Source organism: Symbioplanes lichenis, from assembly GCF_030709675.1.
Classification (GTDB): Bacteria; Actinomycetota; Actinomycetes; order Mycobacteriales; family Micromonosporaceae; genus Actinoplanes; species Actinoplanes lichenis.
Genome location: NZ_JAUZQD010000017.1, coordinates 171,552 through 226,591 on the forward strand (window position 1 = coordinate 171,552; position 55,040 = coordinate 226,591).

Below are 55,040 nucleotides of genomic sequence, written 5' to 3' on the forward strand. Positions count from 1 at the left end.
GCCGCTGCGCCCAGCCGAGATCGGTCACGCGCATGGAGACCAGCCATCGGTCGCCGTCGCGGCGGACCTCCTCGCACGGGTAGTACTCGGTGATCCACCGGCTGCCCCGGCCCACCCGCGCGGTGACCAGCGGCAGCTTGGCGTCCGGGTGGAACACGCCGGCGGTCACGTCGTGCGGCACGGCCCGGGCGGGCGGCGCGGCCGGCTCGTCGAGCTCGGTCCAGGCGTCGATGCGGTCGAGGCGGAACAGGCGTACGGCCTCGGCCCGCCGGCACCACGCCTCCAGATAGGCCCGGTTGCCGACCATGAGCACCCGCATCGGGTCGACCACCCGGTCGGCGGTCTCGTCCCGCGCCGCCGTGTAATAGGTCATCCGCAGCGCGTGCCGCCGCTCGACGATGCCCCGGATCGCGTCGAGCCGCTCGGTGCCCGCCGGCAGCCGCACCGCCACGGGCGCGTCGGCGAGGTCCCCGGCCGCCGTCTCGATCTTGGCGAGGGCCCGCTCGATGGCGTCGCGCGAGCCGATGCCCGGCGTCTCGGCGAGCATCCGCAGCGCCACGACCAGGGCGAGCGCCTCGTCCGGATTCAGCCGCAACGGGCGATCGATGCCGGCGTCGTACGTGATGGTCACCCGGTCGCCGTCGAGCGCCATGTCGATCAGGTCGCCGGGCCCGTAGCCGGGCAGGCCGCAGACCCAGAGCAGCTCCAGGTCCTCGCGCAGCTGCCGCTCGGTGATGTGGAAGTCCGCCGCCGCCTCGGCCACCTCGATGCCCGGGCGGGCGAGCAGATAGGGCACCAGGTTGAGCAGGCGCCCGAGCCGGTCCGCCGACGTCCCGCCGCCGCGCTGGCGCTGCTGGGGCGCGGTCACGGCGACACCCCCGCCGGCTCCTCGTAGCGCGTGACGACCTCTTTGAGCTGCTGGATGACGGCCTCGCGAAGCTCCGGGGGGCCGTCGGCGCGCACGTCGGCGCCATAGCCGACCAGCCGCCCGGCCAGCCAGTCCACGTCCGAGTACGCGATGGTCAGCCGGTCGCCGTCCGGCCCGGCCACGCACTCCGAGGCCATCCGCCGCAGCCCCGCCGCCCGCCCCGGCGCGACGGTGACCGTGGCCCGCCGGTTGCGCTCGATCGGGCCGCTGTAACGCGCCACGTGACTGATCAGATCGGGGCTCTCGGGCGGGGTGAACGCCCCCTCCGGACCCGTGGCCTTCACGCCGCCGACGATCCGCGACAGCCGGAAGCACCGGGTGGCGTCGCGGTCCCGGTCGTGCCCGACCACGTACCAGCGGCCCTGCCAGCAGACGACACCCCAGGGCTGCAATTTGCGTACGGCCGGCTCGTCGCGCTCCGGCACCCGGTAGGAGAACGTGACGTTGCGCCGGGCGCGCGCGGCGGCGGTCAGCGGCCCGAACGCGGGGTCGACCGTCACCACCGGCTCGACACCCAGCGTGGCCTGCGGATCCACCTCGATGCCGGCGGCCCGCAGCTTGGCCAGCCCGCTGGACGCGGCGGCGGCCAGGCCCGCGTGCTGCCAGAGCCGGGCGGCGATGCCCACGGCGGCGGCCTCGTCCGGCTCGAGCGGGATGTCGGGCAGCGCGTACTCGCGGTGGGCGATGCGGTAGCCGTGCTCGGTGTCGAAGGCGCTGGCCAGACCGGTCTCGAGCGGGACACCCAGCTCGCGCAGCTCCGCCTTGTCCCGCTCGAACTTGCGCTGGAACGCGTCGTGGTCCTTGGGGTCCTCCGGATCGTGCTCGTAACCGGGCACGGTCGCGGCGATCTGCGCGGCGGTCAGGAACCGTCGCGTGGAAAGAAGGCAGATGACCAGGTTGACCAGCCGCTCGGTACGGGTGCGCGACACGAGGTGCAACGCTAGCAGGCCGCCCGGAGATGTGGCGTGACGCGCACTGCCTGTTGCGGTTATCTGTAACCACCAGCGGGCAGTCAGGTCTTGTGCCCGTAGAAGACGATTCCCCCGTAGGCTTGGCCGCCGCCGAGCCCCTGCCCGCGCCCGCCGAGCCCTCCTCCGCCGGCTCGTCCGGCGGCTCGTCCGGCGGGGAGAACGAGAGTGTCGGCACCGTCGTCGTGGCCGGCTTGGCCAACCTGGCCATCGCCGTGGCGAAGCTCGTCGCCGGTCTCTTCTCCGGCTCGGCGTCGATGCTCTCCGAGGCGGCGCACTCCCTGGCCGACACGGTCACCGAGGTGTTCCTCTTCGTGGCGCTGCGCCGCGGGCAGAAGCCGGCCGACGAACGTCACCCGTTCGGGTACGGCAAGGAGAGCTTCGTCTGGGCCTTCATCGCCGCGCTGTTCACGTTCATCGGCGGTGCGGGCTTCTCGATCTACCACGGCGTCACGACGATCCTCGCCGGTGACCACAGCGGTGACTTCCTCTGGTCGTACCTCGTCCTGGCGATCTCGTTCGTCGCCGAGGGCACCTCGTTCCTGCGGGCCAAGCGGCAGGTCGCGGGCGAGTCGCGGCGCTGGGGCATCACACCCTCCCGGTTCCTGCGGCTGACCCCCGACACCACGGTCAAGGCCGTCTACTTCGAGGACTCCGCCGCGCTGATCGGCCTGATCCTGGCCGCCCTGGGCATCCTCGGCGTCCAGCTGACCGGCGACGAGGTCTGGGACGGCGTCGCCTCGGTGCTGATCGGCCTGCTCCTGCTGGTCGTCGCGTTCATCCTGGCCCGCAGCAACGTCTCCCTGCTGGTCGGCCGGGCGGTCCCCCGCGCCATGCACAACAACATCGCCCAGGACCTGCAGTCGATCCCGGTCGTCACGGCCGTGCCCACGCTGCTCACCATGCAGCTCGGCCCGGGCGACATCCTGGTCGCCGCCAAGGTCGACTTCGACGACGACGTCAGCGGCGGCCAGATCGAGGAGGCCTCCGACGAGGCCGAGCGCCGCCTGCGCACCCGCTACCCGCAGATCCGCTACGTCTTCCTCGACCCGACGCGCGGACGGGCCGGACGCAACCACGAGAACGGCGGCCTCGACATATAGGGTCGCCGCCATGGTGCGCTGGCGGTCAGGAACGGTTTCCCAGGTACGACGCGAGTGGCGGGGCGCCGTCGAGCTGGAGGTCACCACGGCCGGCGGCCCGCTCAAGGCGCTCGCCTACCCGGCCCTGACCGGCGCCCCCGTCGTCGGCGACCGGGTCCTGCTCAACGTCGGCGCCCTGGTCATGGGTCTGGGCACCGGCGGCTACGCCCTGGTGGTCGCCCTGCCCGACCGCCTGCCCGCGGATCCTCCCTCCTCCGGGCTCGATCGTGACGCCGGGCACCTGGTCAAGGCGCGCTACACCCCGCTGCAGCCGATCATGCTCGGGGTCGACGAGGAGGCCTCTCCCTTCTTCGAGGTCCTGAAGGACGCCGCCTCCGTCGACGGCATGCCGGTCGTGCTGGCCGACCTGCACTCGGCCCTCCCCGCCGTCCTCGCCGGCATCCGCGCCGACCGCCCCGGCGCCCGCGTCGCCTACGTCATGACCGACGGCGGCGCCCTCCCCGCCTGGTTCTCGATGACACTCTCGGCCCTGCACGAGCACTTGGCCGGCACGATCACCGCGGGCCAGTCCTTCGGCGGCGACCTCGAGGCCTCCACGGTCCACACCGCCCTCCTCGCCGCCCGCCACGTCCTCCGGGCCGACATCACCGTCGTCGCCCAGGGCCCCGGCAACCTGGGCACAGGCACCCCATGGGGCTTCTCCGGCGTCGCCCTCGGCGAAGCAGTCAACGCCACCGTCACCCTCGGCGGCCGCCCCGTCGGCTCCCTCCGCATCTCCGACGGCGACGCCCGCCCCCGCCACCGCGGCGTGTCCCACCACAGCCTCACCGCGTACGGCAAGGTCGCCCTGGTCCCCGCCGACCTCCCCGTCCCCGCCGACCTCCCCGCCGACCTGGCCAAGGAGGTCACGGAGGCCCTGGCCCCGCTCGCCCCGCAGCACAGAATCGTCGAGGTCCCGACCCACGGCCTCGACGCGGCGCTGCTCTCCAGCCCGGCCAAGCTGTCAACCATGGGCCGGGGCCTGACCGAGGACCACGCCTACTTCATGTCCGCCGCCGTCGCCGGCCGCCACGCGGTCGCCCTCCTCGACGCCTAGCCGCGGTCCGCGGATGACGGCTGGACCCTGTCGCGTGCGCCACGGGCATCCATGGCCGCGGGTTGTCCACATCCGCGCGTTGTCCACAGGGCGTCAGCACCGCCTCCCGCCTTTCCGCGACAATGTCCAGCGGGGGCTCCCCCTGGGAGGGCGGGTTCGGCGACCGGGGTCGCGCCACGCGCTCGCGGACGGCGGGCAGGTGCGGCCGAGCCACGAGCGGACCAGTCCCCCGGCCTCCCGGGTGCGCGCGGCCGCCTGCACATAGTTGAACGCGATCGGACAGCCGGCCGGACACAGCCCTGAACACCTCGCCGCCGAACTCAACGAGGCCGGCCACAGATGACCCTCGGCCGGGAAACCCCCGCCTCGCTGAACTCCTCGACCAGGACGGTGGTGCAACGACCCCCAGAAACCACCGAGGGCGGGCTCGGCGACCGGGCGCGTGATCAGCGTTTGCGGGCCAGGGTCACGCCGTCGCGGACGGGGAGCATCACCGTGTCGACGCGGTCGTCGGCGGCGACCAGGTCGTTGAGGTGGCGCATGGCGACGACCGAGGCGCTGACCGGGTGGGGGACGACCACTTCGCCGCCGCGGAGGACGTTGTCGAGGACCAGCAGGCCGCCGGGGCGCAGCCGGGGGACCAGCTCCGCGTAGTAGCCCGCGTAGCCGGTCTTGTCCGCGTCGACGAAGGCGAAGTCGATGATCGGATTGTCCGGGAGGGCCTGCAAGGTCTCGAGGGCGGGGGCGAGCCGGAGCTCGATGCGGTCCTCGACGCCGGCCTTGCGCCAATATTGCCGGGCCAGGCCGGTGAACGTCGCCGACACGTCGCAGCACAGCAGCCGGCCGCCGGGTGCGAGGCCCCGGGCGATGCAGATCGACGAGTAGCCGGTGAACGTGCCGACCTCGACCGCGTTCGCCGCCCCAATCAGCTGGACCAGCATGGTGAGCAGGGCGCCCTCGTCGGCGGAGATCTGCATGCCGGCCCGGTCGCCGAAGGCCGTCCGGGTCTCCGCGGCGAGCTGGCTCAGGATCGGGTCGGCCGGCGTGGAGTGGGCCAGCAGATAGGCATCGAGCGCCGGATCCCGCATGCCGCCCCCCGAGGGTCCGTCCGGCGGATCGAGTCGGCCGCTGCCGCCCCCTAGCCGAAGAAGATCAGATAGAGCCAGCCGAGCAGCAGCAGGCCCAGGATCGTCGCGAGCACCCACGTCGGGATCCGGTGACCGCCCTGACGGTTGCGCTGGATCTGCTTGACGGCCCGCTCGCGGCGCCGGTTGACGCGGGCGTAGAGGACGTCCTCGAATGACCGCTCGGGCGGCTGGTCCCGCGGGTCGGGCTGGTGCGGCGCTGAACTCATGGCCTGTTCAGCCTAGCCGCCCGCCCCGGACGCACGGCACGTGCCCCGGGACCCGGCCCCGGCGGCACAAACCCCGGCGGCGAAGGCGCCGGGGACCCGGCCGCGTGGCCCGGTCCCCGGCGACCCGGTCGTCACATGCTGGCGATCAGCCGCTCGACCCGTTCGTCGTACGCCCGGAAGGGGTCCTTGCACAGCACCGTGCGCTGCGCCTGGTCGTTGAGCTTGAGGTGCACCCAGTCGACGGTGAAGTCGCGGCGCTTCTCCTGGGCGTGCCGGATGAACTCGCCCCGCAGCCGGGCCCGCGTGGTCTGCGGCGGGGTCTCCTTGGCCTCGAAGATCTGCAGGTCGTTGGCGACCCGGTCGACCTGCTTGCGCTTCTCCATCAGCGCGTAGAGGCCGCGGCCCCGGCGCACGTCGTGATAGGCCAGGTCGAGCTGGGCGATGCGCGGGTGCGACATCGGGATCTCGTGCTTGGTCTGGTAGCGCTCGATCAGCTTGAGCTTCGACACCCAGTCGATCTCCTGCGCGACCGGGTCGAGGTCCTGGCTCTCGATCGCGTTGAGCACCCGGCCCCACAGCTCGACGACCCGCTTGGCGGTCTGGTCGCCGCCGCGCCGCTCGACGAACTCGGTCGCCTTCGCCAGATATTCCTGCTGGATCTCGAGGGCGCTGATCTCCTTGTTGTTGGCCAGCCGGATCTTGCGGCGGCCGGTGGTGTCGTGGCTGACCTCCCGGATCGCCCGGATCGGGTTCTCCAGGGTGAGGTCGCGCATGACGACGCCCGCCTCGATCATCCGCAGCACGATGTCCGCGCTGCCGACCTTGAGCAGCGTCGTGACCTCGTTCATGTTGGAGTCGCCGACGATGACGTGCAGCCGCCGGTAGCGCTCGGCGTCCGCGTGCGGCTCGTCCCGCGTGTTGATGATGGGCCTGCTCCTGGTCGTGGCGCTCGACACGCCCTCCCAGATGTGCTCGGCCCGCTGCGAGAGGCAGAAGACGGCCCCGCGCGGCGTCTGCAGCACCTTGCCGGCGCCGGCGATCAGCTGCCGCGTGACCAGGAACGGGATGAGGACGTCGGCGAGCCGGCCGAACTCGCCGTGCCGCGAGACGAGATAGTTCTCGTGGCAGCCGTAGGAGTTGCCGGCCGAGTCGGTGTTGTTCTTGAAAAGATAGATCTCCCCGGCGATGCCCTCGTCGTGCAGCCGCTTCTCGGCGTCGACGAGCAGGCCTTCGAGGATCCGCTCCCCCGCCCGGTCGTGGGCGACGAGGTCGGTGACGGAGTCGCATTCGGGGGTCGCGTACTCAGGGTGCGAACCGACGTCCAGGTAGAGGCGGGCTCCGTTGCGGAGGAACACGTTGCTGCTGCGTCCCCAGGACACCACACGGCGGAACAGGTAGCGGGCGACCTCGTCCGGGGAGAGCCGCCGCTGACCCCGGTAGGTGCATGTGACGCCGTACTCGGTCTCCAGACCGAAAATTCGCCGTTCCATAGCGAAACATTAGCCGCAGAAGGCGTGCGGAGACACGTACGCAGCGTAGGAATCTTGCGGGGACCGATCGAGATCATGATCCCCTGTACGCCACTCCGCCCGCACGCCCGGCGCGGGCGTGCGGGTCCGGAGCGTCGCCGGTCAGGACTTGCCGGTGTCGTCCTTGCCCTCGAGGTCGACCGAGGCGGCCGAGACGGTGGGCTTGTCCTCGGCAGCCGGCGGCGGGGAGGCGTCCGTGCCCCCCTCGGCCGGCTTGTCCTTGCCGCCCGCCAGCAGCGTCTCGAGCGCCGCGCCCGTGATGCGGCGGAACGCCCGGCCCTTGCGGGTGCGGTCCAGGACGGCCGCCTCGAGCTGCGCCGCCCCGAGCTCGCGCTGGGTGCCGTTGTCGCCGCCCACGCTGCCCAGGCCCTTGACCGCCAGCGCCAGCGCCGTGGTCAGGTCGGCCGTCGTGTCGTGGCTCTCCTTGAGGACGGCCGAGATGGCCTCCGCCGAGCCGCCCATGGCCATGAACCCGGGCTCGTCCATGACGGACCCGTCGTACGTGATGCGGTAGAGCTCGTCGGTCTCCGGCGAGCTGCCGACCTGCGCGACGCAGATCTCCACCTCGTACGGCTTCTGCGTCTCCGAGAAGATCGCACCGAGCGTCTGGGTGTAGGCGTTGGCGAGCGCGCGGCCCGTCACGTCGCGCCGGTCGTACGAGAGGCCGTTGAGGTCGGCCATCCGCACGCCCGCCCGGCGCAGGCTCTCGAACTCGTTGTAGCGGCCGACCGCCGCGAAACCGATCCGGTCGTAGAGCTCGCTGATCTTGCGCAGCGTCGTGACGTTCTCGGCGACCAGCAGGATGCCGCCCTCGTAGGTGAGGACGACGGCGGAGCGGCCGCGCGCGATGCCCTTGCGGGCGTACTCCGAGCGGTCCCGCTGGACCTGCTCGGGCGAGGCGTAGAACTGCATGGCCACGGGTGGGTGCTCCTAACGCGATGACCGGGGAAACGGGAGGTTGTCTGCGGTCCGGGCCTCAGCCACCCGGGTTCTCCATCCGGCCCGCGACCACAGCCTCGGCCACCGCCGTGACCTCGGCCTCGCTGAGCCGCTGCGTGCCCTCGGCCGTCGCGGTCATCACGACCGGGTAGATCTTGCGGGTCAGGTCGGGGCCGCCCGTCGCGGTGTCGTCGTCGGCCGCGTCGTAGAGCGCCTCGACGGCCAGCTTGACCGCGTCCTCGGTGCTCACCCCGGCGCGGTACTTCTTCTTGAGCGCCGACTTGGCGAACAACGAGCCGGACCCGATCGCCTCGTAGCCGGTCTCCTCGTAGAGCCCGCCCGCCACGTCGAAACTGAAGATCCGGCCGGGCCGCGCCGGATCGGCCGGCGCCAGGTCGTACCCGGCGAAGAGCGGGATGACCGCCAGGCCCTGCATCGCGGCACCCAGGTTGCCCCGCACCATCGACGCGAGGCGGTTGGCCTTGCCGTCGAGCGACAGCATGGCCAGCTCGATCTTCTCGTAGTGCTCCAGCTCGACCTGGAACAGCCGCATCAGCTCGATGCCGATGCCCGCCGTCCCGGCGATGCCGATCAGCGAGTACGCGTCGGCGGGGTGCACCTTCTCGATGTCCCGGCTGGCGATCAGGTTGCCCATGGTGGCCCGCCGGTCGCCCGCCATGACCACACCCTCGGCGGTCGCGATCGCCACGATCGTCGTCCCGTGCGGCGCGATGTCGGCCGACATCCCCGGCGGCAGCGGCCGGCGCCCGGGAAGGAGCTCCGGAGCCGCCTGCGTCAGGAACTGCGTGAAGGAAGACGTCCCCGCGTTGGTGAAGAGATCCGGTAGACGCCCGGATGGATCAAAACCCGCTGCCACGTGGTTCCTTTCAGGTACGTGATCGCCTGGGCCAGGTGAGCCGGGTTGTCCCGGAACTGCCCCAGCCCGCCGTTGCAGTTGAAGCACAATATCCCGCGAACCCACCCGGTGGCATGATCGTGATCGACATGTTCCGGATCGGCCGCGCCGCAGATCGCACAGACTCCGCCCTGCTCGTCCAGCAGCGCGTCGAAATCGGCCTGCCCGATCCCATAACGCGCCCGCAGGTGGTACTCCCGCGAGCCGCCATAGAGACGATCCTTGGTCTCCTTGCCACGTGCGTTATGGCAGACACGACAGTAGGTGTGATAGCCCGACGCCTTCGCAGTCGTCCGGGGGAACTCGTCCAAGCGCTTCACGGTGTCACAATCGGGGCACCACTTCGACCCCGGCGGAACCGGCTCCGAGGACCGGCATTGAGGAGCGATGCCGCGTTTCCTCCGGCTGGCCTCCGACCGCTCGGCAGCACATTGCCTGCAGTAGAAGGCCAGGCCATCAACACGTCGCTTGTTGCTGTGGAACTCAGTGAAAGGCAGAAAGCGCTCACATTGCGGGCAGCGCTTTCCATCCGACCCCCGTAAATCGGACATTTACCTCACTGGCCCCCTTTCTGTACATATCCCCTCACGAATTCCTCGGCGTTTTCTTCGAGGACGGAGTCGATCTCGTCGAGCAGATCGTCGACGTCCTCGTCGATCTCCGCCTTGCGCTCGGCGACCTCCGGGTTGGCCTCGGTGGTGACGTCCTCGATCTCCTCGTCGCGCTTGCCCTTGCCGGACTGCGACTGACCGCCGGTGTCTCGGGTTGCCATCCCTGTCCCCCTTCAAGACCCACTGGTTCGGGTTGGGAAAAACCTACCTCGCCGGTACGACGAAAACCGCTGCCGCTGCGCGTGTTTCTCGCTCAGCTGACCCGTTTCCCGCCGCCGGGACCACACCGCCCCGGCACCGGCGCCTCAGGGGGCCACGCCGCCCCTGCGAAGAGCTGCCCGCGCCGCCGGCGGGACCACGCCCCGCCGGCGGCCGCTCACTTGGCCGTGATGACCTCGAGCAGGTCCTTCGCGGTGTCGCACTTGTCGAAGAGCGCGCCCACGTGCTTGCGGGTGCCCCGCTCGGGCTCCATCATCGGAACCCGCACGAGCGACTCGCGCCCCACGTCGAAGATGACCGAGTCCCAGCTGGCGGCGACCACTTCGGACGCGTACCGGGCGAGACACTGGCCGCGGAAGTACGCCCGGGTGTCCTCGGGCGGCTCCACCATCGCGCGCCGCACGTCCTCGTCGTCGAGGAGCGTCTTCATCGAGCCCCGGGCCACCAGGCGGTGGTAGAGGCCCTTCTCCGGCCGGACGTCGGCGTATTGCAGGTCGACCAGCTGGAGCTTGGGCGAGGACCAGGCGAGGCTCTCGCGCTCGCGGTAGCCCTCGAGCAGGCGCAGCTTGGCGACCCAGTCGAGCTCGTCGGAGCAGGACATCGGGTCGTCGCCGAGCCGGGTGAGGACGCTTTCCCAGCGGGCGAGCACGTCGGCGGTCTGTTCGTCGACGTCGGCGCCGTAGCGCTCGTCGCAGAACTGCTTGGCCCGCTCGTAGTAGGCCCACTGCAGGTCGAGCGCGGTGAGGCGGCGGCCGTCGCGCAGGCGCATGAGGTGCTTGAGCGAGGGGTCGTGGCTGACCGCCTTGAGCTCGGAGACCGGGTCGGCGATGCCGAGCTCGCCGGTGAAGACCTTCTCCTCGATCATGGCGAGGATCAGCGACGTGGTGCCGACCTTGAGGTAGGTCGCGATCTCGGACAGGTTGGCGTCGCCGATGATGACGTGCAGCCGCCGGTACTTGTCGGCGTCGGAGTGCGGCTCGTCCCGGGTGTTGATGATGGGCCGCTTGAGGGTGGTCTCGAGGCCGACCTCGACCTCGAAGAAGTCGGCCCGCGACGAGATCTGGAAGCCCGCCCCGGAGCCGTCCTGGCCGATGCCGACCCGGCCCACCCCGGTGAAGATCTGACGGGTGACGAAGAACGGCGTCAGGTGGGCCACGATGTCCGCGAACGGGGTCTGGCGGCGCATCAGATAGTTCTCGTGGGAGCCGTACGAGGCGCCCTTGTTGTCGGTGTTGTTCTTGTAGAGCTGGATGCGGTGCGTGCCGGGGATCGTCGCGGCGCGGCGGGAGGCCTCGGCCATGACCCGCTCGCCGGCCTTGTCCCAGCGCACGATGTCGAGGGGGTTGGTGCACTCGGGGGTGCTGTACTCGGGGTGCGCGTGGTCGACGTAGAGCCGGGCGCCGTTGGTCAGTATCACGTTCGCCAGGCCGAGGTCCTCGTCGGCGAGCGCGTCGGCCGGGTCGTAGGCCGCACCGGAGTACGTGAACCCGCGCGCGTCGCGCAGCGGCGACTCCTCCTCGTAGTCCCACCGGGCCCGCCCGCCCCGGGTGAGCTCCGGCCGCGCCCCGTAGGCGTTGACGACCTGCGACGACGTGACCATCGGGTTGGCGCCGGGCTGTCCGGGCACGGAGATTCCGTACTCGACCTCGGTGCCCATAATCCGCCGAACGCTCATGCGACCACTCCGCCCGCCACTGTGCTGCCGTTGCCCATGTATCGAGCCTAGACGCTTCGTGCCCCGTACTCGTACTCGCGCGTGCGTGGCACAGCACGCTGAGTAGATCTCCGGATGAGAAAACGCGGGCGCAGGGAGTGTTCCCTACGCCCGCGTTCCCGCGTTCGTTACAGGTACTGACCGGTGTTGCTGGCCGTCTCGATGGAGCGGCCGGCCTCGGCGCCCTTGCCGCCGGAGACGAGCGTGCGGATGTAGACGATCCGCTCGCCCTTCTTGCCGGAGATGCGGGCCCAGTCGTCGGGGTTGGTGGTGTTGGGCAGGTCCTCGTTCTCCCGGAACTCGTCGACGCAGCTGTCGAGCAGGTGCTGCAGGCGCAGCCCCTTCTTGCCGGAGGTGAGGAACTCCTTGATGGCCATCTTCTTGCCGCGGTCGACGATGTTCTGGATCATCGCGCCGGAGTTGAAGTCCTTGAAGTAGAGGACCTCCTTGTCACCGTTGGCGTAGGTGACCTCGAGGAAGCGGTTCTCCTCGGACTCCGTGTACATCCGCAGGACCACGGCCTCGATCATGGCCGCGACCGTCACGTCGGCGTCGCCGCCGTGCTCGGCCAGGTCCTCCTCGCTCAGCGGGAGGCCGCTGAGGATGTACTTCGCGAAGATGTCCTTCGCCGCCTCGGCGTCCGGGCGCTCGATCTTGATCTTCACGTCGAGCCGGCCGGGGCGCAGGATCGCCGGGTCGATCATGTCTTCCCGGTTGGAGGCGCCGATGACGATCACGTTTTCCAGGCCCTCGACGCCGTCGATCTCGCTGAGGAGCTGGGGGACGATCGTGTTCTCGACGTCGGAGGAGACGCCCGAGCCACGGGTCCGGAAGATCGAGTCCATCTCGTCGAAGAACACGATCACCGGCGTGCCCTCGCCGGCCTTCTCCCGCGCCCGCTGGAAGACCAGGCGGATGTGCCGCTCGGTCTCGCCCACATATTTGTTGAGCAGCTCGGGGCCCTTGATGTTGAGGAAGAAGCTGGTGTGCTTCTCCTCGCCGCGCCGCTCGGCGATCTTCTTCGCGAGCGAGTTGGCCACCGCCTTGGCGATCAGCGTCTTGCCGCAGCCGGGCGGGCCGTAGAGCAGGATGCCCTTCGGCGGGCGCAGCTGGTGCTCCCGGAAGAGGTCGGCGTGCAGGAAGGGCAGCTCCACCGCGTCGCGGATCTGCTCGATCTGCGAGTGCAGGCCGCCGATGTCGGTGTAGTCGACGTCGGGGACCTCCTCGAGGACGAGCTCCTCGACCTCGCTCTTCGGGATGCGCTCGTAGGCGTACGCCGAGCGCGGCTCGATCATCAGCGAGTCGCCCGCGCGCAGCTTGGAGATCTGCAGCGACTCGGCCAGATGGACGATCCGCTCCTCGTCGGAGTGGGACACCACCAGCGCGCGGTCCTTGGGGCCGCCGTCCGGGTTGTCGAGCACCTCCTTGAGGAGCACGACCTCGCCGGTGCGCTCGAAGCCGAACGCGTCGACGACGTTGAGGGCGTCGTTGAGAAGGACCTCCTGCCCGCGCTTGAGCTCCTCGGCCTCCAGGGACGGGGAGACCGCGACGCGGAGCTTGCGGCCGCCGGTGAAGACATCGACGGTGCCGTCCTCGTGGGCGGCCAGGAAGACGCCGTAGCCGCTGGGCGGCTGGGCGAGCCGGTCAATCTCTTCCTTGAGAGTGACGATCTGAGCCCGGGCTTCCTTCAGGGTCGCCACGAGCCGGTCGTTGTTCTCGGTCACTCGGGCCAGCTGCGCCTGCGTTGCCGCGAGCCGTTCCTCGAGCTGACGGACGTGTCGGGGGCTTTCGGTCAACTTCCGCCGAACCAGAGCGAGTTCCTCCTGCAGGAACGCAACCTGGCTGGAGAGATCGTTGGCCTCTTTCTCCCAACGTGCGGCGCGTGAATCCGCCTCGTCGCTACGTGCCACGTCCCACCTCCCCGGGGGCTCGAACGTTCTACCGACAACACTAACCGCTGAAAGCCGTTTTTCGACCCGTGCAACACCCTCGTCACGCAAGCTTGATCGATCGAGGGGGTTGCGTCCATGGGGTTGTCAGGGGGCTCCGGTACGGTCGGGACGGGTCTACCTGCGGGGAGAGAACGTGTCGGACGAGCAGCTCGAGGTGTGGGTCGATCAGGATCTGTGCACCGGCGACGGGCTCTGCGTGCAGTACGCCCCGGAGGTCTTCGAGTTCGACATCGACGGCCTTGCCTATGTCAAGGACAGGGCCGGTGAGCTGCTGCGAAGCCCCGGAGCTCGCACTTTCGTGCCGGCCGGGCTGCGGCTGGAAGTGATCGACTCGGCCCGGGAGTGCCCGGGCGACTGCATCCACGTGGTGCGCAGTGGCGACGGCGCCGAGGTGGCGGGCCCGGACGCCGGGGGCTGACCCGGCGTCCGGAAGTGATCAGTGGAACATGTCACAAAGTCGGGCGCCCGACGAGTGACGCGACCACGCGGGAGAATTCCTCGAGCCGCGCGATCTGGCCAGGGCCGCCATCGTCAAGCGTCTTACCGAAACGCAACGCGTCGTGGCGTACGGCGGCCCGGCCTTCCTCCTCCGCCACACCCGGCGGCGGAACGGCGTCGTCGACCGAGCTGAGCAGCAGGTACACGTCGATGCTGTCCACCCGTGCCTGCCCGCTGGAGGTGCGGGTGAGCCGCCGCCGGCAGCCCACCTCCGTGACCGTCGACAGCGGCACCACGCGCAGGGAGGACGTCATCGACCCCACCGGGCCGTCCCCGGGGGCCACGTCCTCGCCGTGCCACAGCACCAGGCGGCTGCCGTCGCAGATGACGACCTCCTGCCACACGCCGTTGACCTCGTTGACGAAGCGCTCCAGGGTGAAGGTGAGCACCGAGGCGCCGCGCAGCACCCCGAAGAGGGCGTCCAGGGCCACCTCGGGGTCGCGCAGGTAGGCGCGGGCGGCCGAGTCCAGGTCCTCGTACGGTGACCAGTCCGGGAAGACCGCCGGCATCTCGTTGCTGCCCCCGAACGGCGGAGAACTCATCGCGCCCACCTGATCCCTCCCCAGCACGTCCGAAGTCCGGGACGGAAACTACCCGATGCCCCGGGGAGCGTCACGCCCCGGCGTCGGCTTCCAGCTCGGCCCGGCGCGCGGCCGCCCGCTCGGCGGTCGTCACGGCGGCGGTCGTCACGGCGGCGTCCCCGGCTTCCTCCTCCGGCGCCGGGGCAGCGGCGGCCAGTGCGGCCTGGGCGGCACGCTTCAACGCGTACGCCTCGGCGCCCTTGCTCGGCTTGCGGCGCCGCGGCGGGGCGGTGACCCCGGGCGCGAGCTTGCGGGCCGACACGAGGAAGGCGGTGTGGGCGATCATGCGGTGATCCGGGCGTACGGCCAGCCCCTCGGCGTGCCAGTCGCGGATCAGCGACTCCCAGGCCCGCGGCTCGGTCCAGCCGCCCCGCTCGCGCAGCGCCTCGACCAGCTCCGACAGCTGGGGCGTCGTGGCCACGTACCCGATGAAGACGCCGCCGGGCACGAGCGCCTGCTCGACCATGTCGAGCGCCTCCCACGGGGTCAGCATGTCGAGGATGATCCGGTCGAAACCGGTCTCGCGCGCCTCGGCCACGTCGCCCTGGTGCAGGTGCCAGGCGGGGTGCGGGCCGCCGAAGAACGCCTCGACGTTCTTGCGCGCCACCGCGGCGAAGTCCTCGCGGAGCTCGTACGAGTGGACCTCGCCGGAGGAACCCACCGCCCGCAGGAGCGAGCAGGTGAGCGCGCCGGAGCCGGCCCCGGCCTCGAGCACCCGCGCGCCCGGGAAGATGTCACCCATGGCGACGATCTGCGCCGCGTCCTTCGGATAGATGACCTGCGCGCCGCGCGGCATGGACAGCACGTAGTCCGACAGCAGCGGGCGCAGCGCCAGATAGGGCGTGCCGCCGCTGGACACGACGACGCTGCCGTCGGGCAGGCCGATCAGGCCGTCGTGGGCGAGGGCGCCGCGATGGGTGTGGAACTCCTTGCCCGGCTCGAGGACGATCGTGTGCATGCGGTTCTTGGGATCCGTGAGCTGCACCCGATCGCCCGGCCGGAACGGCCCGCGGTGGGCGGGCACGGTCTCGTCTGCGACGGCGTTGTCCTGAACAGTCACTGATCATCTCTCTCGGTCACCGGGCGGGCACACGACGTGCGGCGCGGCGCGGTTCGAGCACCTCGGCCAGATCCGCGACGTACAGCACGCCGACGACATCCTCGCCTGCCGTCACGGCGTACTGTGCACCCGGGTGGGCCTGCACGGCCCGGACCACCTGCTCGCCGGTCAGCCCCGTGCGCAGCGCGGGCACCCGGGCGAGGTCCGCCGCGACCGTGTCGACCGACACCCACGGCCGCCGCGCGACCGGCACCCGCGCCGACTCCGCGGGATCGACCAGCGCCACCACCCGCCCGGACGAATCGGTCACGGCCAGGGCCTTGCGCGCCAGCGGGGACTCGTCGGCGCGACGCTGGGCCTCCGCCAGCGGCGTTCCCGAGGGTACGGGCACCAGCGGCCGGGCCAGCGCCGCAAGGTCCACCAGCGGGAAGCGCCGGGTCATCCGCGCGAGCCGGATCGACTGCCCCGCGCCCTGCCACAGGGTGAACGCCACGAGCAGCACGAACAGCAGCCCGAGCAGCGTCAGCACCCCGAGCTGGTAGAGCGTGACCGTGGCCAGCGCCGTCACCGCCGCGATGCCCCGGCCGGCCCACGCCGCGCCCTCGGTGGCCTTGTTCCGGTCCTTGAGCAGCGCCCACAGGCCCGCGCGGAGCGCCCGCCCGCCGTCCAGCGGCAGCCCCGGCAGCACGTTGAAGACCGCCACGATCACATTGCTGGCCGCCAGCTGGAAGGCGATCTGATCGGCCACCGTGCGGTCCGGCAGCAGGATCGCGGCGACGGTCGCCGCCACGCCCAGCACCAGCGACACGGCCGGCCCGGCCAGCGACACCAGCGCGTCGACCCGCGGATTCGGCGCGTCCCGGTCCATCTCGGTCCAGCCGCCGAGCAGCTCCAGCGTGATCCCCCGCACACCGATCGCGTAGCGCCGGGCGGTGAGCGCGTGCCCCAGCTCGTGCAGCAGCACGGACCCCAGAAGGCAGACCACAAAGCCCAGCCCCACGAGGTACGACCAAGGGGCGGCCAGCAGGAGCTGAGCCTCCGCGTAACCGCCGTAGACCACCGTGACCAGCGCCGCGAGCAGAATCATGGACGGGCTGACGTACACCGGGACGCCCAGCACCCGCCCCACCTGCCGCCGGCCGGGCCTGCGCTGCGCGTCGTCGTCCACGGGGTCGATGCTACGGGCGGTGCCTGCCGGGCGGAGATGTCGTACCCCTCCCCTAGCCTTACCCGCATGACGACAGAAGCGGTTAACTCCCTTTCGTCCGGCGGTGTCTCGTCTCCCTCGGCCGGCGGCGCTTCCTCGTCTGTGCCAGCCGCTTCGTCCCCGGCGGCGCCCGGCTCGGCGTCGGCGGCACCCGGCTCGGCGTCGGCGGCACCCGGCTCGGCGTCGGCGGCGCCCGGCTCGGCGTCGGCGGCGCCCGGCTCGGCGTCGGCGGCGCCCGGCTCGTCCCCGGCGGCGCCCGGCGCTTCGTCCTCGACGCGCGCCGATTCCTCCTCGGCGGCCGGGTCCGTGGCGGATCTCGCTGTGCCGTCCGGGACCGGATCGCCGCTGCCCGCGACCAAGGGCCCGTCGCTGTCGCCGTCGCGGGCGGCCGACTTCAAGACCTGCCCGCTGCTGTTCCGCTTCCGCACCATCGACCGCCTCCCCGAGCAGCCCACCCGCGACCAGGTCCGGGGCACCCTGGTCCACGCCGTCCTCGAGCGCCTCTTCGACCTGCCCGCCGGCGCCCGCACCCCCGAGGCCGCCGCCGCCCTGGTCCGGCCGGAGTGGGAGCGCCTGCTCGGGTCGGAGCCGGAGCTGTCGGCCCTCTTCGACGACCCCGCCGAGGCGCCCGTCCCCCTGGTGGACGGCCCGCTTGCCGCTCCTCCCGCCCCCGCGACCGCCCTCTCCACCGAACCGTCCACGCCTTCCCCTGGACCGTCCGCGTCTCCTGCCGGGCCGTCCGCGTCCTCCACCGGACCGTCCACGCCTCCCCCTGGACCGACCGCGTCTCCTGCCGGGCCGTCCGCGTCCTCCACCGGACCGTCCACGCCTCCCCCTGGACCGACCGCGTCTCCTGCCGGGCCGTCCGCGTCCTCCACCGGGCCATCCGCGTCTGCCCCTTCCACCGAGGCGGGCGCGACGACGACCGAGGCGGGCGCGACGACGACGGCCACCGCCCCCGCTTCGAGCGCGACCCCTGCCTCGGGCGCGGCTGCTTCCGGGGCGGCCGGTCCGACGGTCAGGGGCGACGGGGTGCTGCCCGGGATGCCGGAGGTGCCCGCCGAGGACGAGGCGGCGCGGCTGGAGCGGTTCCTGCGGGACGCGGGTGATCTGCTGGCCGGCTACTTCGCGGTGGAGGACCCCAACCGCCTCGAGCCGGCCGAGCGGGAGAGCCTGATCTCCACGCTGGTCGACGACGAGCTGCTGATCCGCGGCTACATCGACCGACTCGACATCTCACCCGCCGGCGACCTGCGCGTCGTCGACTACAAGACCGGCGGCGCCCCGCGCGAGGCGTTCGAGGGCCGGGCGTTGTTCCAGCTCAAATTCTATGCCCTCGTCCTGTGGCGCACCCGCGGCGTGGTCCCCCGCGTCCTCCGCCTGCTCTACCTCAAGGACGCCGAGGCCTGCGACTACAGCCCCGACGCCGAGGAGCTCGAACGCTTCGAGCGCACCCTGCTCGCCCTCTCCCGAGCCATCGAGCAGGCCAAGGAGCAGCGCGACTTCCGCCCCAAGCCGAGCCGGCTCTGCGGCTGGTGCAGCCACCAGCAGTTCTGCCCCGAGTTCGGCGGCACCCCGCCGCCCTACCCCGAGCCCACCGCCGCCACGGCACCGCTCGCCCTGGTCCCGGCCGCCGCCACGGCAACGCCCGGCCTCGCCGACGCCACCTCCGCCACGGCAGCGCCCGATCTCGCCCAGGCCGCCCACACCCCGGCAGCGCCCGACCTCGCCCCCACCGCGCCGGCCACGGCGGCCACGGCGGCGCTCCACCTCATCCCGGGTGCGGCAGCGCACGACCATGCCCAGGCCGCCCCCGCCACGACAGCGCTCGACCACGTCCAGGCCGCAGTCACTCCGGCCGCCGGCTCCCCGCGCCCCGGTGCGGCCCTCCCCGTCGCCCGGCCGCCGCACGAGGACGACCTTCCGCCCAGCCGCCGGGTCACCGACCTCTGACAGCCACGACGGCCCCGCCCCACCGGGTCCGGCTCACCCCGCAGGACCGGCCCGGCCCACCCCCGTCGCGTTCGATCCGCTCGCCCGGCCCGCCCGCCTGATTCGGCCCGGCCCACCGCCGCCGCATTCGATCCGCTCGCCCGGCCCGCCCGCCTGATTCGGCCCGGCCCACCGCCGCCGCATTCGATCCGCTCGCCCGGCCCGCCCGCCTGATTCGGCCCGGCCCACCGCCGCCGCGTTCGATCCGCTCATCCGACTCGCTCGTCGGGTCCGGTTCGGTCCACCGCTGCTGCCGGGGGCGTCGGTCGGGTGGCAGTGCCCCGGGGCGCGATCGCATAGGGTGAGCGCCCTGAGCGGCGTGGGGAGGCGCGGGTGACGGCGGGTGACGGGGTGCGGGTGGCGGCGGGGAGCAGAGCGGCCCGGACCGTCCGGGTGTTGCTCGCCGACGATCAGCCGATGCTGCGGTCCGGGTTGCGCAGCGCCTTCGCGGGCGTGGAGGGCCTGACCGTCGTCGGGGAGGCCGGCGACGGGGTGGAGGCGGTCGATCTCGCGCGGCGGCTGCTGCCCGACGTCGTCGTGATGGATGTGCGCCTGCCGCGGCTCGACGGCCTGGCCGCCACGCGGAGCATCGCGGGGTCGGGGCTGCCGGTGCGCGTGCTGATCCTGACCGCGCACGACGGTGACGAGCATGTGCTCGGTGCCGTGGCGGCGGGGGCGGCCGGCTACCTGGGCAAGGATGTGCCGCCGGGCGAACTTGTGGCGGCGGTGCGTACCGTGGCCGCCGGCGGCGCCGTGGTTGCTCCTCTGCTTCTCGGGCGCCTGCTCAGCCGGGTCGCCGAGCTGCTGCCCCCGGATGGGAACGGGCCGTCCGCCCCGGCGCTCGACGCGCTCACCGAGCGGGAGCGGGAGGTCTTGGTCCACGTGGCCAAGGGCCGTTCGAACGCCGAGATCGCCCGCGCCCTCACCGTCAGCGAGACCACCGTGAAGACGCATGTCGGCCACGTGCTCACCAAGCTGCGGTTGCGCGACCGGGTGCAGGCGGTCGTCCTCGCGTACGAGACAGGGCTGGTCCGCCCCGGATCCTGACCAGCGACAAAGAAGCCGCCGGAACGACCAGCGTCAGGCCGCCACCCGACCCACGGCGCGCCGGACGGAGATGTCGCCGCTGGCGGTGGTGGCGCGCAGCTCGAGCGCAGCCGCGCCGCCGGCCGGGGCGCCGGTCATCGGGAGATCGCTGTTCGTGCGGCCCGACGACGTGGTGAGGTCGAGCCAGACCGAGGTGCCCGCGACCACCCCCACGGTGACGTCGCCCGACGAGGTCTTGAGGTCGGCGCGGCCCGAGCGCAGGGCGCCGATCTCCACGTCGCCCGACGACGAGCCGGCGCGTACGGACCCCGCGGCGCTGCCGATCCGCACGGCGCCGCTCGACGAGTGGGCGATGACGTCACCGGTGACGTCACCGATGCGTACCTGGCCGGAGCCGGACCCGGCGCTCAGCGCGCCGCCGACCTGACCCACCTCCACGTCGCCGCTCGTGGTCTTCAGGTGGGCGTCGCCGGTGGCCGTGTCGAGGGTGATGGTCGCGGAGGACGCGTCGACGCGGACGGTGCTGTAGCGGCCGCGCAGCTCGACGTCGGCCGCGGGCACCTGGGCCGCCACGGCGCTGCCCGCGGGCACGCGCACCAGGACGCCGGTGCGGGGGCTGCGCCATCGGCCCACGCCGGAGCGCTCGGGGGCGTGGACGATCAGGACGTCGCCGTCCAGCTCGACGTGGAAGCGATCGTCGTCGCCGGACACGGTGACGGTGATCGTGTCGGTCTCCTCGGCGTGGACCTCGGCGTGGCCGCGGTGCAGGCGCAGGGAGAGGGTGACGGGCTCGGAGCGGCTGAACTCGGGCATGACGACTCCTTCAGGCTTGGGCGAAACCGGTCAGGCGCCGGCCGGACCGGGCGGGCACAGCGGCGGCCACGGCCCGCACCAGCCACGCGTTGACGGAGATGCCCTCGGCGGCGGCGGCCTGCTCGGCGCGGGCCTTGAGCGACTCGGGCATCCGCAGGGTGAGCCGGGCCTGGTCACCGCCATCCTCGGGCACGAAAGCGGGAGCGGGAGCGGGCACGGCCGGCGGGGGCGGAGCCGCGTCGGTGACGACGAAGTCGGCCTCCCGGCCCCGCAGCCGCACATCCACGACCGGCCCGTCGAGCCGCGTGGTGATCTCGGCGGCCGCGTCGGAGAGGGCCTCCAGCAGGGTCAGCCGCACCGCCGGTTCGAGGGCGCCACCCAGGAGCGTCGCGGCCTCCGTCACCGGGGGTCCGGCGGGCGCGGCGGCGGCAGACAGGTCGGCCCGCAACGATTCCAGGTACGGCGTCAGATCCATGACGTCACTATGACGTCATACGTGACGTCACGTCAAGGCATCGGGGACAACCCTGAGACCGCCTGGGTGGCGCCCCCAGCGAAATCTCCGCGTACGTGTACGCCGCAGGGCGGACGTCCGGAACCGCGCCCATCGAGAGACTGAGCCGCGAGCAGCCGACAGAGCGGGAGAGAGACGATGACACCGACCACCACAGAACCCATCGCCGCGCGCGCCGACGAGGTCTGGAAGGTCTACGGCACCGGCGAGGCGCGGGTCGTCGCGTTGCGCGGGGTGAGCGCCGAGTTCGCCCGGGGCAGATTCACGGCGATCATGGGGCCGTCCGGCAGCGGCAAGTCGACGCTCATGCACTGCCTGGCCGGGCTGGACTCGGTCGACCGGGGCACGGTCCACATCGGCGGCACCGCGGTCAGCGGGCTCGGGGACAAGGCGCTGACCCGGCTGCGGCGTGACCGCATCGGCTTCATCTTCCAGCAGTTCAACCTGTTGCCGACGCTGAGCGCCGCCGAGAACATCAAGCTGCCGCTCGACATCGCCGGCCGCAAGCCCGACCAGCAGTGGTGGGACGTCGTCATCGACACCGTCGGGTTGCGGGACCGGCTGTCGCACCGGCCGGCGCAGCTCTCCGGCGGTCAGCAGCAGCGGGTGGCGTGCGCGCGGGCGCTGATCGGGCGGCCCGACGTGATCTTCGCCGACGAGCCGACCGGCAACCTCGACTCGCGGTCCGGCGCCGAGGTGCTGTCGTTCCTGCGGGCCAGCGTGCGCGAGCACAACCAGACGATCGTGATGGTCACGCACGACCCGGTCGCTGCGAGCTACGCCGACCGGGTGGTCTTCCTGGCCGACGGTCAGATCGTCGACGAGCTGCACGGGCCGACCGCGGACACCGTGCTCGACACGATGAAGCGGCTGGACACGTACGGCGAGCCGGTGATGCTCTGATGTTCCGCGCCACGCTCAAGAGCCTGCTCGCCCGCAAGCTCCGGCTCGTACTCTCCGGGCTGGCAGTTGTCCTGGGGGTGATGTTCGTCGCCGGGTCGTTCGTGCTGACGGACAGCCTCAACCGCACGTTCGACGCGCTGTTCGCCGACGCCTACGAGACCACCGACGTCGGTGTCAGCGCGAAACCGACGGTTGCCGTCTCGGAGCTGGAGGGCGAGCAGGTCGACACGCCGCTGCCGGCTGCGGCGCTGGCGACGATCAAAAACGTTCCCGGCGTACGGACGGCAACCGGCCTGGCCGAGGCCGACGGCGCCCGCGTCATCGGCTCCGACGGCAAGGTGCTGACGTCCACCGGCCCGCCCCGGATGGGCGTGGCGTGGACCGGCGAGGACGAGCTCGTGCAGCTCCGGCAGGGCAAGGGGCCTGCCGCCCCGGACGAGATCGCCGTCAACGCCACCGTCGCCGAGGCCGCCGGCATCAAGGTCGGTGACCGGGTGAGCGTGCTCACGCTGCAGCCCAAGAAGGAGTTCACGCTCGTCGGTGTGTGGGGCTACTCCGGCAACCGGGACAGCCTTGGTGGCGTGCAGGAAGTCGCCTTCACCGAGCCGGTCGCGCAGCAGCTCATGCTCGGTCGTACCGGCGTCTACAGCTCGATCCGCGTCCAGGCGGCCGACGGCGTCTCCCCCGCCGAGTTGCGCGACCGGGTGGGCGCCGCCCTCGGCGCCGGCTACGACGTCAAAACCGGTCAGCAGCTCGCCGAGGACAACGCGGCGGAGCTCAAGGACGGGCTCGCGTTTTTCGGGCAGATCCTGCTCGGGTTCTCGGCCGTGGCGCTGTTCGTGGGGATCTTCCTGATCCTCAACACGTTCTCGATCGTGGTCGCGCAGCGCACCCGGGAGCTCGCCCTGATGCGGGCGCTGGGCGCCAGCCGGCCGCAGATGATCGGCTCGGTGCTGCTCGAGGCCGTCGTCGTGGGCCTGCTGGCGGCCGTCCTCGGCCTCGCCGCCGGGTACGGAGCCGGCGCCGGCCTGGGCTACCTGTTCAGCAGCTTCGGAGGCGGCGGCCTGGAACTCGCCTCGGCGGGCCTGCCCCTGTCGGCGGTCATCTCCGCGTTCACGATCGGCGTCCTGGTGACCGTGGTGGCCGCGCTGCTGCCCGCCCTGCGCGCCGCCCGGATCCCCCCGGTGGCCGCCATGCAGGACGTGGCCACGCCCGACCGGCCGCTGACCCGGATCAGCGTGGCGGGCGGCGTCGTCACGGCGGCCGGCGCGGCGGCGCTGGGCACCGGCCTGTTCGCCGACGCGGGCGGCGCCGACCTCTACCTGATCCTCGGCGGCGTGCTGGTCACGTTCATCGGCGTGGCGCTGCTCACCCCGCTGATCAGCAAGCCGGTCGTGGCCCTGCTCGGCCGCCTCTTCTCGTGGTCGCTGCCGGGCCGCCTCGGCCGGCTCAACTCGGGCCGCAACCCGCGCCGCACGGCGATCACGGCGGCCGCCCTCATGGTCGGCATCGCCCTGGTCACCGGCGTCACGGTGGTCATGCGCTCGGCCCAGGCCAGCCTGGAGACGGAGATCAACCGGGTGCTGGCGGCCGAGATCGTCATCAACGGCGACCAGACCGGCCCGCGCCCGCCGACCTACGACCCGGCCGTCGTGGCTCAGGCCCGCGACATTCCCGGCGTACGGGCGGCAGCCGCGCTCTACGACGACCAGGTCCTCGTGAACGGCACCCGCGACTACGTCACCGCCACCGACGACCTGGCCCAGCTCGGGACGACGTTCGGGCAGTCCGTGGCGCCGCTGGGCGCGAGCCAGATCGCCGTGAGCCGGGACACCGCCACGGAGAAGGGCTGGCAGACCGGTACCACGGTCACCGTCCAGACCGCCCGCGGAACGCCCCGGGACTACACGGTGGCGACGGTGTTCCCCGAGGACTCCCTCCCCGGCACGATCATCCTGCCCGCCTCGGCGGTCGCCGGGTTCGGCATCCCGCAGCCGGTCGCGGGCTTCGTCAAGCTGGACGACGGCATCCCGGTCGACAGCGTGCTGCCCGCCGTGAAGGCTCTGCTGGCGGACAGCCCCGAGGTCGCCGCCTCGGACGCCGCCACCTTCATCGACCAGCAGGCGTCCATCTTCGACACGCTCATCACGATGATCCAGATCCTGCTCGCCCTGGCCATCCTCATCGCCGTGCTGGGCGTGATCAACACCCTGGCCCTGTCCGTCCTCGAACGCACCCGCGAGCTGGGCCTCCTCCGCGCCGTCGGTCTCGGCCGGGCCCAGACCATGCGCATGATCACGGTCGAGGCGGTGGTGATCAGCGTCTTCGGCGCCCTGCTCGGCGTCGCCGTGGGCGCCGGCCTGGGCACGGCGGTCACCCGCGCCCTCGAGAACGACGGCGTCACCGAGCTGGTCCTGCCGTGGACCCGGATGGGCACCTACCTGCTGCTGGCCGCCCTGGTCGGCGTGATCGCGGCGGTGCTGCCGGCCATCCGCGCGGCCCGCCTCAACGTCCTGGGCGCCATCGCCCACGACTGACCCGCGAAAACACCCGGCCGGCCGCACACGGGACCTGCGGCCGGCCGGCCCGCACGCCGATCGGGCCGCGAGACGCCGCCGGCTCCCGGGTGAGCTCGACCGGACGCGCACCTCAACCGGCGACCGGAAGTGCGACTCGGACGACAACGGCGACCGCAAACGCGGCTCAGGCAGCGCGGCACGGCGGCGCAGGCGCCTCAAGTGGCGGCGCGGCGCGGGCGGGTCAGGCGGTGACCTCGGTGAAGAGCGACCCCAGGAACGCCACGTCCACGCCCACCAGCGACTCCCGCACGTGCACCCCGTCGGTCGGCGGGAGCTCGAGCTCGGCCGGCACCGCGATCACCCGGGCGCCCGAGGCCAGGGCGCTGGTCATGCCGGTCGGCGAGTCCTCGATGGCGACGCACTGGTCGATCGGGACGCCGAGCAGCTCGGCGGCGCGGCGGTAGGGGGCCGGGTCGGGCTTGGGGGCCGACACCTCGTCGCCGCAGACGACGGCGTCGAAGTTGTCGCGGCCGAGGGTGCCGAGCGCGACCTCGACGAGGCGGCGGCCGGTGGAGGTGACCAGGGCGGTGGGCAGGCCGGCGGCGCGGACGGCCCGGAGCAGCTCCATGGCGCCGGGGCGCCAGACGAGGCCGGCGGCGAAGAGCTCCTCGACGCGGCCCTCGATCCACGCGACGTCGGCGGCCTCGTCACGGTCCGGCTGGCCCAGGTCGTCGCGCAGGATCCGCATGGAGACGCGCATGCTGCTGCCGACCATGGCGTGCCGGGCGGCCAGGGACAACGTGCCGCCGGCGTGCGCGGCCAGCTCGTGCAGGGCCACGTCCCAGACCTTTTCGCTGTCGACCAGGGTGCCGTCCATGTCGAAGAGCACCGCGGCCGGGAGTGATGAGGTCATGAGCCCATTGTCCCCGGCCGGGCCCCGCCACGCCGTCAGGTGTGACGGGACTCAAGAAAGGTTGCACGGCTCCAGCGAGTCGTTGTAGCCGTTGCTGAAGGCCTGGGTGCGCTGCCGCGCGGTCCCGTGCGCCCCCTCGGCGAACCACGGCTGCCCGGGGTCGTCGCCGACCGCCTCCAGGCCCGCCGCCAGCTCCGACAGGTCGCCGTCCTCCAGCTTGAGCCGGCCCTGCTTCTCCATGTCGCCGATGTACGCGCCGGCCATGCAGTCGGCCTGCAGCTCCTGTTCGATCGTGAACTGCTTCTGGATGCTCAGGCGACGCTGGATGGCGTGGGCGTACTCGTGGCCGAGCAGGTAGAAGATGAACGCGTCGCCGATCTGCCGGAAGGCCTGGAACGCCCAGTCGGAGTCGTACGCGATGAAGTCCCCGGCCGAGCAGTAGGCCGCGTTGTTGAGGCCGAGCCCCTGGCCGCCGCAGTCGACCTCGCCCTCCCGGTCGTAGGGGATCAGCTCCGCGATCGGCTCGAAGCGCAGGCCGGACCGCTGGAACTCCGCGCCCCAGTAGACCTCGGCGATCTCGCGCGCGTCGCCGACGTCGGACTCGAACTCCTCGACCGTGTCCGTGCCGTCGACGTCGGGGTCCAGGGTGGTGGCCGCGGTGGCGCCCGGGTCGGCGCGGGGGCGCTCGGCGGCGGGGTCCGACCGGGGCGCGGAGACACAGCCGAGGGCGGTGATGACCGCGACGGCCAGAACCACCGGGACGAGGCGGCGACGGTGCGGCATAGAAGTCCTCCGGGCCGGTGACGGGGGACTTCCACGATACGGAAGGCGTAGGTTGATCACTCATGCGAGTCGAGGACGTTTTTCCCGAGACGGTACGGCCCGTGCGCCGGCCGTGGCTCGTACAGAGCTGGCGTGACCTGGCGTTCCTGCACTGGGCGGTGCCACCGGAGACGGTCGCGCCGCTGCTGCCCGCGGGGAGTGGGCCCGACACGCTCGGCGGGGTGACGTACGTGGGACTGATCGGTTTTCGCATGGTCGGCCTCGGGCTGCTGCGCGGGCCGGGGCTGCCGTGGCTGGGGACGTTCTGCGAGACGAACGTCCGGCTCTACAGCGTGGACGGTCAGGGCCGGCGCGCGGTCGTCTTCCGGTCGCTGGACGCCGAGCGGCTGATCCCGGTGCTGACGGCGCAGGCCACGCTCCGGCTGCCGTACAAATGGTCGCGCATGCGCTTGCGCAAGGACGGCGACCTCGTGCGCTACACCTGCCGGCGGCGCCCGTCCGGGCCGTCGTCCGATTTTTCGGTACGCGTCGGAGCGCCGATCCCCGGCCCGACGGCCCTCGAGTTCTTCCTCACCGCGCGCTGGGGTCTGCACACCCGCGCCTGGGGCCGGACTCTGCACCTGCCGAACGAGCATCCCCGGTGGCCGTTGCACCGGGCCGAGCTCGTCGACCTGCACGACGAACTCGTTCCCGCGGCCGGCCTCCCCGCGCCGGTCCGCCCGCCCGACAGCGTGCTCTACTCCCCCGGCGTCCCGGTCACGTTCGGCGCCCCCGGAGTCGCCGCACGCTGAGAAGCGCCCCCGCGGTCGCCACGAGCTGCGAAGCGCTCCCGCGGTCGCCGCGAGCTGAAGAAGCGCCCGGGAAGCGCCGCCAAAAAAGCCCTACTTCCCTTCGGGCACGTGCTCCTGGATGTCGTCGTAGCCGGCCGGGGCGGGCGCGGGCCCCGGGGCATAGATCACCCGGATGACGCCGGTCGGGAACACCTCGGTCGCGGTCACCGTCAGGTGGTAGGGCGCGTCCCCCTCGTCGAACAGCTTGCGTCCCTTGCGGGCGGCCACCGGGTGCACGAGCAGCCGCAGCTCGTCGAGCAGCCCGGCGGCGAGCAGCTGCTGCACCACCGAGATCGACCCGGGCACCAGAATGCCCTGGGCCTCCGTCTTGAGCGCGGTCACCGCCTCCACCAAACCGCCCCGGAGCAGCTCGGAGCCGCGCCAGCCGAACTCCAGCGGCTGCCGCGAGACGACGACCTTGCGCAGGTCGCCCAGCTGCTTGGCGAACGGCGCGTCCTCGCCGCCCGCGGCCTCCCGCCCGGGCCACGCGCCGGCGAAGCTGTCGTAGGTCACGCGGCCGATCAGCAGCGTGTCGGCGGTGTCGTAGTCCTCGCTGACCGCGCGGCCCATGTTCTCGTCGAAGTAGGGGAAGTGCCAGGCGGGGTCGATCTCGGCCACACCGTCGGCCGAGACGAACAACGTGGAGATGACCTTGGACATGACGAAGGCTCCTCAGCGAAAGCGCGAAACAGCGGACGAAGCGAACGAAGCGAATGAAGCGACGAAGCGAACGAAGCGAACGAAGCAGCGGACGAAGAGCTCAGCCGGCGAGACAGCGAACGGATCGCGGCGCGTCGAAGATGCGGGTGAGAACCAGATCGGTGTCGCTCATGATGACTCCTCGTTCTCCTGCAGACGGCGAAGGTGGGCGTCGAGCCGGCGGAAGCTCTCGTCCCAGAAGCGGCGGTAACGGTCCATCCACTCGGTCGCCTCGCGCAGCGGCTCCGCCTCGAGCCGGCTCGACCGCCACTGCGCGGTGCGGCTGCGGCTGATCAGGCCGGCGTGCTCCAGCACCTTCAGGTGGCGGGAGATCGCCGGGAGGCTGATCGCGAACGGCTCCGCCAGCTCGGACACGGTCGCCTCGCCCTCCGCGAGCCGCGCCAGGATGGCCCGGCGGGTCGGGTCGGCGAGCGCCGCGAAGATCAGGCTGAGCCGGTCGGTGGCCACTGCGTTTAACACCTCGGTTAATTAACGGACGCGTTAAACATAGGCAGGCCGGGCGACGGCGTCAAGGGGAAGTCAGACTCGCGAGGGAATGCGGCGGTGCAGCTCCGCCAGCAGGACGTCCGGGCCCGGGGACATGAGCCCCACGTCGACCACGAAGGCGGGGTGGCCCGCCCGGTGCAGCATCCGCGGCTTGCGGCCCGGGCCGGGCAGCTCGGTGACCGCGTCGAGGCTCGACGGGGTGATCACCAGCTCGGTGAAGGGCCCCCAGCGGCGCAGGCCGACCGACGCGATCGCGTCCCAGGGCATGTGCACGCCGTGGCGGCCGGTGGCGCCGAAGTCGATGCCGAGGACCGAGCTCTTGAGCCAGCCGAGCCTGTTCCAGGCGACGAGCAGCACCAGGCTCGCAGTCACCACGGGCGCGATGAGCAGCATCTCGGCGATCCAGGGGATGTCGGCCCCCGACGGGTACGTGCCCAGGGCCGCCCGCACGCCGAGATAGACGGCCACGCACCACACCCACACCAGCGCGATCACCCAGAGCATGGTCACGAAGACCATGCCGCGGGGCTGGAAGAACGTCGTCGCGTCCTCGCCGACCTCGAGCGGGTGATCCTCCACTCCGCCATTATGCGTGAAATGTCCGGCCCGCCACCCGAGAACGAGCAACGGCCCGCCGCCCGGGAACGGGCGACGGGCCGGGAGGAGCGAAAAGCTCAGTGGGCGGCGGGGATCTGCGACAGCACGACGGTGTCGTCCTCGTCCACCACGTCCACCACGGCGTCCTCGTCGTCCAGGTCCGCGACCGCCGGCGCGAGACCGGCCGCGACGGGCGCCGGGATCTTGGCCAGCTCGCGGTAGTAGTTCTGGGTCGCCGAGTAGAGCTTGTAGATCAGCAGCAGCTCGAAGGCCAGCAGCAGCACCGAGGCCAGGATCGTCACCGGCAGCACCAGCGAGGTGAGCGGCGCGACGATGAAGACGAACATCTGGAACTCGATGCCGCTGAACACGTGCGCCCGGATGCGGCGCTTGACCAGGGCCTCGCGCAGCTTCGCGAAGGTGCCGTGGCGCTGCCGGAAGTCGGCCTCGGCGGCGCTGACCACCGGCGCGTCATCGGCCGGGGCGGGCTCGGGCGCGATGCCCGCCTCGAGCCGGGCGGCCTCGAGCCGGCGCCGCATGTCGCCCTTGACCTTGCCCATCTGCAGGGCGTTCAGGTAGCGGAACATGTCGAGGAAGATGACCACACCGGCGAGCCAGAGGAACGCGATGTTGTCGGTCTTCGCGTACTGGCCGACCATGAGCGCCACCGCGCAGACCACCACGCGGAGCCGGTCGAAGACGTAGTCGAACCAGGCGCCGAAGAGCGAGCCGTTGCCCTTGAGCCGGGCGATCTTGCCGTCCATGCAGTCCAGCACGAAGCTGAAGTGGAAGACGATCGCGCCGGCGACCAGCCACTTGTAGTCGCCGAGGGCGAAGAACCACGCCGCGACCGCCCCCAGCACGAAGGCGCCCGTGGTCACCAGGTTGGGCGTGACCCAGCGCAGCGGGGCGACCAGCTGGACCAGCCGCGAGGCCAGCGGATCGACCAGGAGCACGGTCCACCACGCGTCGCGCTCCTTGTACGTGCGCGCGCGGATCTCACTCAGCGTGAACCGTTCAGCCATGCCCAACTCCACCCAGATGACCATTACGTGAATAAGAGACGACTGGCATCGTACGAGCCCGCGCAAGTCCCGAGATCAGGTGAACTCGAGGAGAACGGCGAGGACCGGCAGCGCGGCCACCACGAGCCCTGCCCCGGTCCCCCGGTACGGCTTGCTGAGCAGGCACAACAGCCCCGTCACCAGCTCGGCGAGGGCCACCAGGCGCAGGGCTGTGGCCGTACCGTTGCCGTCAGTCAGCAAGAGTGCCGCGACGCCCAGCGCCACCGGGGCACCCACCGCGCCCACTCCCCCGAGGAAGCCGAGCGTCGCCAGGGGCGGGGAGGCCGCTTCGAGGATCGCGTCACCGAAGAAGCCGGGCGCCGGGGCGAGCCGGAGGACGTACCCCCGGGTGTCGCAAGCCTCCAGACCGGGCGCCGCCTCGCCGCGCCGGACCCGCAGCCCGGCCCGCGTCCAGAAGTCCTCCTGCGTGGCCGCGAGCTCCGGCCACGCCAGGGGCACGTCGCGCAGCAGCAGACTCCGTGAGTAACGCCACGTGCCGTCCGCCGCCCGCACCGGTCCGCGGCCGTGCGCCACCGGGGTGACCGCGAGCCCGGACGCCGCCAGCACCCACGTCAGCCGGCGCTCCACCCCGGCCGCCCGGCGCCGTGCGGGGCCCAGCCGCCAGCCCAGGGCCACGACGACCGGGGCGGTGACCGCTATCACATACAGGGCCATCGCCGTCCTGCCCATGGTCGCAGTGTGGCTGCTGGGACGCCGGGTGTCCGGCGATCGGCCCAACCGGCGTACCCCGTGTGTGGGACAGCGGTGGTTGGCTCGTCCCGCCCGCCGTGTCAGGATGCGGCGGACGAGTCGGCCGGACGGCCGGGACGGGGGCACGCGTGGACGCCGAGCACGTCGCGGACGACCTGGCCGGGGTGCTGCTGACCGAGGAGCAGATCCTCACCCGCGTCGGCGAGCTGGCCCGCGAGATCGCCAAGGACTACGCGAGCCGCGACATCGTGCTCATCGGCGTCCTCGGCGGCGCCGCCACCTTCACCGTCGACCTGGCCCGCGCCCTCGAGACGCAGGTCGAGATCGGCTGGATGGCGTTGCGCTCCTACACGACGAGCAAGCGCAGCTCCGGCTCGCTGCGCCTGCTCAAGGACCTCGACCTCGACATCGAGGGCCGCGACGTCATCATCGTCGAGACAGTCGTCGACACCGGCCTGACCATGTCCTGGCTGCTGGGCAACCTCCGCACCCGCAACCCGGCGTCGGTCGCGGTGTGCGCGCTGCTCCGCAAGCCCGACAGCCCGGCCTTCGACGTCCCGGCCTACGTCGGCTTCGAGGTTCCGCCCGGCCTGATCGTCGGCTACGGCCTCGACTACCGCGCCCGCTACCGCAACCTGCGCTGCGCCGCGATCCTCGCCCCGAGCGCCGTGACGTGACGACGAACCCCTGGCTGGCCGGGCCGTCGCCCACCGCGCGGCTGCCCCGCGAGCGGCTCGAGGAGCGCATCCTCAACCTGCTCAGCTCGCAGAACATGTGCGTGCTGGCCACCGCCGGGCCGGCCGGGCCGCTCGCCACGCCGATGCGCTACTTCCATCTCGGATTCACCTTGATCGTCACGGCGGCGCCCGGCACGCCCAAGTTGCGCAACATCGCCGCCGACCCGCGCGTGTCCGTGGGCGTCTTCGCGCCGCTGGTCGGGCAGGCGAGCAGCCGGGGCGCGCAGGTCTTCGGGCGGGCCCGGGTCCTGGCGCCGGGCGACGCGGAGTTCGAGGAGCACTGGCCGGCCGTGCGGTGGCAGTCCGACCACGTCGAGCGCTCCCGGCCGCTGGACGAGCCGCCGCTCGGGCCGCTGGTGCTGATCCCGGCCGACCGGATCGTCTACACCGAGCACTGGCTGCGGCGGGACGGCTTCGCGCCGCGGCAGTTCTGGGCTCAGAGCTCCTCGTCGGCCAGCATGTCCTGCGGGCGGTAACGGCCGATCCAGACCTCGATGTCGGCCTTGCGCCAGACCTTGCCCATGGCCAGCTCGTCGTACGGCTCGGGAAAGTCGGCGGCCGCGGCGATCTGCTGGACCCGCTGACGGCTCACGCCCAGCCGCTCCTCGATCTCGCGCGCACCCATCAGGAACTTTCCCATGCCCAAGCATGGTTCCAAACCCGGTGTGGTCAGGGGACTATCGGCACCGCACCGTTCGGCCGGAAACGTGGGCGAATGGCCCGTTTCACCTTGGGCGGCATCCGGGGAGGCGCGGCGCGGCCGCGCGGTGGGATCCGATCGCGGCACGTAGGCTGGCGGGGTATCGAGGTACGAAAGGTTGGCACCGTGACAGAGTTCGACGGCCTACCCCTGCTGCGCTCCCCCGTGGCGATCGCCGCCTTCGAAGGGTGGAACGACGCCGCCGACGCGTCGACGGCCGCGGTGGAGCACCTCGAGCAGGTGTGGCAGGCCCGCGAGATCACCACCATCGACCCGGAGGAGTTCTACGACTTCCAGGTCAGCAGGCCGACCACGACCATGGCCGACGGCGAGACCCGCAAGATCGAGTGGCCCACCACCCGGTTCAGCGTGGCCAGCCCGCCCGGCACCGAGCGTGACGTCGTCCTGATCCGGGGCATCGAGCCGAGCATGAAGTGGCGCACCTTCTGCGAGCAGATCCTCGAGGTCTGCCACAGCCTGGAGGTCGACCGCATCATCCTGCTCGGGGCGCTGCTCGCGGACGTTCCCTACACGCGGCCCCTGCCGATCAGCGGCAGCGCGAGCAAGGAGGGGCTGGCGGAGAAGTACAAACTGGCGCTCACCCGCTACGAGGGCCCGACCGGCATCGTCGGCGTCCTGCAGGAGGCGGCGAACCACGCCGACCTGGAGGCGCTCTCGTTCTGGGTGCACGTCCCGCACTACGCGAACAACCCGCCCTGCCCCAAGGCGACGCTGGCCCTGCTCAGCCGGCTCGAGGACGTGCTCGACCTGCCCGTGCCCCTGGCCGACCTGGCCGAGGAGTCCGACGAGTGGGAGAAGCGCGTGCGCGCGGCCGCCGAGCAGGACGCGGAGCTCGGCGAATATGTCCGGGAGCTGGAGGAACGCGTCGGCGACGAGGGCATCACCCCGCTGACCGGCGACGAGATAGCGAGCGAGTTCGAGAAGTACCTGCGGCGCCGGGGCGGGTCGGCCGGCCCGACCGCCGGGTCCTGGTGAGGTTCTGACGCCGGGCCGGCCCTCCCTCACAGGAGCGCCGGCCCGTCTTCAGGAAAGCAGCGCCGGGACCGGCCCGGCGATCACCCGCCGGGTGGTGCCCAGCAGCGCCGCGCCGGTCAGGGTCAGGGCCACCCCGACGATCACCAGATAGGGACACGGGGACGGCTGCGGCCACACCACGCCCGTACGCGCCAGGGCGAACGGCACGATCGTGCACAGCGCCGCCACCGACCCCGCCGCCACTCCCGTGATCGCCGCCAGCGCACCCTCGAGAGCCACCATCGCCGTCAGCTGGCCCCGCGTGGCCCCCGCCAGCCGCAGCTGCGCGAACTCCCGCCGCCGGCCCGTGGTCGCCGCGATCAATGTATTCACGAGCATCACGGCGACGAACAGCGTGATCATGCCCACCACGGTGTAGTTGAGCGTCTGGATGTCGGCGGCGAAGTCCGGCACGATCGTCCCGGCCGCCGCGCGGTCCTCGGTCTCCTGCATGATCACCGTGCCCGTGGCGATCCCGCTGAACAGTGTCACGGGCATCACCGCGCCAGCCGGCTTCCTCGCCATCGGCCGCAGCGGGGCGCTCACCGCTCGCAGCAGCTCCGGGGCCAGCAGCGCCAGCCCGATCGACGCCCAGATGCCCGCCTGTCCCGCGGTCTGCATCGCGTCGATGCCCTTCCCCCTCATCACGGTCGCCGTGACGATGCCGCAGCTCACGCCGGCCGCGAGAAACACCCCGGCGGCGATCCGCCGGGTGCGGGGCCGGTCCTTCCGCACCCCTTCCCGGGTACGCCGCTCAGCCGCGACCGCCGCGATCAATGACCCCAGAAGCGTCACCCCGAAGCCGGCCGCGAGCGCGATCGGCCCGAACTCGTAGCCCACCGCCTCCGCCACCTGTCCCGTGTCGTGCAACAGTGCGAGCAGCACCCGCCCGAGCAGCAGCCCGCCCGGGACTGCCACGGTCGCGGCGATCAGCGCCACGAGCGCCGCCTCGCCGACGATCATCCGGCGCACCTGGCCGCGGGTGGCGCCCGTACGCCGCAACAGCGCGACTTCCTCGGCCCGCCGGCGCACCGACAGTCCCAGCGTCGACGTCACCGCGAAGACGACGATGACGAGACACCAGCCGCCCGCGACCGACGCTGTCGTGATCAATGACTCCGCGCTGGCCGCGTCCGCCCCCGCGGCGGTGTCGATCAGCGACGCGAACGCCGTGAGCAGCGTCGCCCCGAGCAACGCGGACAGGAACGTGGCGGCGAACCCGCCCGGCCGGTGGCGGAGGCTGCGCCAGGCGACGGCGATCATGCGACGACCTCCAGCTTCCGGTCGCGGGCGGCGTCGCCCAGGTGCGTGAGCCGGGCGGCGACGGCATCCGCGGTGGGCGCCCGCAGCTCGCCCGCCCGCCGGCCGTCGGCCAGGAACACCACGGCGTCCGAGGCCGCGGCGGCGACCGGATCGTGCGTGACCATGACGACCGTACGGCCGAAGTCGCGCACCGTGGCCCGCAGCAGCCCCAGCACCTCGCGGGCGCTGCGCAGGTCGAGGGCGCCGGTCGGCTCGTCGGCGAAGATCACGTCCGGCCCGGCCACGAGGGCCCGGGCGATCGCCACGCGTTGGCGCTGGCCGCCGGACAACAGCTCGGGCAGGTCGTCCAGCCGGTCCGCCAGCCCCAGCTGCTCCACCGTGGCCAGGACGGCCTTGCGGTCGGGGCGGCGCCGGGCCAGCCGGAGGGGCAGCTCGATGTTCTGCACCACGGTCAGCGCGGGCACCAGGTTGTAGTCCTGGAACACGAAACCGGCGCGGCGGCGGCGCAGCTTCGTGCGTACGGTGTCGTTGGCTCCGGTCAATTCGGTTCCGCCCAGGAACACGCGCCCGGCGGCCGGCTCGTCCAGCCCCGCGGCACAGCGCAGCAGCGTGGACTTGCCCGAGCCGGACGGCCCCATGACAGCGGTGAAGGTGCCCGCGGCGAACGCGGCGGTCACCCCGTCGAGCGCGGTCACGGCGGCCCCGGTGCCCCGGCCTGCGTAGGTCTGGTAGAGCTCCTCCACCCGTACGGCGTCGGTCATCGCTCTGTCCCCCTCGTGTCGAGTGGGTACACCGTACGAAGTCCGGAGTGGAGGCCACAGTGGTGCCAGCACCCCTCTTGGTAGCCTCAGTGCACTAGTACACCGGGAGGTGGGGCATGTTTGCGTACCGGCGCATCGCCGACGAGATCGCCGGCCGGATAGCCGCCGGCGCGCTGCGGCCGGGCGACCGGGTGCCGTCCACCCGGGACATCGTCGCGCAGCACGGCGTCGCCATGGCCACGGCGACGAAGGCCCTCGCGTGGCTGCGGGAGCAGGGGCTGGTGCGTGCGGTGCCCGGCGTCGGCACCGTGGTGACGCCCGTCACCCCGCCCCGGCCCCGGCGGTCGCCGGCGCGCCCGGGCTTGGTCGAGACGGCGATCCGCGTGGCGGACGCGGAGGGGATGGCCGGGCTGTCGATGCGGAGGGTCGCCGCCGAGGCGGGCCTGCCGACCATGTCGCTCTACCGGCACGTCGCCGACAAGGAAGAGCTGCTGCTGCTCATGATGGAGAGCGTCTTCGCCGCGAACCCGCCGCCCACGCTCACCCCGGACCGGGACGGCTGGCGGGCCTGCGTCGAGGCGGGCGCCCGGCTCCAGTGGGCCATGTACCGGCGGCACCCCTGGCTCGCCGAGGCCGTCTCCTTCACCCGGCCGCTGCCCGCCCGGCACGCGATGGCCCACACCGAATACACGATGCGGGCCCTGGCGGCACTCGGCCCCGCCACCCGCTTCCGGGCGGCGGTCATGATCGCCAATCACGTACGCGGCACAGCGGTCAGCCTCGGCGCGGAAGCCGACGCCCGGCGGGAGACCGGGCTCACCGACCACCAGTGGATGCTCACCCAGCGGGAGCGCTACGCGGCGGCGCTGGCCGGGTCCGACCTGCCGCTGCTCGCCGCGACGATCACAGGGCCGGGCGCCGAGTTCGACCTGGACGTGCTGTTCGGCTTCGGGCTCGACCGCCTGCTCGACGGTCTCGCGCTGCTGTTCCGCCTATCGCCAGAAAACGGCGACCGCGGCGTTGACCAGGGTCAGCGCGATGATGCCGATGAAGTGGCCGCGGGCGACGTTCTCCCGCTTCTTGCGCCACGGGATGACCACCATGATGAAGATCAGGACGCCGATGACGCCCTTGACCGCGAGCTTGGCCGGGTCGGGCTCGTTGTCGCCGCCGCCGCGCAGGGGCGCCGCGAGCCCGAGACCGGTGATCACCTGGATGATCGAGCCCCACAGCATGGCCGGGTTGATCCGCAGCTTGCCGGTGACGAACTGCGCGATCCCGCCGCCGAGCAGCAGCGCGAAGCCGATCAGGTGAAGGTAGAGCAGGATCAACCGGAGAGCTTCCATGGTCGCAGAGCCTAGCGGCGTCGCTGCGTCCTTTGTTTCAGGGGCGGCGGAGCCAGGGGTTCTCTGTTTCAGGGGGCGGCGGAGCCAGGGGTCCTTTGGTTCAGGGGCGGCGGGGCCAGGGCGCGCGCCGGGCCGGGGCGCGACGGCGCAGCGCTCCGGGCCACCCGTCCCGCCGGCGCCCGCGGCACAGGGCGGGGTCACGGGGCTTGTCGAAGACCGCGGCGAGCCGGTCGATCACCCGGGTCGACACGTGACTCCGGTAGACCGGCCTCAACAGCTCCGCCTGCGCGACGTCCAGCCTCAGCATGCCCCGATCCTGCCCGCTCGGACCCCGCCCGGTCGATCGATATACGGCGTGTCGCTCGACCCGGGGGCCCGCGTCGGCGCATCCTAGGAACCTAGTGTGAAGGAGGTCGCGGCATGACGATCAACCCCGGCGCCGCGGAGTTCCCCCACCGGCAGATCTCGAACCAGCTCAAGGAGCGGGTCCGCCGCGGCGACTGGCAGCCCGGCGAGCGCCTGCCGTCGATCCCCGCCATGGCCGAGATGTTCGGCGTCGCCAAGCAGACCGTCCAGCGCGCCGTCGACCAGCTCCGGGTCGAGGGCATCCTGATCACCAAGCCGGGTTCCGGCACGTACGTCCGGGGCACCCGCCGCCGCCTCAACCGCCTCTCCCGCGGCCGCTACGGCGTGCACCGCGGCTATCACGCCGACCTGGCCGCCCGTTACAGCCAGCGCCTGACCGCCGTGGGCCGCGAACCCGCCCCGGCCGAGGTCGCCGACGCCTTCGGAGTCCGCGACGGCACCGAGCTCCTGGTCCGCCGGCACATCGTCCGCACCGATGACGCCACCGTCGAGGTCGGCGCCTCCTGGTTCCGCGTGACCGACGCCTCCGGCACCTCCCTCGAGCGCCTCGAGGCCTACGGCCGCCCCCTCTACCAGGAAGCCGAGGAGGCCATCGGCCGCCGCTACGCCTCCGCGACCGACACGATCAGCGCCCGCCAGCCGAGCCGCGAGGAGGCGGAGATCCTGCAGATCCGCCCGGACACGCCGGTGCTGCACCTGCTCCACGTCGCCTTCGACGAGACCCGCAAGCCGATCGAGGTCGCCCAGGCCACCTGGCCGGGCCCGATGACCACCCTCACCGAGGAGTACCGCATCCCGGCCCCCACCCCCGACCCCGACCCGGCGGACTCCGGCCTCAGCCTGGCCTGAGGTCCGTTCCGGACGGGGCGTCGCTGGGGAGCCTCCGTCAGAGACGCACGCCGAGCAGGGCGTCGACCGTCTGCGCCATCAGGGCGGGGGCGTCCGCGTCGTCGCCCACGCCGCTCGCCGCGGCGTCCGCCCAGGCGTCCACCAGGGCCAGCGCCGCCGGGGTGTCGAGGTCGTGGCGCAGCGCCTCGCGGACCGCGGCGAGCAGGCCCTCGCCCGACGGGCCGGACGGGGCGGAGGCGCCGGAGCGCCAGCGGGCCAGGCGCTTCTCGCCGTCCTTGAGGACGTCGTCGGTCCAGGTGCGGTCGGAGCGGTAGTGGCCGGCCATCAGGCCCAGGCGCACGGCCATGGGATCGACGCCGTCGCCGCGGAGGCGGGAGACGAAGACCAGGTTGCCCTTGGACTTGGACATCTTCTCGCCGTCGAGGCCGATCATGCCCGCGTGGACGTAGTGGCGGGCGAAGGGCGCGTCGCCGGTGAGGCGCTCGGCGTGGGCGGCCGAGCACTCGTGGTGCGGGAAGAGCAGGTCGCTGCCGCCGCCCTGGACGTCGATGGTGGTGCCGAGCAGGCCGAGGGCGATGGTCGCGCACTCGATGTGCCAGCCGGGGCGGCCGGGGCCGAGGTCGCCGCCGTCCCAGGCGGGCTCGCCGTCGCGGGCGCCGCGCCAGAGCAGCGGGTCGAGCGGGTCGCGCTTGCCCTCCCGCGCGGGGTCGCCGCCGCGCTCGGCCGACAGGACCAGCATCTCCTCGCGGGAGAGGTTGGACTCGTAGCCGAAGCGGGGCGCGGCCGCCAGGTCGAAGTAGACGTCGCCGGTGCCGTCCTCGAGCGCGTAGGCCGCCCCGCCCACCATCAGCTCGCGGACGTGGCCGGCGATGCGCGGGATCGACTCGACCGCGCCGACGTAGTGCGCCGGCGGGATCATCCGCAGCGCCTCCATGTCCTCGCGGAACAGGGCGGTCTCGCGCATGGCGAGCACGATCCAGTCCTCGCCGTCGCGGGTGGCCCGCTCGAGCAGCGGGTCGTCGATGTCGGTGACATTCTGCACGTACGTCACGGCGACGCCGGCGTCGCGCCACAGCCGCTGGACCAGGTCGAACGTGATCATCGTGGCGGCGTGCCCGAGGTGGGTCGCGTCGTAGGGCGTGATGCCGCACACGTACATCGTCGCGGTCGCGCCCGGAGCGGTCGGGGCGACCTCGCGGCGGGCCGAGTCGAACAGCTCCGGCAGGGCCCCGCGGCCCGGCAGCGACGGCACCTCGTGCCCGGTCCAAGCATCCATGCGCAGAAGCCTATCCAGCGCGGCGTACCGAAGCCGGACGACGTGAGTAAAGCCTCAGGACGGCGGGCCGGTGGAGGGACGAAAGCTCAGACGGGCGGCCACGGCACAGCCGGCCAGTCCTGCGGCGGCTGCGGGAACTTGCCCCGCCGCAGCAACCGCCGCGCCCGGGTCCGCGCGGTCTGCACCTCGGTGAGCGTCAGATGCTCCTCGAGGCGCGAACCCAGACCGCCGTCGAGCTCGGCGACGAGCCGCGAGAGCATCTCCGTCGCCTCGTCCGGCAGGGGCTTGCCGGTCCACCCCCACAGCACCGTGCGCAGCTTGTTCTCCACGTGGAACGACACCCCGTGGTCGACGCCGTGGATCCGGCCGTCGGGGGCGTAGAGCACGTGCCCGCCCTTGCGGTCCGCGTTGTTGATCACCGCGTCGAGCACGGCGAGGCGGGCCAGGCGCGGATCGTCCGCATGAGCCAGCGCGTACGCGTCCCCGTCCTCGTCCCGCGCGTTGGCCACCGCGATCCAGCCCTCGGGGATGTCATAGGCGGGCACGAAGCCGATCAGCGACGAGGCGTCGCCGGGCTCGTCGATCCACAGCTGGCACATGCCCGTCCCCAGCGGCCCGTCGCGCAGGACCGTGGGCGGCACGAGCCCCCAGCCGGTCGCCTGCGAGACCAGGAACGCCGAGATCTCGCGACCGGCCAGCGTGCCGTCCGGGAAGTCCCAGAGCGGGCGCTCACCCCGCACCGGCTTGTAGACGCAGCGCCGGGTCAGCCCGTCGAGGGTGATCTCCGCGCGCAGCGTGGTGTTGGACGCGTCGACGAGCCGGCCCTCCAGCTCCAGCGAGCCGCGGGAGAGCAGCTCGAGGGCCTGCTCCTCGGCGAGCACGGCGGCCGGCTCGGCTGTCACCGGTGGTAGCCGTTCTGCCGGGGGCAGAGGTGGCCGGCCGGGTCGAGCGGCTGGCCGCAGAGCGGGCACGGCGGGCGGCCGGCGGCGACCACGCGGCGGGCCCGGTCGATGAACGCGCGGGTGGCCTCGGGGGTGAGCCGGACGCGGAGCCGGTCGAGGTCGTCGTCGGGCTCGTCGTCCTCGTCGTCGTCCTCGTCGTCGCCGACCGGGGAATCGTCGTCGTCCTCGACGAGCTCGGGCTCGGCGTCGCCCTCGCCGACCTCGATCGCCTCGATGACGACCGTGGCGGTGTCGACGTCGAACGCCAGCCCGAGCGTGCCGACGCGGAACTCCTCGTCGACGGGGGTCTCGAGCGGCTCGTTGTCGTTGACGGTCAGCGGGGACGGCTCCGGCAGCTTGACGCCGAAGCGGCGGCTCGCCTCGGTGAGCAGCTCCTCGAGCTTCTCGGCGAGCAACGACACCTGGACCTTCTCCAGCGCCACGCTGACGACCCGCCCGCCCCCTCGCGCCTGGAGGAAGAACGTGCGGTCGCCCGGCTCGCCCACCGTCCCGGCGACGAACCGCTCCGGCGGCTCGAAGGCATGCACCTGGTGGGTCATAGGAACGACCCTATCCGCCCGCACGCGCGAGCGCGCAGCGCACCGGGCCGGTTCGCCGAGGGCGCAATGCGCGCGTACCCAGCGGTAACACGACCGTCACAACCCGTTGTCAGACGCCACCCCCGGCGCCCCCGCCGACGGCCGCGTCGCCCGAGGTGGCCGTCTGTTTCGGCGGCACGAGACCGGACAGATCGGACGCGTCGTTGAGGCGCACGACGAACGGCCGCGTCGGCGTGTATCTGATCACGGCCACGGACGCGGGATCGGCCACGAGCCGCTGGAACTGGTCGAGATGCAGCCCGAGCGCGTCGGCCACGATGGCCTTGATCACATCGCCGTGGCTGCACGCCACCCACAGCGCGTCGGGGCCGTGCTCGGCGGTCACCTTCGCGTCCCAGGCGCGTACGGTCGCGACGGCCCGGGCGGACATCGCCGCCATCGCCTCGCCGTTCGGGAAGACGGCCGCGCTCGGATGCTGCTGGACGACCTGCCACAGCGGCTCCTGCGCGAGGTCCTTGAGCGGCTTGCCCTCCCAGTCGCCGTAACCGCACTCGATCAGGCCCTCGTCGAGCGCCGGCACCGCCTCGGGCAGCGCCAGCTCGACGGTCTGCCGGCACCGGATCAACGGGCTGGTCACGACGGTCGCCACGGGGAGCCCCTGCAGCCTTTCCCCGGTCCGCCGGGCCTGCGCGCGCCCGGTCTCGTCCAGCTCGACGGGCTGCCGGCCGGCCAGCACACCCGTCGCGTTCGCGGTGGTCCGCCCGTGGCGGAGAAGCAGCAGAGTGGCCACGACTACTCCGCCACCCCGGACGCCTCGTACGCCTCGGCCACGGTGCGCAACGTCGCGATGCCACTCTCGCGGTCGCCCACGTACAAGGCGACCGACAGCGTCCCGACGCCCGCCGCCGCGTACTCGCGCATGCGCTCGATGATCTTGTCCTTGGGCCCGACCAGCGAGGTGCGCTCGATGAACTCCTGCGGCACGGCGGCCGCCGCGTCGCGCACCTTGCGATCCAGATAGAGGTCCTGCACCCGCTTGGCCTCCGCGCCGTAGCCCATGCGGACCGCCAGCTGGTTGTAGAAATTCTGCTCGCGGCTGCCCATCCCGCCGACGTAGAGCGCGGCGTAGGGCCGGATCAGGTCCGCGCACGCGGCGACGTCGTCCCCGATCGCCACCGGCACGGTCGGGCAGACGTCGAAACCGGTCAGCCCGGCCCCGGACCTGGCCCGGCCGTGCTCGATGTGCCGCAGGTGCTCCCCCGCCGCGTCCGGGGCGAAGAAGATGGCCAGCCAGCCGTCGGCGATCTCCCCGGCCAGCTCCAGGTTCTTCGGCCCCACGGCCGCGAGATAGATGGGTACGGCACCCCGGGGCGGATGAAACCCGAGCCGCAACGCCTTCCCGGGCCCGTCCGGCAGCGGCAACTGGTAGTGCCGGCCGTCATAGGCGACGGGCTTGCGCGCGATCGCCAGCTTGACGATGTCGACGTACTCCCGGGTGCGCCCGAGCGGCTGGGCGAAGCGGACCCCGTGCCACCCCTCGGAGACCTGCGGGCCGGACACCCCGAGGCCGAGCCGGAAGCGGCCGCCCGACAGCGTGTCCAGGGTCGCCGCGGTCATGGCCGTCATCGCGGGGCTGCGCGCCGGGATCTGCATGACGGCGGCGCCGATGTCGATCCGCTCGGTCTGCCCGGCGATCCAGGCGAGCATGGTGGGCGAGTCCGAACCGTACGCCTCCGCCGCCCACACCACCGAGTAGCCGAGCCGGTCGGCCTCCTGCGCCATGGCGAGATGATCGGCGGGCGTGGTCCACGAGGTCTGATAGCCGAGGCTGAATCCGAGCCGCACGGGTCCTCCCGTTCCGCGGGGCACCGATGCTCCGCGAGTACGAACCTACTTCACCACCGAGAGTGATCTTCCGCGACTTGCGTCGCCTTCCCGACCGAACGCACAGGTGATCACGGTCTTATGTGCGTTCCGCGGGTGGTCTTCGCTGAATAAGGTTCAGGAATGCAGCAGAGACCGCTCGGCCGAAGCGGGCTGGCGGTCACCCGGCTCGGGCTCGGCACCATGACGTGGGGCCGCGACACCGACCCCGACGACGCCGCCGCCCAGCTCAAGGCGTTCCTCGACGCCGGGGGCACCCTCGTGGACACCGCCGACGTGTACGCCGACGGGGACGCCGAGGCCGTGATCGGCTCGCTGCTCGGGCATCTCGTCGCGCGCGAGGACGTGATCATCGCCACCAAGGCCGGGCTCGGGGGCTACCGCCGCCGCGACAGCTCGCGCGGCCACCTGCTGCGCACCCTCGACGCCTCCCTGCGCCGCCTCGGCACCGACTATGTCGATCTGTGGCAGCTCCACGGGTACGACGCCCACACGCCGATCGAGGAGACGCTGGGCGCCCTCGACCACGCGGTGAGCAGCGGCCGGGTCCGCTACGTCGGCGTGTCGAACTTCGCCGGCTGGCAGACCGCGCAGTTCGCCACCTGGCAGCGCGCCTATCCGGGCCGGGCGCCGATCGTCGCCACCCAGGTGGAGTACAGCCTGCTCGAGCGGGGCATCGAGCGCGAGGTCCTGCCCGCCGCCGCGTCCCTGGGCATCGGGGTGCTGCCCTGGTCGCCCCTGGGCCGCGGGGTGCTGACCGGCAAATACCGCAACGGCCGCCCCCTCGACTCGCGCGCCGCCACCGACCACCTGGCGCCCTTCGTCCAGACCTACCTCGAGCCGCGCAGCTCCAGCATCGTCGAGGCGGTCGTCACCGCGGCCGCGGGCCTGGGCGTCGAGCCGCTCGAGGTGGCGCTGGCGTGGATCCGCGACCGCCCCGGCGTCACCGCGCCCATCCTCGGCGCCCGCACCGCGGGTCAGCTGCAGGGCGCCCTCCGGAGCGAGGACCTCACCCTGCCGGCGGAGATCGCCATGGCCCTGGACGACGTGTCGGCGCTCACCGTCGGCTACCCCGAGCGGGAGGGCCTCACCGGCCCCGGGGCGTGAACACTGGTCACCCGCCGGGTGGCGGCGCATATTAGACGCCATGGACTACGAGTACGCGCCACTGCGGTTGCCGTCGAACGTCGATCGCCTGACCGCCGCGGCGCAGCTGGCGATCCAAGCGGAGTTCTCGGGGTGGGAGCTGGCCCGGGTCCAGCTCTACCGGGACGGCTCCCGGAAGGTGATGCTCCGCCGCAAGGTGCGGGACACCCCCCAGCCGGGACTCTCGATATGAAGCAGCGCGGCGCGCCCCTGGCGAAGGGACGCGCCGCGCTTCACATACTCACGACTCACGGTGCAGAGGAGCCACGCCAGCCCCTGCGCTGCGCCCGTCGATGACTTGGGTGCCCAAGATCAGCGAAGTGGGTTTCTTCGGTGATCTGTGGGTGCCCAAGTCATCGGCTTCGGGGGCGCAGTGCCCGCCGAAGCGAAGCGAGGGCCATTTAATGGTTGTGCCCGCTGTGGTCCTCTTCGTCGTCCTCGTCGGGGAGGAACGGGTGCTCGTCGAGCCTGCCGACGAGCTGGTCGTCGGGCGCCGGGGCGAAGGGGCCGGCGCCGTCCTCGTCCGGGAAGGCCTCCAGGTCGAGCGGCTCCTTGATCTCCGAGACGGTGAGCAGCCCGTCGAGCGGCTCGAGCTCGGGCACGTCCAGCGCGCCCAGCGAGCCGTCGCCGGCCTGGAGCAGCTCGAGGACCGCCTCGCCGACGGACTCGATCGGCTCGGCCTCCTCGTCGGCGGGCACGAGGTTCTTCCGGGCCTCGTCGGCCACGCGGAGCAGGGCCGTGACGCTGGGGACCCGGTAGTCGCGCCGCTGGCGGACCGAGATCACCTGGGCGTAGGGGTCGCCGGAGCCGTCGAGGACGCCGGCCGTGGCGGCGAAGCGGGCGTCCGCCTCGTCGGGGTCGATCGACTCGACGTCCCACGGTGTAACCTCGCCGAACGCGTCGAGCAGCCGCTCGTCGTAGGCGAACGAGGCGTTGTTCAGGGTGACGTACGCCTTCCAGACGTCGTCGTCGTCCACCCGGCCCTGGGCGGCCTTGACCGCCGCCAGGTGCTGCTTGGCGGCCTCCACGACCCGGTCGAGGGCGGCATCGAGCTCCGCGTGCTGGTCGTCGGTCATGGTTGGTGAGGTCCTCTCAACGTCGAGCGGGGAAGAACGCGGCTCAGCTGGACCGCAGCAGGCGGTCCAGCACACGCACGCCGAACTGTAGTCCCTCCACCGGGACGCGCTCGTCGATGCCGTGGAACAACGAGGAGAACGGCAGGTCGGCGGGGAGTTTCAGGGGGGCGAAGCCGAAGCAGCGGATGCCGAGGGTGCTGAAGGCCTTGGCGTCGGTGCCGCCCGACAGCATGTACGGGACCGCCCGCGCGCCCGGGTCCTCGGCGCGCAGCGCGGCACCCATCGCGTCGACGAGCGCCCCGTCGAAGCTGGTCTCGACCGCGTCCTGCTGCGACACGTGCTCGATCTCGATGTCGGGCCCGATGAGCTCCCGGAACTGCTCGAGGAACGCCTCGGCCTGTCCGGGCAGCGTGCGGCAGTCGATCGTCGCGGAGGCCGTACCGGGGATGACGTTGTCCTTGTAACCGGCCTCGAGGCGCGTCGGGTTGGCCGTGTTGCGCACGGTCGCGCCGATGATGTTGGCGATCGGGCCGAGCTTGGCGATGGCCAGCTCGGGGTCGTCCGGGTCGAGCTCGATGCCCAGCGCGTCGGAGACCTGCTCCAGGAAGGCGCGGACCGTGGGCGTGAGCACCATCGGGAACCGGTGCCGGCCGACCGCGGCGACGGCCTCGGCCAGGGCGGTGACGGCGTTGTCGTCGTGGACGAAGGAGCCGTGCCCCGGGCGGCCCTTGGCGTGCAGGCGCAGCCAGTCGATGCCCTTCTCCGCCGTCTCGACCAGGTAGAGCCGCAGATCCTTGTTGACCGTGTAGGAGAAGCCGCCGACCTCGCCGATCGCCTCCGTGACGCCCTCGAACAGGCCGGCGTGCTCGCGGACGAGGAACTGGGAGCCGTACTCCATGCCGGCTTCCTCGTCGGCGGTGAAGGCGAGCACGATGTCGCGCGGCGGGACGACGCCGGTCCGCTGCCACTCCCGGACCGTCGCGATCATCATCGCGTCGAAGTCCTTCATGTCGATCGCGCCGCGGCCCCACAGGTAGCCGTCCTTCTCCTCGCCGGAGAAGGGGTGCACCGACCACTCGCTCGCGTCCGCGGGCACGACGTCGAGGTGACCGTGCACGAGCAGGGCGCCCCGGGACGGGTCGCGGCCCGGGATGCGGGCGACGAGGTTGGCCCGCTTCGGCGCCGACTCGTGCAGGACGGACTCGATACCCACCTCGGCGAGCTGCGCGGCGACGTACTCGGCCGCCACGCGCTCCCCGGCGGTCGTCCGCGGGTCGCCGGTGTTGCTGGTGTCGATCCGGAGCAGGTCGCGGCAGATGCCGGTGACCTCGTCGGCGGCGGTGATCGGTTCCATCCGCTATTCCTACCAGCATCCGGACCGGCGCGAGTTTGGCGGGCTCACCGGGGCGGGTAACCCCGGCACCGTGACCGCCCATCTTCCCCCGTTGCCGCCGGTCGGCGGCGAGACCACCGGCATCGCGATCACCGACGTGGTCGCCCGCGAGCACCGCGAGCTGCTGGCCCTGGCCGAGGAGCTCACCGCCGACGGTACGGACGCCGCGCGCCGGGCGACGATCGCCCAGGTGCTCGTCGCGTCGGTCGCCCGGCATCTCTCCGCCGAGGAGCAGTACCTCTATCCCGCCGTCCGCGACGTGGTCCCGGACGGCCCGGAGCTGGTGACGCGGGAACTGGCCGAGGACCGCGCCATGCTGGAGGAGCTGCGCCTGTTCGAGGGCTCCGGCGACCCCGCGGGCCTGCTGACCCGGCTGCGCAGGCACTCGGGGGCCGCATCCGGGGAGCTGATTCCCCTGCTCGAACGGCTGGCCGGAATCGAGGACCTGATCCGGCTGGGCAACCGTTTCGAGACGGCCCTGGAAGCGGCGCCGACCCGGCCCCACCCGGGCACCCCGGTGACCCCGCCGTGGAACAAGGTGGTGGACCCGGCGGTCGCCCTCGTGGACAAGGTTCGCGACGTCGTGGGGCGGCGGACGACGTACCCGAAGGATCTCTGACCAGGCACACAACAAGACATCCGTCAATGGCAAAGAGTCAAGGTCATAAGACGGTGATCGATGGCCGTACTGATTGGTAACTTCTGTCCTTTTGCTTTACCCGTTTGTCATATCTGGGGGATCTTTGGTCGGCCGAAGGTCTAGCCCTCATCCGGCAAACGTCCTACCGTCACGCTATGAACCTGGAGCTGCGGCATCTCAAGGTGGTTGTGGCCATCGCGGAGACGGGCAGCGTGACGAAGGCTGCGTCGCTGCTCGGACTGGCCCAGCCGGCCCTCACCGCCCAGCTGCAACGCATCGAGCGCACGCTCGGCGGACCGCTGTTCGAGCGGGACCGGCGCGGGGCACGCCCCACGGCCCTGGGTGAGCTGGTGCTCTCCCGGGCCCGGGTGCTGCTGCCGGCCATGAAGGGCCTGCAGGACGAGGCCGCCCGGCTGGCCGGGTCCGGCTCGGACACCACGATGGGCCGCTACCGCATCGGCTCGATCGGCGGCCCGGTCGTCGGCGGCATGGTCCAGCGCCTGTCCGAGGCGCAGCCGGACGCGCAGATCAGCACGTTCGCGTCGTACTCGCAGGACGAGCTCGCCTCGCTCACCCAGGCCGGCAAGCTGGACTTCATCCAGATCGGCACGTGCGGGCACAACACCACCCCCAATCCCGAGTACGGCCTGACGTGGCAGAGCATCGCCGTCGACGGCATCTGCATCCTCATGCCCGAGGACCATCCCCAGGCCCAGGGTCTCGACGTCGACCTGGCCGACCTGGCCGAGGAGAAGTGGGTCGCCGGGCCGGGCGAGGGCTGCTTCGCCGACTGCTTCTCCGCCGCCTGCGCCCGGGCCGGCTTCACCCCCCGTCGCATCTTCGAGACCGACATCCGGGGCTGCGTCGACATGGCCGAGTCGGGCGTCGCCCTGGCCCTCTGCCAGCACGCCTTCCGCCCGCCGAGCGGCCTGGTCACCCGCCCCCTGCGCGGCGCTCCCCTGCGCTGGCGCCAGCTGCTGGGCTGGCACCCGGACAGCCCCGCCGCCCAGGTCGCCCCGCGCCTGCTCGAGATGGCGGCCGAGGCCTACCTGGACGCCTCGGCCCGGAATCCGCTCTATCTGAAATGGCGCCAGGACCACCCGGACCTGGGCGTCGAACAACTCGCCGCCGTCTGACGATGCATCTGGCATCGTGATTCTGCCGAAGGAGCGGGACCGGCGGTTCGTCACGGTCCGGCGGGGCGGGACGCTCACCGACGACGATCACCGGTTGCTGGCGTTGTGGGCGGCCGACTGTGCGGAGCATGTGCTCGGGCTGTTCGTGGCGGAGCGGCCGGATGATGCGCGGCCGGGCGAGGCGATCGAGGCGGCGCGGGCGTGGGCTCGGGGCGAGCGGAAGATGATGGAGACCCGGGCGGTGGGCGGGCACGCGATGGGGGCGGCGCGGGACCTGGGCGGGGCTTCACGATTCGCCGCGTACGCCGCCGGGCAGGCCGCCGTCGTCGCGCACGTTGCCGCGCATGAGCTGGGCGCGGCCGCGTACGCGATCAAGGCCGTGCGGGCCGATCGGGGCGAGGGCGCGGGCCGGGCCGAGTGCCGGTGGCAGCGGGAGCGGTTGCCGGCGCCGATCCGGGAGCTGGTGCTCGACGATCAGCGACTGCGGAACGACATCTGCTGGTCGGTGTTCGAGGACTGACAGAGCCCCCGGCCACGTGGGCCGGGGGCTCGTCGCAACGCTGCGTCAGGCGGTGGCGGGGGTGGGCGAGCCGGCCGCGAAGGTCAGTTCGCCGTCTGCGACGCCGACGTGGACGGTCTGGCCGGGGGCCAGGTCCGCCGCCAGCAGCATCCGGGACAACCGGTTGTCCAGCTCGCGCTGGATCGTGCGGCGCAGCGGGCGGGCGCCGTACTCCGGCTGGAAGCCCTTCTCCGCCAGCCAGTCGACCGCCTCCGTGGTGACGTCCAGCCGGATGTCCTGCGCCTGCAGGCGGTGGCGGGTCTCGTCGAGGAGGAGCTCGGTGATCCGGCGGAGCTGCTGGGTCTCGAGCTGACGGAAGATGATGACCTCGTCGATCCGGTTGAGGAACTCGGGCCGGAACTGCTCGCGCAGCCGCCGGTCGAGCCGCTCGCGCAGGTCGCGGTCCTCGGCCGCGCCACCGTCGGAAGCGCCGAAGCCGAGCGTGCGCTTCGTGCCCGAGATGATCTCCGAGCCGATGTTGCTGGTCATGATCAGCACGGTGTTCTTGAAGCTCACCGTGCGGCCCTGGCTGTCGGTCAGCCGGCCGTCGTCGAGCACCTGGAGCAGGATGTTGAAGACGTCCGGGTGGGCCTTCTCGATCTCGTCCAGCAGCACGACACTGTACGGACGGCGCCGCACGGCCTCGGTCAGCTGGCCCGCCTCGTCGTAGCCGACGTAGCCGGGAGGGGCACCGACGAGCCGGGAGACGGTGTGCCGCTCCTGGAACTCGCTCATGTCGAGACGGATCATCCGGTCCGGCTCGCCGAAGAGCGCCTCCGCCAGCGAGCGCGCCAGCTCGGTCTTGCCGACGCCGGTCGGGCCCAGGAAGAGGAAGCTGCCGACGGGACGGCCGGGGTCACCGAGCCCGGCCCGGGACCGGCGGACGGCCTCGGCGACGGCGGCGACCGCGTCCTCCTGGCCGATCACCCGGTCGTGCAGGTGGCTCTCCAGGCGGAGCAGGCGGTCACGCTCCTCCTCGGTGAGCTGGGCGACCGGGATGCCGGTGGCCCGCGAGACGACCTCGGCGATGTCCTCCGGGGTCACCTGGGGCACCCCGGACGCACCGTCCCGCACCCCGGCGATCTTGGCCTTGATGGCGTTGATCTCGTCGCGCAGCTGGGAGGCCTTCTCGTAGTCCTCGGCCGCCACGGCCTGGTCGCGGTCGCGGGACAGCTGCTCGAGGCGGCGCTCCTGGTCGCGTACGTCGGCGGCCGGGGTCTTCACCCGCAGCCGCACCCGCGCGCCGGCCTGGTCGATCAGGTCGATCGCCTTGTCGGGCAGGAAGCGGTCGGTGATGTAGCGGTCGGACAGCTCGGCCGCGGCCTGCAAGGCCTCGTCGATGATCCGGACCTGGTGGTGCGCCTCGTAGTTGTCGCGCAGGCCGCGCAGGATCGCCACGGTGTCCTCGACGCTGGGCTCGCCGACCAGCACCGGCTGGAAGCGGCGGGCCAGGGCGGCGTCCTTCTCGATGTGGCGCCTGTACTCGTCGAGGGTGGTCGCGCCGACGACGCGGAGCTGACCGCGGGCGAGCGCGGGCTTGAGCATGTTGGAGGCGTCCATGCCGCCGCCGTCGCCCCCGCCGCCACCGGCCCCGACCAGGGTGTGGATCTCGTCGAGGAACACGATCAGGCCGTCGCCGCTCTCCTGGATCTCGGTGATGACCTTCTGCAGCCGCTCCTCGAAGTCGCCGCGGTAGCGGGTGCCCGCCACCAGGCCGGCCAGGTCGAGCTGGATGACGCGCTTGCCGGCGAGCGTCTGCGGGACGTCGCCGTCCACGATGCGCTGGGCCAGGCCCTCCACGATCGCGGTCTTGCCGACGCCGGCCTCGCCGATCAGCACCGGGTTGTTCTTGGTGCGCCGGGACAGCACCTCGACGGCCTGCTCGATCTCGTCCGCCCGGCCGATGACCGGGTCGATCTCGCCGCGCCGGGCCATCTCGGTGAGGTCCACGCCGTACTGCTCGAGGGTCGGGGTGTTCGTGGTGCCGCCTCCTTGGGCGCTTCCGCCGCCACCACCACCGGGGGCGGGCTGGTCGGACTGCTGCAGGGTCCGCGGGTCGATGCGGGAGGCGAGCAGCCGCCCGGCCGCGGTGTCGGGGTTGAGACCGAGGGCCATGAGGACGTGCTCGGGGCCCACGTAGGACGCGCCGACGGCGCGCGAGATCTGCAGGCTGTCGAGCAGCGCGCGCTTGGCCGCGGGGGTCAGCGCGAGGCGCTCGGGCAGGTCGGTGCCGCCGGACGAGGCGCCGCCGAGCTCCCGCAGGATCGAGTCGGGGTCGGCACCGGCGCGGCGCACGAGGGCACGCTGCGGCTCCTGCTGGAGTACGCCCCAGAGCAGGTGGTCGGTGTCGAGGTCGGCGATGTCCGTCCCCGCCGGGGCCACCTCGGCGGCGCGGCGCGCGGCGTCGGACAGCACGCGGCGGGCGTCCTGGCTCATGTACCTGGTGATGTCGATCCGCTGGGCGGACCGGCGTGGCTCCGGCGCCCCGAAGAAGCGCGCGAAGATGTCGTCCCAGTCGCTGGGTCCGATGCTCATGCTGGTTCTCTCCTTCGTCGGGCCTATGCAGTTCGCGCCTACCCGGTGTCGCCCTCTCCAACCGCCTTAACGATCGTTCAATTCCACTGTGAGACGCTCGTCTCATGACCCCGCTGCTAGTAGTCGACGCCGCCAACGTGGTCGGCTCGAAGCCCGACGGCTGGTGGCGCGACCGGGCCGGGGCCACGGCCCGCCTGCGCGACGCCCTGTCCGGTCTCAACGCCACGGGGCTTCCTGATCTTCCGCCCCCGATCGAGGTGGTTCTGGTCGTCGAGGGCAAGGCGCGGGACGTCCTGGGGATCGAGGGTGTCCGGGTCGTGTCCTCCCCGGGCTCGGGCGACGACCGGATCGTGGAGGTCGTGACCGAAGCGGCGGACCGGCGGGTCGTGGTCGTCACGGCCGACCGCGGGCTGCGCGACCGGGTGACCGCGCTCGGGGCGGAAGTGCGCGGCCCGGGCAGCGTCCCGCGCCGGAGAGAATGAGTCGTGCGTGAATCGGACACGCAGTCGCTCGCCGACCATCGTGGACGACTAAGCTCTGACGTATAGAGGTGCTGTCGAACACCGGGAGGCTGCACGTTGGCCAGCGTCGCCGAGGTCAAAGCGGCCGTGAGTGCCGCGCTCCAGCAGGTCACCGAGGGTCAGCAGGCGATCCAGGCGGCCCGGGAGAAGATCGGGGAGGCCCAGCAGAGCCTCGCCGCGGCCCTGGACGGCTCCGCCAACGACGCCGTCGGTGCCGCGCACGCCTCGCTGTCCCAGGCGGACCAGCAGCTGGAGGAGTGCATGGGCGCGACCCTGCAGGCGGTCGAGCAGGCTGAGACCTACACGGCGACGCTCTGAGCCGATGTCCCTGCTGCAGGAACTCGGCGCCCAGCTCCGCGCCACCTCGGAGGAGCTGCCCACCGGCCCTGTCACGGTCGCCCGGGAGAAGCTGACCAGCGCCACCGAGCTGCTCAACTGGGTGCGCCAGACGTCCGTCGACCCGCTGGGCGTACCGCAGCTGGGCAATGCCGTCGAAGCGGTCGAGCGCGCGGCAGCCGCCCTGCGCCTCGCCCAGGAGGCGATCGCGCAATATCTGGCCGCCGCGGGCCTGGCCGCGGGCGAGGGTGCCGCGCCGCCCGAGGCCGACTACAAGGCCGGCCTGCGCCCGCAGGAGGCCGAGGCCGTCGCCACCGAGACGCAGCCGGCGCCCGAGGAGCTGGGCCCGTGGTGGTCGCGGCGGGTGGCCGAGCTCACCGGCGAGGCGCCGCCGGCCGAGCCGGCCGAGCCCCGCAACGGCGCCGGCGACACCGCCGACCTGCTGCGCCGCGTCGCCGCCGGGGTGCGCTCCGGCGACCGGGCCCGCGTCGGCCGCGACCTGCACCAGGTCAACGCGGCGACCGGGCTGGGACTCTCCGCCGCGAGCTCGCCCGTGCTGCACCGGCTGGCCGGCGACCTGCTGGGGCACGAGCCCCGGCCCGAGGATCTGAAACGACTGCAGAGCGCCGCCACCGGCCGGGTGAAGTCGCTGCTGCCCGGCACCCCGCCCGAGGTGCTGGACACGCTGCTCGCCCGGATCTGCCGCGCGCCCGCGAAGAACGAGCAGCCCGCGCACCCCGCCGATTCGGCCGTCACCGCGAGCGTGCTGACCGGGGTGCTGCTGGCCCGGCTCGGCCGCGACCCGGAGACCCTCGATCCGAGCCGGCCCGAGCCCGTACGGAGCCCGAACGTCGATGCCTGAGTCCCTCACCCAGCAGGTCGTCGAGGTCCGGGCCGCGCTCTCGCACGCGCTCGGCATCGCCGTGGAGGCCCGCGACGCCGCGCGGGACGAGCTCGACACCGCCCGCGCCCGCCGGGGCAAGGTCGTGGCGGCCGCCCGCGAGCGGCGCGGCCGGATCAAGGAGCAGCGCGACAAGCGTCTGCACCAGATCGACGAGGAGCGCGACCGGGCCCTGGCCGACCTGGCCGGGGCGGCGGCCGAGACAGCGCTGCTCGCGGCCCCGGGCGCGGCCGGCTCGGCCTGGAACGTCTGGGAGGCGACCCCGGCGGACACCGGCACCCCCGCGCCCGAGCTGCGGGCCGGGCTGCTGCGCCTCCCGTACGCCGGGGAGGTTCCCGCCCTCGTCCCGCTCCTCGACCGCGGGCACGTCGTGGTCCGCGGCGATCAGGCCGTCGGCGACGACGTGGTGGCCGGCCTGCTGCTGCGCGCTCTGGGCAGCGCCGAGCCGGGCCGGGTCGTCCTGACCGGGTACGACCCCGAGCAGCTCGGCGGCGGCCTGGCCGGCTTCGCCCCGCTGGCCCCGGCCGGGGTGCTGCGCTTCGTCGGCCCGGGCGGGCTCGGGGCGCTCCTCGATGAGCTGGTCGACCACGTCCGGCGGATCAACGAGACCGTGCTGGCCGGCGAGTACTCGTCGCTGCGCGAGCTGAGCGCCGCGACCGGGCGCCGCCCCGAGCCCTGGCGCGTCGCCGTGCTGCTCGGCTCGGGGCGCTCCGACGAGCTGTCGCGGCACGAGCGGGGGCAGCTTTCGCGGCTGCTGCGGACCGGCGCCGCGTGCGGTGTCCACCTGATCCTGCGGAACATGCCCGCCGAGGACGGCACCGCCGAGATCATCAGCGCCGCGCCGGGGACCGAAGGCCGGGTGAGCGGGTGCGGGGACCTGCCGGTGGTCTTCGACGCCGGGCCGCCGCCGAGCCTGGTGACCCAGACCTGCCGGCGCATCGCGGACGAGGTCGCCGCCGGACCCGCTCCGGTCGCGCTGGACAGCCTGCTACCCGCCGAGGAGTGGCAGGAGAGCGCGGCCCGGGCCCTGACCGCCCCGCTCGGCGACAGCCCGCAGGGGGCGCCGGTCGAGGTCACGCTGGCCGACTATCCGCCGCACGCGCTCATCGCCGGGCCGTCGGGCACCGGCAAGACAAACCTCATCTACGCCTGGATGGGTGCCCTCGCCGCCCGCTACTCCCCCGACGAGCTGGCGTTCTATCTGCTCGACTTCAAGGAGGGCGTGTCGTTCGCCCGGTTCGCGCCGGGCCGGCGGGACCCGAGCTGGCTGCCGCACGTACGCCTGGTCGGGGTGAACGTGAACACCGACCGCGAGTTCGGCCTGGCCCTGCTCCGCTTTCTCGGCGCCGAGCTGCGCAGCCGCGCCGACGCCGCCAAGCGGCACGAGGTCACGAACCTCGCCGAGCTGCGCGCCGAGGACCCCGAGGGGCACTGGCCGCGCATCGTCGCCGTGGTCGACGAGTTCCAGGTGCTCCTCGCCGGCCGCGACGCCGTGGCCGCCGAGGCGGTCGACCTGCTCGAGGACCTGGCCCGCCGCGGCCGCTCCCAGGGCATCCACCTGGTGCTGGCCAGCCAGGACGTCTCGGGCATCGAGGCGCTGTGGGGCCGGCCCGCGCTGGTCGCGCAGTTCTCGCTGCGGATCGCGCTGCCCCGGGCCCGCCGGGTGCTCGCCGAGACGAACACGGCCGCCGAGGCGCTGCCCCGCTATCACGCGGTGGTCAACGCCGACTCGGGCGCCGTCGAGGCGAACCGCGTGGTCCGGGTGCCCGACGCCGGCGACCGGGAGCGGTGGAGCGCGCTGCAGCACCGGTTGTGGCGGCGGCGGCCGCCGGACATGCCGGCGCCCCGGCTCTTCGACGGCGACGCGATCCCGCGGCTCGACGAGAAGCAGCTGTCGTTCCCGGAGGCGGCGGCCCCGGTGGTGCTGCTGGGCGAGACGATCGACGTGGCGGCGCGATCCGCGCGTACGGTGCTGCGGCGCGCCCCCGGCCGCAACATCGCCGTCATGGGCACGCGCGTCGAGGAGGCCTGCGCGATCCTGCACACGGCGGCCCGGTCGCTCGCCGCGCAGTTCGCCCCGGGGGCGGCGCAGTTCAAGGTGGCCTGCCTCGACCCCGACGCCGCCACCGCCGTCACCGCGCTGAAGGTCGTGCTGCCGCCCGGCGACACGGACTACTACAACTCTAACAATTGGGACAATTTGCTCGATCTGGCCGCCGACCGGGCCGAGTACGGGACCGCGGCCGACAAGCCACTCTTCCTGTTCCTCTATGCCGTCGACGCCGCGCCCGGTGGCGATCTGCTGCGCCGGATCCTGCGGCAGGGGCCCGAGCGCCGGATCCACGTGATCGGCTGGTGGCGAGGGGCCGCCCTGCTGCGCGACACGCTCGGCGGGCAGGCCAGCCGTACGGATGTCATCGGGTCGTGGGTGGCTCTGGACGTGCACGGCAGCGAGCTGTCGCCCTACTACCCCGGCCACGGCTCCCCCGCCTGGTACCCGCGGCCGTGGCGG

General features: G+C 72.5%; 56 protein-coding genes and 3 pseudogenes (2 of these 59 cut by a window edge). 23 read left to right on the forward strand and 36 right to left on the reverse strand.

Annotated features, from left to right (window positions below; genetic code table 11):
- Both RAN62_RS34325 and RAN62_RS34330 read right to left on the reverse strand, forming a co-directional pair.
- Nucleotides 1-868: the 5' portion of a helix-turn-helix transcriptional regulator gene (locus tag RAN62_RS34325; RefSeq protein WP_305789004.1), read on the reverse strand. Its footprint begins 107 nt before the window's first position; 868 of the gene's 975 nt are visible here — the first part of the coding sequence; it begins with the start codon at nt 866-868; its stop codon lies beyond the left edge, outside the window.
- Nucleotides 865-1,857, reverse strand: coding sequence for a helix-turn-helix transcriptional regulator (locus tag RAN62_RS34330; protein ID WP_305789005.1), 993 nt, complete (start codon nt 1,855-1,857; stop codon nt 865-867). Before RAN62_RS34330 ends, RAN62_RS34325 begins: the two co-directional genes overlap by 4 nt.
- Before the next feature lie 140 nt (nt 1,858-1,997).
- On the opposite strand from RAN62_RS34330, the gene RAN62_RS34335 reads away from it, so the two are divergent.
- Both RAN62_RS34335 and RAN62_RS34340 read left to right on the forward strand, forming a co-directional pair.
- Nucleotides 1,998-2,999, forward strand: coding sequence for a cation diffusion facilitator family transporter (locus tag RAN62_RS34335; RefSeq protein WP_438874590.1), 1,002 nt, complete (start codon nt 1,998-2,000; stop codon nt 2,997-2,999).
- 10 nt (nt 3,000-3,009) lie between these two features.
- On the forward strand, nt 3,010-4,095 hold the full coding sequence (locus RAN62_RS34340; RefSeq protein WP_305789006.1) for a DUF3866 family protein: 1,086 nt from the start codon (nt 3,010-3,012) through the stop codon (nt 4,093-4,095).
- A 446-nt stretch (nt 4,096-4,541) separates the two neighbouring features.
- On the opposite strand, the gene RAN62_RS34345 is transcribed toward RAN62_RS34340, so the two are convergent.
- From RAN62_RS34345 to arc, 9 genes are all read right to left on the reverse strand, one after another.
- Complete coding sequence (locus RAN62_RS34345) at nt 4,542-5,183, reverse strand: O-methyltransferase (protein ID WP_305789007.1); 642 nt, start codon at nt 5,181-5,183, stop codon at nt 4,542-4,544.
- Nucleotides 5,184-5,233: 50 nt separating this feature from the next.
- A complete protein-coding gene (locus RAN62_RS34350) occupies nt 5,234-5,449 on the reverse strand; it encodes a hypothetical protein (protein ID WP_305789008.1) in 216 nt (71 codons plus the stop codon).
- A 131-nt stretch (nt 5,450-5,580) separates the two neighbouring features.
- Nucleotides 5,581-6,939: a Pup--protein ligase gene (gene pafA / locus RAN62_RS34355; protein WP_305789009.1), complete on the reverse strand. Its 1,359-nt coding sequence runs from the start codon at nt 6,937-6,939 to the stop codon at nt 5,581-5,583.
- A gap of 141 nt (nt 6,940-7,080) precedes the next feature.
- A complete protein-coding gene (gene prcA, locus RAN62_RS34360) occupies nt 7,081-7,896 on the reverse strand; it encodes a proteasome subunit alpha (protein WP_305789010.1) in 816 nt (271 codons plus the stop codon).
- 58 nt (nt 7,897-7,954) lie between these two features.
- A complete protein-coding gene (gene prcB / locus RAN62_RS34365; protein WP_305789011.1) occupies nt 7,955-8,794 on the reverse strand; it encodes a proteasome subunit beta in 840 nt (279 codons plus the stop codon).
- On the reverse strand, nt 8,713-9,153 hold the full coding sequence (locus RAN62_RS34370; protein WP_305789012.1) for an endonuclease VII domain-containing protein: 441 nt from the start codon (nt 9,151-9,153) through the stop codon (nt 8,713-8,715). Before RAN62_RS34370 ends, prcB begins: the two co-directional genes overlap by 82 nt.
- 236 nt (nt 9,154-9,389) lie before the next feature.
- The gene (locus RAN62_RS34375; protein WP_305789013.1) at nt 9,390-9,605 is read right to left on the reverse strand and encodes a ubiquitin-like protein Pup; all 216 of its coding nucleotides are present in this window, start codon (nt 9,603-9,605) and stop codon (nt 9,390-9,392) included.
- A 215-nt stretch (nt 9,606-9,820) separates the two neighbouring features.
- Complete coding sequence (gene dop / locus RAN62_RS34380) at nt 9,821-11,338, reverse strand: depupylase/deamidase Dop (protein WP_369077229.1); 1,518 nt, start codon at nt 11,336-11,338, stop codon at nt 9,821-9,823.
- A 167-nt stretch (nt 11,339-11,505) separates the two neighbouring features.
- A complete protein-coding gene (gene arc / locus RAN62_RS34385; protein WP_305789014.1) occupies nt 11,506-13,287 on the reverse strand; it encodes a proteasome ATPase in 1,782 nt (593 codons plus the stop codon).
- Between the two features lie 175 nt (nt 13,288-13,462).
- Between arc and RAN62_RS34390 the strand changes: the two genes are divergently transcribed.
- Nucleotides 13,463-13,747: a ferredoxin gene (locus tag RAN62_RS34390; RefSeq protein ID WP_305789015.1), complete on the forward strand. Its 285-nt coding sequence runs from the start codon at nt 13,463-13,465 to the stop codon at nt 13,745-13,747.
- A 31-nt stretch (nt 13,748-13,778) separates the two neighbouring features.
- Here RAN62_RS34390 and RAN62_RS34395 read toward each other — a convergent pair whose 3' ends face one another.
- The 3 genes from RAN62_RS34395 to RAN62_RS34405 form a co-directional block, all read right to left on the reverse strand.
- Nucleotides 13,779-14,369, reverse strand: a complete 591-nt coding sequence (locus tag RAN62_RS34395) for a hypothetical protein (RefSeq protein WP_305789016.1) — start codon at nt 14,367-14,369, stop codon at nt 13,779-13,781.
- 70 nt (nt 14,370-14,439) lie between these two features.
- The gene (locus RAN62_RS34400; RefSeq protein WP_305789017.1) at nt 14,440-15,468 is read right to left on the reverse strand and encodes a tRNA (adenine-N1)-methyltransferase; all 1,029 of its coding nucleotides are present in this window, start codon (nt 15,466-15,468) and stop codon (nt 14,440-14,442) included.
- Between the two features lie 16 nt (nt 15,469-15,484).
- Nucleotides 15,485-16,555: a site-2 protease family protein gene (locus RAN62_RS34405; protein ID WP_305789080.1), complete on the reverse strand. Its 1,071-nt coding sequence runs from the start codon at nt 16,553-16,555 to the stop codon at nt 15,485-15,487.
- Between the two features lie 426 nt (nt 16,556-16,981).
- Here RAN62_RS34405 and RAN62_RS34410 point away from each other — a divergent pair.
- From RAN62_RS34410 to RAN62_RS34420, 3 genes and pseudogenes are all read left to right on the forward strand, one after another.
- A pseudogene (locus RAN62_RS34410) lies at nt 16,982-17,302 on the forward strand (RecB family exonuclease); the annotation flags it as partial.
- Between the two features lie 12 nt (nt 17,303-17,314).
- Nucleotides 17,315-18,337 (forward strand): annotated as a pseudogene (locus RAN62_RS41470) (RecB family exonuclease); the annotation flags it as partial.
- A gap of 663 nt (nt 18,338-19,000) precedes the next feature.
- Nucleotides 19,001-19,714, forward strand: a complete 714-nt coding sequence (locus tag RAN62_RS34420; RefSeq protein WP_305789018.1) for a response regulator — start codon at nt 19,001-19,003, stop codon at nt 19,712-19,714.
- A gap of 33 nt (nt 19,715-19,747) precedes the next feature.
- Here RAN62_RS34420 and RAN62_RS34425 read toward each other — a convergent pair whose 3' ends face one another.
- Together RAN62_RS34425 and RAN62_RS34430 are read right to left on the reverse strand one after the other, a co-directional pair.
- The gene (locus RAN62_RS34425; RefSeq protein WP_305789019.1) at nt 19,748-20,527 is read right to left on the reverse strand and encodes a DUF4097 family beta strand repeat-containing protein; all 780 of its coding nucleotides are present in this window, start codon (nt 20,525-20,527) and stop codon (nt 19,748-19,750) included.
- Between the two features lie 10 nt (nt 20,528-20,537).
- Nucleotides 20,538-21,002, reverse strand: coding sequence for a toxin-antitoxin system HicB family antitoxin (locus RAN62_RS34430; protein ID WP_305789020.1), 465 nt, complete (start codon nt 21,000-21,002; stop codon nt 20,538-20,540).
- A 177-nt stretch (nt 21,003-21,179) separates the two neighbouring features.
- On the opposite strand from RAN62_RS34430, the gene RAN62_RS34435 reads away from it, so the two are divergent.
- On the forward strand, nt 21,180-21,944 hold the full coding sequence (locus RAN62_RS34435) for an ABC transporter ATP-binding protein (protein WP_305789021.1): 765 nt from the start codon (nt 21,180-21,182) through the stop codon (nt 21,942-21,944).
- Nucleotides 21,944-24,481: an ABC transporter permease gene (locus tag RAN62_RS34440; protein WP_305789022.1), complete on the forward strand. Its 2,538-nt coding sequence runs from the start codon at nt 21,944-21,946 to the stop codon at nt 24,479-24,481. Before RAN62_RS34435 ends, RAN62_RS34440 begins: the two co-directional genes overlap by 1 nt.
- A gap of 223 nt (nt 24,482-24,704) precedes the next feature.
- Here the strand turns inward: RAN62_RS34440 and RAN62_RS34445 are convergent, their stop codons facing one another.
- On the reverse strand, nt 24,705-25,352 hold the full coding sequence (locus RAN62_RS34445) for an HAD family hydrolase (RefSeq protein WP_305789081.1): 648 nt from the start codon (nt 25,350-25,352) through the stop codon (nt 24,705-24,707).
- Nucleotides 25,353-25,427: 75 nt separating this feature from the next.
- Nucleotides 25,428-26,159 (reverse strand): neutral zinc metallopeptidase, encoded by a 732-nt coding sequence (locus tag RAN62_RS34450; RefSeq protein ID WP_305789023.1) that lies wholly within the window; start codon nt 26,157-26,159, stop codon nt 25,428-25,430.
- A gap of 62 nt (nt 26,160-26,221) precedes the next feature.
- Here RAN62_RS34450 and RAN62_RS34455 point away from each other — a divergent pair, with 62 nt between their 5' ends.
- On the forward strand, nt 26,222-26,950 hold the full coding sequence (locus RAN62_RS34455) for a YqjF family protein (RefSeq protein WP_305789024.1): 729 nt from the start codon (nt 26,222-26,224) through the stop codon (nt 26,948-26,950).
- 90 nt (nt 26,951-27,040) lie between these two features.
- Here the strand turns inward: RAN62_RS34455 and RAN62_RS34460 are convergent, their stop codons facing one another.
- From RAN62_RS34460 to RAN62_RS34480, 5 genes are all read right to left on the reverse strand, one after another.
- Entirely contained in the window at nt 27,041-27,649 is a 609-nt protein-coding gene (locus RAN62_RS34460; RefSeq protein WP_305789025.1) for a dihydrofolate reductase family protein, read from the reverse strand.
- 168 nt (nt 27,650-27,817) lie between these two features.
- The gene (locus RAN62_RS34465; RefSeq protein ID WP_305789082.1) at nt 27,818-28,156 is read right to left on the reverse strand and encodes an ArsR/SmtB family transcription factor; all 339 of its coding nucleotides are present in this window, start codon (nt 28,154-28,156) and stop codon (nt 27,818-27,820) included.
- 72 nt (nt 28,157-28,228) lie between these two features.
- On the reverse strand, nt 28,229-28,774 hold the full coding sequence (locus RAN62_RS34470; protein ID WP_305789026.1) for a hypothetical protein: 546 nt from the start codon (nt 28,772-28,774) through the stop codon (nt 28,229-28,231).
- A 95-nt stretch (nt 28,775-28,869) separates the two neighbouring features.
- Nucleotides 28,870-29,817: a CDP-alcohol phosphatidyltransferase family protein gene (locus RAN62_RS34475; RefSeq protein ID WP_305789027.1), complete on the reverse strand. Its 948-nt coding sequence runs from the start codon at nt 29,815-29,817 to the stop codon at nt 28,870-28,872.
- A 75-nt stretch (nt 29,818-29,892) separates the two neighbouring features.
- On the reverse strand, nt 29,893-30,546 hold the full coding sequence (locus tag RAN62_RS34480; RefSeq protein WP_305789028.1) for a hypothetical protein: 654 nt from the start codon (nt 30,544-30,546) through the stop codon (nt 29,893-29,895).
- 149 nt (nt 30,547-30,695) lie between these two features.
- On the opposite strand from RAN62_RS34480, the gene hpt reads away from it, so the two are divergent.
- Nucleotides 30,696-31,244 (forward strand): hypoxanthine phosphoribosyltransferase, encoded by a 549-nt coding sequence (gene hpt / locus RAN62_RS34485; protein WP_305789029.1) that lies wholly within the window; start codon nt 30,696-30,698, stop codon nt 31,242-31,244.
- Nucleotides 31,241-31,780, forward strand: a complete 540-nt coding sequence (locus RAN62_RS34490; protein WP_305789030.1) for a pyridoxamine 5'-phosphate oxidase family protein — start codon at nt 31,241-31,243, stop codon at nt 31,778-31,780. The genes hpt and RAN62_RS34490 overlap by 4 nt, the downstream gene beginning before the upstream one ends.
- Here the strand turns inward: RAN62_RS34490 and RAN62_RS34495 are convergent.
- On the reverse strand, nt 31,741-31,944 hold the full coding sequence (locus RAN62_RS34495) for a DNA-binding protein (protein ID WP_305789031.1): 204 nt from the start codon (nt 31,942-31,944) through the stop codon (nt 31,741-31,743). The two genes, RAN62_RS34490 and RAN62_RS34495, sit on opposite strands and share 40 nt — an antisense overlap.
- Before the next feature lie 186 nt (nt 31,945-32,130).
- Between RAN62_RS34495 and RAN62_RS34500 the strand changes: the two genes are divergently transcribed.
- Nucleotides 32,131-33,000 (forward strand): PAC2 family protein, encoded by an 870-nt coding sequence (locus tag RAN62_RS34500; protein WP_305789032.1) that lies wholly within the window; start codon nt 32,131-32,133, stop codon nt 32,998-33,000.
- A 48-nt stretch (nt 33,001-33,048) separates the two neighbouring features.
- Here RAN62_RS34500 and RAN62_RS34505 read toward each other — a convergent pair whose 3' ends face one another.
- Together RAN62_RS34505 and RAN62_RS34510 are read right to left on the reverse strand one after the other, a co-directional pair.
- Nucleotides 33,049-34,302 (reverse strand): FtsX-like permease family protein, encoded by a 1,254-nt coding sequence (locus tag RAN62_RS34505; RefSeq protein ID WP_305789033.1) that lies wholly within the window; start codon nt 34,300-34,302, stop codon nt 33,049-33,051.
- Nucleotides 34,299-35,063, reverse strand: coding sequence for an ABC transporter ATP-binding protein (locus RAN62_RS34510; RefSeq protein ID WP_305789034.1), 765 nt, complete (start codon nt 35,061-35,063; stop codon nt 34,299-34,301). The genes RAN62_RS34505 and RAN62_RS34510 overlap by 4 nt, the downstream gene beginning before the upstream one ends.
- Before the next feature lie 116 nt (nt 35,064-35,179).
- Here RAN62_RS34510 and RAN62_RS34515 point away from each other — a divergent pair.
- Nucleotides 35,180-36,031 (forward strand): annotated as a pseudogene (locus RAN62_RS34515) (GntR family transcriptional regulator); the annotation flags it as partial.
- Between the two features lie 24 nt (nt 36,032-36,055).
- Here RAN62_RS34515 and RAN62_RS34520 read toward each other — a convergent pair.
- Together RAN62_RS34520 and RAN62_RS34525 are read right to left on the reverse strand one after the other, a co-directional pair.
- Entirely contained in the window at nt 36,056-36,409 is a 354-nt protein-coding gene (locus RAN62_RS34520; protein ID WP_305789083.1) for a hypothetical protein, read from the reverse strand.
- A 100-nt stretch (nt 36,410-36,509) separates the two neighbouring features.
- Nucleotides 36,510-36,716, reverse strand: coding sequence for a hypothetical protein (locus RAN62_RS34525; protein WP_305789035.1), 207 nt, complete (start codon nt 36,714-36,716; stop codon nt 36,510-36,512).
- Nucleotides 36,717-36,829: 113 nt separating this feature from the next.
- On the opposite strand from RAN62_RS34525, the gene RAN62_RS34530 reads away from it, so the two are divergent.
- The gene (locus RAN62_RS34530; RefSeq protein ID WP_305789036.1) at nt 36,830-37,624 is read left to right on the forward strand and encodes a GntR family transcriptional regulator; all 795 of its coding nucleotides are present in this window, start codon (nt 36,830-36,832) and stop codon (nt 37,622-37,624) included.
- 37 nt (nt 37,625-37,661) lie between these two features.
- Here the strand turns inward: RAN62_RS34530 and mshC are convergent, their stop codons facing one another.
- From mshC to RAN62_RS34555, 5 genes are all read right to left on the reverse strand, one after another.
- Nucleotides 37,662-38,900, reverse strand: coding sequence for a cysteine--1-D-myo-inosityl 2-amino-2-deoxy-alpha-D-glucopyranoside ligase (gene mshC / locus RAN62_RS34535; RefSeq protein ID WP_305789037.1), 1,239 nt, complete (start codon nt 38,898-38,900; stop codon nt 37,662-37,664).
- 86 nt (nt 38,901-38,986) lie between these two features.
- A complete protein-coding gene (locus tag RAN62_RS34540) occupies nt 38,987-39,802 on the reverse strand; it encodes an SCO1664 family protein (protein ID WP_305789038.1) in 816 nt (271 codons plus the stop codon).
- Nucleotides 39,799-40,401 carry a DUF3090 domain-containing protein gene (locus RAN62_RS34545; protein WP_305789039.1) on the reverse strand — a complete coding sequence of 201 codons (603 nt, stop codon included), beginning with the start codon at nt 40,399-40,401 and terminating at the stop codon, nt 39,799-39,801. Before RAN62_RS34545 ends, RAN62_RS34540 begins: the two co-directional genes overlap by 4 nt.
- A 109-nt stretch (nt 40,402-40,510) precedes the next feature.
- A complete protein-coding gene (locus RAN62_RS34550) occupies nt 40,511-41,191 on the reverse strand; it encodes a histidine phosphatase family protein (protein WP_305789040.1) in 681 nt (226 codons plus the stop codon).
- 2 nt (nt 41,192-41,193) lie between these two features.
- Nucleotides 41,194-42,246, reverse strand: coding sequence for an LLM class F420-dependent oxidoreductase (locus RAN62_RS34555; protein WP_305789041.1), 1,053 nt, complete (start codon nt 42,244-42,246; stop codon nt 41,194-41,196).
- Between the two features lie 162 nt (nt 42,247-42,408).
- Between RAN62_RS34555 and RAN62_RS34560 the strand changes: the two genes are divergently transcribed.
- Together RAN62_RS34560 and RAN62_RS34565 are read left to right on the forward strand one after the other, a co-directional pair.
- A complete protein-coding gene (locus tag RAN62_RS34560; protein WP_305789042.1) occupies nt 42,409-43,392 on the forward strand; it encodes an aldo/keto reductase in 984 nt (327 codons plus the stop codon).
- A gap of 40 nt (nt 43,393-43,432) precedes the next feature.
- The gene (locus RAN62_RS34565; RefSeq protein WP_305789043.1) at nt 43,433-43,624 is read left to right on the forward strand and encodes a DUF5703 family protein; all 192 of its coding nucleotides are present in this window, start codon (nt 43,433-43,435) and stop codon (nt 43,622-43,624) included.
- A 208-nt stretch (nt 43,625-43,832) separates the two neighbouring features.
- Here RAN62_RS34565 and RAN62_RS34570 read toward each other — a convergent pair whose 3' ends face one another.
- Complete coding sequence (locus RAN62_RS34570; protein ID WP_305789044.1) at nt 43,833-44,507, reverse strand: hypothetical protein; 675 nt, start codon at nt 44,505-44,507, stop codon at nt 43,833-43,835.
- Between the two features lie 43 nt (nt 44,508-44,550).
- Complete coding sequence (locus tag RAN62_RS34575; protein WP_305789045.1) at nt 44,551-45,861, reverse strand: M20/M25/M40 family metallo-hydrolase; 1,311 nt, start codon at nt 45,859-45,861, stop codon at nt 44,551-44,553.
- On the opposite strand from RAN62_RS34575, the gene RAN62_RS34580 reads away from it, so the two are divergent.
- The 3 genes from RAN62_RS34580 (at nt 45,848) to RAN62_RS34590 (ending at nt 48,196) form a co-directional block, all read left to right on the forward strand.
- Complete coding sequence (locus RAN62_RS34580; protein ID WP_369077230.1) at nt 45,848-46,519, forward strand: hemerythrin domain-containing protein; 672 nt, start codon at nt 45,848-45,850, stop codon at nt 46,517-46,519. The two genes, RAN62_RS34575 and RAN62_RS34580, sit on opposite strands and share 14 nt — an antisense overlap.
- A gap of 176 nt (nt 46,520-46,695) precedes the next feature.
- Nucleotides 46,696-47,676, forward strand: a complete 981-nt coding sequence (locus tag RAN62_RS34585; RefSeq protein ID WP_305789046.1) for a LysR family transcriptional regulator — start codon at nt 46,696-46,698, stop codon at nt 47,674-47,676.
- A 16-nt stretch (nt 47,677-47,692) separates the two neighbouring features.
- Nucleotides 47,693-48,196: a putative immunity protein gene (locus RAN62_RS34590; RefSeq protein ID WP_305789047.1), complete on the forward strand. Its 504-nt coding sequence runs from the start codon at nt 47,693-47,695 to the stop codon at nt 48,194-48,196.
- A 45-nt stretch (nt 48,197-48,241) separates the two neighbouring features.
- Here the strand turns inward: RAN62_RS34590 and RAN62_RS34595 are convergent, their stop codons facing one another.
- Nucleotides 48,242-50,770 (reverse strand): ATP-dependent Clp protease ATP-binding subunit, encoded by a 2,529-nt coding sequence (locus RAN62_RS34595; protein ID WP_305789048.1) that lies wholly within the window; start codon nt 50,768-50,770, stop codon nt 48,242-48,244.
- A 104-nt stretch (nt 50,771-50,874) separates the two neighbouring features.
- Between RAN62_RS34595 and RAN62_RS34600 the strand changes: the two genes are divergently transcribed.
- The 4 genes from RAN62_RS34600 to RAN62_RS34615 all read left to right on the forward strand — a co-directional run.
- A complete protein-coding gene (locus RAN62_RS34600; RefSeq protein WP_305789049.1) occupies nt 50,875-51,252 on the forward strand; it encodes a PIN domain-containing protein in 378 nt (125 codons plus the stop codon).
- A 96-nt stretch (nt 51,253-51,348) separates the two neighbouring features.
- Nucleotides 51,349-51,609 carry a hypothetical protein gene (locus tag RAN62_RS34605; RefSeq protein ID WP_305789050.1) on the forward strand — a complete coding sequence of 87 codons (261 nt, stop codon included), beginning with the start codon at nt 51,349-51,351 and terminating at the stop codon, nt 51,607-51,609.
- 4 nt (nt 51,610-51,613) lie between these two features.
- Nucleotides 51,614-52,489, forward strand: coding sequence for a hypothetical protein (locus tag RAN62_RS34610; RefSeq protein ID WP_305789051.1), 876 nt, complete (start codon nt 51,614-51,616; stop codon nt 52,487-52,489).
- Nucleotides 52,482-55,040, forward strand: partial view of an FtsK/SpoIIIE domain-containing protein gene (locus tag RAN62_RS34615; RefSeq protein WP_305789052.1) — the 5' portion only. Its footprint extends 66 nt past the window's final position; only the first 2,559 of its 2,625 coding nucleotides appear in the window; its start codon is at nt 52,482-52,484; its stop codon lies off the right edge, out of view. The genes RAN62_RS34610 and RAN62_RS34615 overlap by 8 nt, the downstream gene beginning before the upstream one ends.

Excerpts from the sequence above, each read along its gene's own strand:
- RAN62_RS34340 (WP_305789006.1), top strand. The coding sequence starts at position 3,010 with ATGGTGCGCTGGCGGTCAGGAACGGTTTCCCAGGTACGACGCGAGTGG.
- RAN62_RS34345 (WP_305789007.1), bottom strand. The coding sequence starts at position 5,183 with ATGCGGGATCCGGCGCTCGATGCCTATCTGCTGGCCCACTCCACGCCG.
- RAN62_RS34350 (WP_305789008.1), bottom strand. The coding sequence starts at position 5,449 with ATGAGTTCAGCGCCGCACCAGCCCGACCCGCGGGACCAGCCGCCCGAG.
- pafA (WP_305789009.1), bottom strand. The coding sequence starts at position 6,939 with ATGGAACGGCGAATTTTCGGTCTGGAGACCGAGTACGGCGTCACATGC.
- RAN62_RS34375 (WP_305789013.1), bottom strand. The coding sequence starts at position 9,605 with ATGGCAACCCGAGACACCGGCGGTCAGTCGCAGTCCGGCAAGGGCAAG.
- dop (WP_369077229.1), bottom strand. The coding sequence starts at position 11,338 with ATGAGCGTTCGGCGGATTATGGGCACCGAGGTCGAGTACGGAATCTCC.
- RAN62_RS34395 (WP_305789016.1), bottom strand. The coding sequence starts at position 14,369 with ATGAGTTCTCCGCCGTTCGGGGGCAGCAACGAGATGCCGGCGGTCTTC.
- RAN62_RS34405 (WP_305789080.1), bottom strand. The coding sequence starts at position 16,555 with ATGATTCTGCTCGCGGCGCTGGTCACGGTGGTCTACGGCGGTTACGCG.
- RAN62_RS34425 (WP_305789019.1), bottom strand. The coding sequence starts at position 20,527 with ATGCCCGAGTTCAGCCGCTCCGAGCCCGTCACCCTCTCCCTGCGCCTG.
- RAN62_RS34430 (WP_305789020.1), bottom strand. The coding sequence starts at position 21,002 with ATGGATCTGACGCCGTACCTGGAATCGTTGCGGGCCGACCTGTCTGCC.
- RAN62_RS34435 (WP_305789021.1), top strand. The coding sequence starts at position 21,180 with ATGACACCGACCACCACAGAACCCATCGCCGCGCGCGCCGACGAGGTC.
- RAN62_RS34440 (WP_305789022.1), top strand. The coding sequence starts at position 21,944 with ATGTTCCGCGCCACGCTCAAGAGCCTGCTCGCCCGCAAGCTCCGGCTC.
- RAN62_RS34450 (WP_305789023.1), bottom strand. The coding sequence starts at position 26,159 with ATGCCGCACCGTCGCCGCCTCGTCCCGGTGGTTCTGGCCGTCGCGGTC.
- RAN62_RS34455 (WP_305789024.1), top strand. The coding sequence starts at position 26,222 with ATGCGAGTCGAGGACGTTTTTCCCGAGACGGTACGGCCCGTGCGCCGG.
- RAN62_RS34460 (WP_305789025.1), bottom strand. The coding sequence starts at position 27,649 with ATGTCCAAGGTCATCTCCACGTTGTTCGTCTCGGCCGACGGTGTGGCC.
- RAN62_RS34475 (WP_305789027.1), bottom strand. The coding sequence starts at position 29,817 with ATGGCTGAACGGTTCACGCTGAGTGAGATCCGCGCGCGCACGTACAAG.
- RAN62_RS34480 (WP_305789028.1), bottom strand. The coding sequence starts at position 30,546 with ATGGGCAGGACGGCGATGGCCCTGTATGTGATAGCGGTCACCGCCCCG.
- RAN62_RS34495 (WP_305789031.1), bottom strand. The coding sequence starts at position 31,944 with ATGGGAAAGTTCCTGATGGGTGCGCGCGAGATCGAGGAGCGGCTGGGC.
- RAN62_RS34505 (WP_305789033.1), bottom strand. The coding sequence starts at position 34,302 with ATGATCGCCGTCGCCTGGCGCAGCCTCCGCCACCGGCCGGGCGGGTTC.
- RAN62_RS34510 (WP_305789034.1), bottom strand. The coding sequence starts at position 35,063 with ATGACCGACGCCGTACGGGTGGAGGAGCTCTACCAGACCTACGCAGGC.
- RAN62_RS34520 (WP_305789083.1), bottom strand. The coding sequence starts at position 36,409 with ATGGAAGCTCTCCGGTTGATCCTGCTCTACCTTCACCTGATCGGCTTC.
- RAN62_RS34525 (WP_305789035.1), bottom strand. The coding sequence starts at position 36,716 with ATGCTGAGGCTGGACGTCGCGCAGGCGGAGCTGTTGAGGCCGGTCTAC.
- RAN62_RS34530 (WP_305789036.1), top strand. The coding sequence starts at position 36,830 with ATGACGATCAACCCCGGCGCCGCGGAGTTCCCCCACCGGCAGATCTCG.
- mshC (WP_305789037.1), bottom strand. The coding sequence starts at position 38,900 with ATGGATGCTTGGACCGGGCACGAGGTGCCGTCGCTGCCGGGCCGCGGG.
- RAN62_RS34545 (WP_305789039.1), bottom strand. The coding sequence starts at position 40,401 with ATGACCCACCAGGTGCATGCCTTCGAGCCGCCGGAGCGGTTCGTCGCC.
- RAN62_RS34560 (WP_305789042.1), top strand. The coding sequence starts at position 42,409 with ATGCAGCAGAGACCGCTCGGCCGAAGCGGGCTGGCGGTCACCCGGCTC.
- RAN62_RS34565 (WP_305789043.1), top strand. The coding sequence starts at position 43,433 with ATGGACTACGAGTACGCGCCACTGCGGTTGCCGTCGAACGTCGATCGC.
- RAN62_RS34570 (WP_305789044.1), bottom strand. The coding sequence starts at position 44,507 with ATGACCGACGACCAGCACGCGGAGCTCGATGCCGCCCTCGACCGGGTC.
- RAN62_RS34575 (WP_305789045.1), bottom strand. The coding sequence starts at position 45,861 with ATGGAACCGATCACCGCCGCCGACGAGGTCACCGGCATCTGCCGCGAC.
- RAN62_RS34585 (WP_305789046.1), top strand. The coding sequence starts at position 46,696 with ATGAACCTGGAGCTGCGGCATCTCAAGGTGGTTGTGGCCATCGCGGAG.
- RAN62_RS34595 (WP_305789048.1), bottom strand. The coding sequence starts at position 50,770 with ATGAGCATCGGACCCAGCGACTGGGACGACATCTTCGCGCGCTTCTTC.
- RAN62_RS34600 (WP_305789049.1), top strand. The coding sequence starts at position 50,875 with ATGACCCCGCTGCTAGTAGTCGACGCCGCCAACGTGGTCGGCTCGAAG.
- RAN62_RS34610 (WP_305789051.1), top strand. The coding sequence starts at position 51,614 with ATGTCCCTGCTGCAGGAACTCGGCGCCCAGCTCCGCGCCACCTCGGAG.